This is a genomic window from Amycolatopsis sp. NBC_00348 (genome assembly GCF_036114655.1).
In the GTDB taxonomy this organism is placed as follows: domain Bacteria; phylum Actinomycetota; class Actinomycetes; order Mycobacteriales; family Pseudonocardiaceae; genus Amycolatopsis.
In genome coordinates this window covers 5,903,737-5,959,496 of record NZ_CP107994.1, presented here as the reverse complement: position 1 = coordinate 5,959,496, position 55,760 = coordinate 5,903,737, and the positions used below count along the sequence as shown (strand labels likewise).

The 55,760-nt window shown below is 71.6% G+C and carries 59 protein-coding genes (1 of these 59 running past the window's edge); 34 read left to right on the top strand and 25 right to left on the bottom strand.

Features of this window, described 5'->3' with window-relative positions; genetic code table 11:
- Window positions 1-206 carry the 5' portion of a hypothetical protein gene (locus tag OHS58_RS25665; protein WP_328644251.1) on the bottom strand. The gene continues 319 nt to the left of window position 1, outside the view, so the window shows 206 of its 525 coding nt (coding positions 1-206); it begins with the start codon at window positions 204-206; its stop codon lies off the left edge, out of view.
- A gap of 131 nt (window positions 207-337) precedes the next feature.
- On the opposite strand from OHS58_RS25665, the gene OHS58_RS25660 reads away from it, so the two are divergent.
- Window positions 338-958 (top strand): TetR/AcrR family transcriptional regulator, encoded by a 621-nt coding sequence (locus OHS58_RS25660; protein ID WP_326947303.1) that lies wholly within the window; start codon window positions 338-340, stop codon window positions 956-958.
- Window positions 959-963: 5 nt separating this feature from the next.
- Complete coding sequence (locus OHS58_RS25655) at window positions 964-1,899, top strand: LLM class F420-dependent oxidoreductase (RefSeq protein WP_326955098.1); 936 nt, start codon at window positions 964-966, stop codon at window positions 1,897-1,899.
- A gap of 62 nt (window positions 1,900-1,961) precedes the next feature.
- On the opposite strand, the gene lipB is transcribed toward OHS58_RS25655, so the two are convergent.
- The 5 genes from lipB to lpdA all read right to left on the bottom strand — a co-directional run bounded on the left by lipB (window position 1,962) and on the right by lpdA (window position 7,510).
- Window positions 1,962-2,705: a lipoyl(octanoyl) transferase LipB gene (gene lipB, locus OHS58_RS25650; RefSeq protein WP_328644250.1), complete on the bottom strand. Its 744-nt coding sequence runs from the start codon at window positions 2,703-2,705 to the stop codon at window positions 1,962-1,964.
- Window positions 2,702-3,325, bottom strand: coding sequence for a phosphatase PAP2 family protein (locus OHS58_RS25645; protein ID WP_328644249.1), 624 nt, complete (start codon window positions 3,323-3,325; stop codon window positions 2,702-2,704). Before OHS58_RS25645 ends, lipB begins: the two co-directional genes overlap by 4 nt.
- Window positions 3,322-4,197 carry a TIGR01777 family oxidoreductase gene (locus OHS58_RS25640; protein WP_326955095.1) on the bottom strand — a complete coding sequence of 292 codons (876 nt, stop codon included), beginning with the start codon at window positions 4,195-4,197 and terminating at the stop codon, window positions 3,322-3,324. Before OHS58_RS25640 ends, OHS58_RS25645 begins: the two co-directional genes overlap by 4 nt.
- 101 nt (window positions 4,198-4,298) lie before the next feature.
- Window positions 4,299-6,080, bottom strand: a complete 1,782-nt coding sequence (sucB, locus tag OHS58_RS25635) for a 2-oxoglutarate dehydrogenase, E2 component, dihydrolipoamide succinyltransferase (RefSeq protein WP_328644248.1) — start codon at window positions 6,078-6,080, stop codon at window positions 4,299-4,301.
- Between the two features lie 56 nt (window positions 6,081-6,136).
- Window positions 6,137-7,510: a dihydrolipoyl dehydrogenase gene (gene lpdA / locus OHS58_RS25630; RefSeq protein ID WP_247062673.1), complete on the bottom strand. Its 1,374-nt coding sequence runs from the start codon at window positions 7,508-7,510 to the stop codon at window positions 6,137-6,139.
- 181 nt (window positions 7,511-7,691) lie between these two features.
- Here lpdA and OHS58_RS25625 point away from each other — a divergent pair, with 181 nt between their 5' ends.
- Window positions 7,692-8,036: an oxidoreductase gene (locus OHS58_RS25625; protein ID WP_326947309.1), complete on the top strand. Its 345-nt coding sequence runs from the start codon at window positions 7,692-7,694 to the stop codon at window positions 8,034-8,036.
- A gap of 67 nt (window positions 8,037-8,103) precedes the next feature.
- On the opposite strand, the gene OHS58_RS25620 is transcribed toward OHS58_RS25625, so the two are convergent.
- From OHS58_RS25620 to OHS58_RS25610, 3 genes are read right to left on the bottom strand one after another with little or no spacing between them, the layout of a single operon-like run.
- The gene (locus OHS58_RS25620; protein ID WP_328644247.1) at window positions 8,104-8,556 is read right to left on the bottom strand and encodes a GNAT family N-acetyltransferase; all 453 of its coding nucleotides are present in this window, start codon (window positions 8,554-8,556) and stop codon (window positions 8,104-8,106) included.
- Window positions 8,553-9,530, bottom strand: a complete 978-nt coding sequence (locus OHS58_RS25615; RefSeq protein ID WP_328644246.1) for an SMI1/KNR4 family protein — start codon at window positions 9,528-9,530, stop codon at window positions 8,553-8,555. The genes OHS58_RS25620 and OHS58_RS25615 overlap by 4 nt, the downstream gene beginning before the upstream one ends.
- The gene (locus tag OHS58_RS25610) at window positions 9,531-11,030 is read right to left on the bottom strand and encodes a leucyl aminopeptidase (RefSeq protein WP_326955091.1); all 1,500 of its coding nucleotides are present in this window, start codon (window positions 11,028-11,030) and stop codon (window positions 9,531-9,533) included. It abuts the gene before it with no gap.
- Window positions 11,031-11,139: 109 nt separating this feature from the next.
- On the opposite strand from OHS58_RS25610, the gene OHS58_RS25605 reads away from it, so the two are divergent.
- Window positions 11,140-11,988, top strand: coding sequence for a hypothetical protein (locus OHS58_RS25605; protein ID WP_328644245.1), 849 nt, complete (start codon window positions 11,140-11,142; stop codon window positions 11,986-11,988).
- The gene (locus OHS58_RS25600) at window positions 11,981-12,655 is read left to right on the top strand and encodes a DUF402 domain-containing protein (RefSeq protein ID WP_328644244.1); all 675 of its coding nucleotides are present in this window, start codon (window positions 11,981-11,983) and stop codon (window positions 12,653-12,655) included. Before OHS58_RS25605 ends, OHS58_RS25600 begins: the two co-directional genes overlap by 8 nt.
- Here the strand turns inward: OHS58_RS25600 and OHS58_RS25595 are convergent.
- Window positions 12,612-12,917 (bottom strand): hypothetical protein, encoded by a 306-nt coding sequence (locus OHS58_RS25595; RefSeq protein ID WP_328644243.1) that lies wholly within the window; start codon window positions 12,915-12,917, stop codon window positions 12,612-12,614. The genes OHS58_RS25600 and OHS58_RS25595 overlap by 44 nt on opposite strands.
- 118 nt (window positions 12,918-13,035) lie before the next feature.
- Here OHS58_RS25595 and OHS58_RS25590 point away from each other — a divergent pair, with 118 nt between their 5' ends.
- Window positions 13,036-14,139 (top strand): branched-chain amino acid aminotransferase, encoded by a 1,104-nt coding sequence (locus OHS58_RS25590; RefSeq protein WP_326947316.1) that lies wholly within the window; start codon window positions 13,036-13,038, stop codon window positions 14,137-14,139.
- 71 nt (window positions 14,140-14,210) lie between these two features.
- Here the strand turns inward: OHS58_RS25590 and cobT are convergent, their stop codons facing one another.
- The gene (cobT, locus tag OHS58_RS25585) at window positions 14,211-15,287 is read right to left on the bottom strand and encodes a nicotinate-nucleotide--dimethylbenzimidazole phosphoribosyltransferase (RefSeq protein ID WP_247062686.1); all 1,077 of its coding nucleotides are present in this window, start codon (window positions 15,285-15,287) and stop codon (window positions 14,211-14,213) included.
- Window positions 15,288-15,443: 156 nt separating this feature from the next.
- Between cobT and OHS58_RS25580 the strand changes: the two genes are divergently transcribed.
- The gene (locus tag OHS58_RS25580; RefSeq protein WP_328644242.1) at window positions 15,444-15,992 is read left to right on the top strand and encodes a dihydrofolate reductase family protein; all 549 of its coding nucleotides are present in this window, start codon (window positions 15,444-15,446) and stop codon (window positions 15,990-15,992) included.
- A gap of 20 nt (window positions 15,993-16,012) precedes the next feature.
- Complete coding sequence (locus OHS58_RS25575) at window positions 16,013-16,699, top strand: IspD/TarI family cytidylyltransferase (protein ID WP_326951456.1); 687 nt, start codon at window positions 16,013-16,015, stop codon at window positions 16,697-16,699.
- On the opposite strand, the gene OHS58_RS25570 is transcribed toward OHS58_RS25575, so the two are convergent.
- Window positions 16,696-17,151 carry a hypothetical protein gene (locus OHS58_RS25570; protein ID WP_247062688.1) on the bottom strand — a complete coding sequence of 152 codons (456 nt, stop codon included), beginning with the start codon at window positions 17,149-17,151 and terminating at the stop codon, window positions 16,696-16,698. The two genes, OHS58_RS25575 and OHS58_RS25570, sit on opposite strands and share 4 nt — an antisense overlap.
- A 136-nt stretch (window positions 17,152-17,287) precedes the next feature.
- Here OHS58_RS25570 and OHS58_RS25565 point away from each other — a divergent pair, with 136 nt between their 5' ends.
- From OHS58_RS25565 to OHS58_RS25555, 3 genes are read left to right on the top strand one after another with little or no spacing between them, the layout of a single operon-like run.
- Window positions 17,288-18,037, top strand: coding sequence for a GntR family transcriptional regulator (locus tag OHS58_RS25565; RefSeq protein WP_247062689.1), 750 nt, complete (start codon window positions 17,288-17,290; stop codon window positions 18,035-18,037).
- Window positions 18,034-18,873, top strand: a complete 840-nt coding sequence (locus tag OHS58_RS25560) for a phosphoribosylaminoimidazolesuccinocarboxamide synthase (protein WP_328644241.1) — start codon at window positions 18,034-18,036, stop codon at window positions 18,871-18,873. The genes OHS58_RS25565 and OHS58_RS25560 overlap by 4 nt, the downstream gene beginning before the upstream one ends.
- Window positions 18,866-19,093, top strand: a complete 228-nt coding sequence (locus tag OHS58_RS25555; protein ID WP_247062693.1) for a hypothetical protein — start codon at window positions 18,866-18,868, stop codon at window positions 19,091-19,093. The genes OHS58_RS25560 and OHS58_RS25555 overlap by 8 nt, the downstream gene beginning before the upstream one ends.
- Window positions 19,094-19,157: 64 nt before the next feature.
- Here the strand turns inward: OHS58_RS25555 and OHS58_RS25550 are convergent, their stop codons facing one another.
- Window positions 19,158-20,147, bottom strand: coding sequence for an aldo/keto reductase family protein (locus OHS58_RS25550; RefSeq protein WP_326947320.1), 990 nt, complete (start codon window positions 20,145-20,147; stop codon window positions 19,158-19,160).
- A gap of 123 nt (window positions 20,148-20,270) precedes the next feature.
- Entirely contained in the window at window positions 20,271-20,918 is a 648-nt protein-coding gene (locus OHS58_RS25545; RefSeq protein ID WP_326947321.1) for a DUF3043 domain-containing protein, read from the bottom strand.
- 146 nt (window positions 20,919-21,064) lie between these two features.
- On the opposite strand from OHS58_RS25545, the gene OHS58_RS25540 reads away from it, so the two are divergent.
- A complete protein-coding gene (locus OHS58_RS25540) occupies window positions 21,065-21,442 on the top strand; it encodes a HesB/IscA family protein (protein ID WP_247062697.1) in 378 nt (125 codons plus the stop codon).
- Window positions 21,443-21,532: 90 nt separating this feature from the next.
- Here the strand turns inward: OHS58_RS25540 and OHS58_RS25535 are convergent, their stop codons facing one another.
- Window positions 21,533-21,703 carry a hypothetical protein gene (locus OHS58_RS25535; protein ID WP_247062699.1) on the bottom strand — a complete coding sequence of 57 codons (171 nt, stop codon included), beginning with the start codon at window positions 21,701-21,703 and terminating at the stop codon, window positions 21,533-21,535.
- A 147-nt stretch (window positions 21,704-21,850) separates the two neighbouring features.
- On the opposite strand from OHS58_RS25535, the gene OHS58_RS25530 reads away from it, so the two are divergent.
- On the top strand, window positions 21,851-22,840 hold the full coding sequence (locus OHS58_RS25530; RefSeq protein ID WP_326947322.1) for a carbohydrate kinase family protein: 990 nt from the start codon (window positions 21,851-21,853) through the stop codon (window positions 22,838-22,840).
- Between the two features lie 356 nt (window positions 22,841-23,196).
- On the opposite strand, the gene asnB is transcribed toward OHS58_RS25530, so the two are convergent.
- On the bottom strand, window positions 23,197-25,131 hold the full coding sequence (gene asnB / locus OHS58_RS25525; RefSeq protein WP_326947323.1) for an asparagine synthase (glutamine-hydrolyzing): 1,935 nt from the start codon (window positions 25,129-25,131) through the stop codon (window positions 23,197-23,199).
- A gap of 184 nt (window positions 25,132-25,315) precedes the next feature.
- Between asnB and ctaC the strand changes: the two genes are divergently transcribed.
- Together ctaC and OHS58_RS25515 are read left to right on the top strand one after the other, a co-directional pair.
- Window positions 25,316-26,260, top strand: a complete 945-nt coding sequence (ctaC, locus tag OHS58_RS25520) for an aa3-type cytochrome oxidase subunit II (protein WP_328644240.1) — start codon at window positions 25,316-25,318, stop codon at window positions 26,258-26,260.
- Window positions 26,261-26,354: 94 nt separating this feature from the next.
- Window positions 26,355-26,774, top strand: a complete 420-nt coding sequence (locus OHS58_RS25515; RefSeq protein ID WP_326947325.1) for a cytochrome c oxidase subunit 4 — start codon at window positions 26,355-26,357, stop codon at window positions 26,772-26,774.
- Here the strand turns inward: OHS58_RS25515 and OHS58_RS25510 are convergent.
- The gene (locus tag OHS58_RS25510) at window positions 26,722-27,684 is read right to left on the bottom strand and encodes a DMT family transporter (RefSeq protein ID WP_326947326.1); all 963 of its coding nucleotides are present in this window, start codon (window positions 27,682-27,684) and stop codon (window positions 26,722-26,724) included. The genes OHS58_RS25515 and OHS58_RS25510 overlap by 53 nt on opposite strands.
- An 82-nt stretch (window positions 27,685-27,766) precedes the next feature.
- Between OHS58_RS25510 and OHS58_RS25505 the strand changes: the two genes are divergently transcribed.
- Entirely contained in the window at window positions 27,767-28,720 is a 954-nt protein-coding gene (locus tag OHS58_RS25505) for a GlxA family transcriptional regulator (protein WP_328644239.1), read from the top strand.
- A 13-nt stretch (window positions 28,721-28,733) separates the two neighbouring features.
- On the opposite strand, the gene trpD is transcribed toward OHS58_RS25505, so the two are convergent.
- From trpD to OHS58_RS25490, 3 genes are all read right to left on the bottom strand, one after another.
- The gene (trpD, locus tag OHS58_RS25500; RefSeq protein WP_328644238.1) at window positions 28,734-29,768 is read right to left on the bottom strand and encodes an anthranilate phosphoribosyltransferase; all 1,035 of its coding nucleotides are present in this window, start codon (window positions 29,766-29,768) and stop codon (window positions 28,734-28,736) included.
- Between the two features lie 5 nt (window positions 29,769-29,773).
- The gene (locus OHS58_RS25495) at window positions 29,774-30,184 is read right to left on the bottom strand and encodes a hypothetical protein (protein WP_326947329.1); all 411 of its coding nucleotides are present in this window, start codon (window positions 30,182-30,184) and stop codon (window positions 29,774-29,776) included.
- A gap of 62 nt (window positions 30,185-30,246) precedes the next feature.
- On the bottom strand, window positions 30,247-30,660 hold the full coding sequence (locus OHS58_RS25490) for a hypothetical protein (protein ID WP_328644237.1): 414 nt from the start codon (window positions 30,658-30,660) through the stop codon (window positions 30,247-30,249).
- Window positions 30,661-30,765: 105 nt separating this feature from the next.
- Between OHS58_RS25490 and ctaE the strand changes: the two genes are divergently transcribed.
- The 4 genes from ctaE (at window position 30,766) to qcrB (ending at window position 35,113) form a co-directional block, all read left to right on the top strand.
- Window positions 30,766-31,389: an aa3-type cytochrome oxidase subunit III gene (gene ctaE / locus OHS58_RS25485; protein WP_247062718.1), complete on the top strand. Its 624-nt coding sequence runs from the start codon at window positions 30,766-30,768 to the stop codon at window positions 31,387-31,389.
- 66 nt (window positions 31,390-31,455) lie between these two features.
- Complete coding sequence (gene qcrC, locus OHS58_RS25480; RefSeq protein ID WP_326947330.1) at window positions 31,456-32,274, top strand: cytochrome bc1 complex diheme cytochrome c subunit; 819 nt, start codon at window positions 31,456-31,458, stop codon at window positions 32,272-32,274.
- Entirely contained in the window at window positions 32,271-33,425 is a 1,155-nt protein-coding gene (gene qcrA / locus OHS58_RS25475; protein WP_326947331.1) for a cytochrome bc1 complex Rieske iron-sulfur subunit, read from the top strand. Before qcrC ends, qcrA begins: the two co-directional genes overlap by 4 nt.
- A complete protein-coding gene (gene qcrB, locus OHS58_RS25470) occupies window positions 33,422-35,113 on the top strand; it encodes a cytochrome bc1 complex cytochrome b subunit (RefSeq protein ID WP_328644236.1) in 1,692 nt (563 codons plus the stop codon). Before qcrA ends, qcrB begins: the two co-directional genes overlap by 4 nt.
- A gap of 46 nt (window positions 35,114-35,159) precedes the next feature.
- Here qcrB and OHS58_RS25465 read toward each other — a convergent pair whose 3' ends face one another.
- The 3 genes from OHS58_RS25465 to OHS58_RS25455 form a co-directional block, all read right to left on the bottom strand.
- Entirely contained in the window at window positions 35,160-35,342 is a 183-nt protein-coding gene (locus tag OHS58_RS25465; protein WP_328644235.1) for a YdeI/OmpD-associated family protein, read from the bottom strand.
- On the bottom strand, window positions 35,339-35,620 hold the full coding sequence (locus OHS58_RS25460) for an Lrp/AsnC family transcriptional regulator (RefSeq protein ID WP_247062729.1): 282 nt from the start codon (window positions 35,618-35,620) through the stop codon (window positions 35,339-35,341). Before OHS58_RS25460 ends, OHS58_RS25465 begins: the two co-directional genes overlap by 4 nt.
- A gap of 355 nt (window positions 35,621-35,975) precedes the next feature.
- The gene (locus tag OHS58_RS25455; protein WP_326955080.1) at window positions 35,976-37,679 is read right to left on the bottom strand and encodes a DEDD exonuclease domain-containing protein; all 1,704 of its coding nucleotides are present in this window, start codon (window positions 37,677-37,679) and stop codon (window positions 35,976-35,978) included.
- A 108-nt stretch (window positions 37,680-37,787) separates the two neighbouring features.
- Here OHS58_RS25455 and OHS58_RS25450 point away from each other — a divergent pair, with 108 nt between their 5' ends.
- From OHS58_RS25450 to OHS58_RS25435, 4 genes are all read left to right on the top strand, one after another.
- Entirely contained in the window at window positions 37,788-39,176 is a 1,389-nt protein-coding gene (locus tag OHS58_RS25450; protein WP_326947335.1) for an NYN domain-containing protein, read from the top strand.
- 257 nt (window positions 39,177-39,433) lie between these two features.
- On the top strand, window positions 39,434-39,691 hold the full coding sequence (locus tag OHS58_RS25445) for a hypothetical protein (protein WP_247062739.1): 258 nt from the start codon (window positions 39,434-39,436) through the stop codon (window positions 39,689-39,691).
- A 419-nt stretch (window positions 39,692-40,110) separates the two neighbouring features.
- Entirely contained in the window at window positions 40,111-41,163 is a 1,053-nt protein-coding gene (locus tag OHS58_RS25440; protein ID WP_326955078.1) for a C40 family peptidase, read from the top strand.
- Between the two features lie 91 nt (window positions 41,164-41,254).
- A complete protein-coding gene (locus tag OHS58_RS25435; RefSeq protein WP_328644234.1) occupies window positions 41,255-42,412 on the top strand; it encodes a glycosyltransferase family 4 protein in 1,158 nt (385 codons plus the stop codon).
- Window positions 42,413-42,503: 91 nt separating this feature from the next.
- Here OHS58_RS25435 and OHS58_RS25430 read toward each other — a convergent pair whose 3' ends face one another.
- A complete protein-coding gene (locus OHS58_RS25430; protein WP_247062752.1) occupies window positions 42,504-43,127 on the bottom strand; it encodes a uridine kinase in 624 nt (207 codons plus the stop codon).
- 136 nt (window positions 43,128-43,263) lie between these two features.
- Between OHS58_RS25430 and OHS58_RS25425 the strand changes: the two genes are divergently transcribed.
- The 10 genes from OHS58_RS25425 to OHS58_RS25380 all read left to right on the top strand — a co-directional run bounded on the left by OHS58_RS25425 (window position 43,264) and on the right by OHS58_RS25380 (window position 54,963).
- Window positions 43,264-43,617, top strand: a complete 354-nt coding sequence (locus OHS58_RS25425) for an SRPBCC family protein (RefSeq protein ID WP_326947339.1) — start codon at window positions 43,264-43,266, stop codon at window positions 43,615-43,617.
- Window positions 43,618-43,635: 18 nt separating this feature from the next.
- On the top strand, window positions 43,636-44,838 hold the full coding sequence (locus OHS58_RS25420) for a cytochrome P450 family protein (RefSeq protein ID WP_328644233.1): 1,203 nt from the start codon (window positions 43,636-43,638) through the stop codon (window positions 44,836-44,838).
- 12 nt (window positions 44,839-44,850) lie between these two features.
- Window positions 44,851-46,131 carry an adenosylmethionine--8-amino-7-oxononanoate transaminase gene (locus OHS58_RS25415; RefSeq protein ID WP_328644232.1) on the top strand — a complete coding sequence of 427 codons (1,281 nt, stop codon included), beginning with the start codon at window positions 44,851-44,853 and terminating at the stop codon, window positions 46,129-46,131.
- Between the two features lie 246 nt (window positions 46,132-46,377).
- Window positions 46,378-48,615 carry a bifunctional SulP family inorganic anion transporter/carbonic anhydrase gene (locus tag OHS58_RS25410; RefSeq protein WP_328644231.1) on the top strand — a complete coding sequence of 746 codons (2,238 nt, stop codon included), beginning with the start codon at window positions 46,378-46,380 and terminating at the stop codon, window positions 48,613-48,615.
- Window positions 48,616-48,832: 217 nt separating this feature from the next.
- Complete coding sequence (locus tag OHS58_RS25405; RefSeq protein WP_326955074.1) at window positions 48,833-51,010, top strand: bifunctional SulP family inorganic anion transporter/carbonic anhydrase; 2,178 nt, start codon at window positions 48,833-48,835, stop codon at window positions 51,008-51,010.
- 70 nt (window positions 51,011-51,080) lie between these two features.
- On the top strand, window positions 51,081-51,800 hold the full coding sequence (bioD, locus tag OHS58_RS25400; protein WP_328649859.1) for a dethiobiotin synthase: 720 nt from the start codon (window positions 51,081-51,083) through the stop codon (window positions 51,798-51,800).
- A 79-nt stretch (window positions 51,801-51,879) separates the two neighbouring features.
- Window positions 51,880-52,893, top strand: a complete 1,014-nt coding sequence (gene bioB / locus OHS58_RS25395) for a biotin synthase BioB (protein WP_326955073.1) — start codon at window positions 51,880-51,882, stop codon at window positions 52,891-52,893.
- The gene (gene bsaP / locus OHS58_RS25390) at window positions 52,880-53,092 is read left to right on the top strand and encodes a biotin synthase auxiliary protein BsaP (RefSeq protein WP_326947346.1); all 213 of its coding nucleotides are present in this window, start codon (window positions 52,880-52,882) and stop codon (window positions 53,090-53,092) included. Before bioB ends, bsaP begins: the two co-directional genes overlap by 14 nt.
- A gap of 193 nt (window positions 53,093-53,285) precedes the next feature.
- A complete protein-coding gene (locus OHS58_RS25385; RefSeq protein WP_326947347.1) occupies window positions 53,286-53,882 on the top strand; it encodes a DUF2567 domain-containing protein in 597 nt (198 codons plus the stop codon).
- A 46-nt stretch (window positions 53,883-53,928) separates the two neighbouring features.
- Window positions 53,929-54,963, top strand: a complete 1,035-nt coding sequence (locus OHS58_RS25380) for a M48 family metallopeptidase (RefSeq protein ID WP_326947348.1) — start codon at window positions 53,929-53,931, stop codon at window positions 54,961-54,963.
- 6 nt (window positions 54,964-54,969) lie between these two features.
- Here OHS58_RS25380 and OHS58_RS25375 read toward each other — a convergent pair whose 3' ends face one another.
- Window positions 54,970-55,686 (bottom strand): LON peptidase substrate-binding domain-containing protein, encoded by a 717-nt coding sequence (locus OHS58_RS25375; protein ID WP_247062774.1) that lies wholly within the window; start codon window positions 55,684-55,686, stop codon window positions 54,970-54,972.
- Between the last annotated feature and the right edge of the window lie 74 nt (window positions 55,687-55,760).

Sequence of the window (55,760 nt, the reverse complement as noted above, 5' to 3'; positions counted from 1 at the left end):
GGGTCGGTGACCTCGGTGCGCAGCCGGCCGGCCAGCACCTGCGTCCACTTGTACTGCAGGGCGGCGAGGACGTTCTCCTCGCAGCCGAAGTGGTCCTCGGCTCCGGGGACCTCGTCGAGCGGCAGCGGCGCGCCCGGGTTCCGGCCCGCTTGGCGGACGGTGGCTTCGAGGATTTCCTGACGTCGGTAGAAGTCGGTCCAGCTCATGGTGTGGCTCCCCTTCCGTGGCGGGGGTCATACCGCGGGTCTGCGGCATACTCCCGGTACGGACCTGACCCGGTGAACATACCATGGGTATGGAGAGGTCCTCCGGGCGTAAAGTTGTGAAGGTGGCGACAATGAGGTCCAGGCGACTCGACTACTCCGAGTCGACGCGGTCGGCGCTGGTCGACAGCGCGGTGGAACTGATCACCAAGCGCGGGTACGCGGGGACCTCGCTCGACGAGATCGCCAAGCGCGCCCGGGTGACGAAGGGCGCGCTCTACCACCACTTCAGCGGCAAGCAGGCCCTGTTCGAAGCCGCGTTCGACTCGGTCGAAAGCCTCGTCTACGACCGCCTGGACAAGATCATGAACGGCGAGGGCACCCCCTGGGAGCGGGCCCTCGGCGGCCTCAACGCGTTCATCCGCGCCTGCCTCGACCCCGCCTACCAGCGGATCGCCATCCACGAGGCGCCGGTCGTGATGGGCTGGGAACGCTGGCGCGAGGCCGAGGAACGGTGCAGCTTCGGGCTGGTGCGCACGGGCCTGCAGTCGCTGATCGACGCGGGAGAGGTCGAGCCGGTGCCGGTCGAGGTCACCGCGCGGCTGCTGTTCGGCGCGCTGTCGAGCGCGGCCACCGAGATCGCCAGCTCGCCGGACCCGAAGAAGGTCGGCGCCGAGATCGAGGACGTGATCGTCCGCATGCTGGTCCGCCTGCGGCGCACCGACGGCGAAGAGGCCGCTCCGTCTATAGGCTGATCTTCGTGGACTTGAGGATCTTCACCGAGCCCCAGCAAGGGGCCAGCTACGACGACCTGCTGCGCGTCGCCAAGGCGACCGAAGCCGCCGGCTACGACGCTTTCTTCCGCAGCGACCACTACCTGAGGATGGGAGACGCCGACGGCCTGCCCGGCCCGACCGACGCGTGGATCACGCTCGCCGGCCTGGCCCGGGAGACCAGCCGGATCCGGCTCGGCACGCTCGTCACCGCGGCGACCTTCCGCCACCCCGGGCCGCTGGCCATCTCGGTGGCGCAGGTCGACCAGATGTCCGGCGGGCGGGTGGAGTTCGGCTTCGGCGCCGGCTGGTACGACGCCGAGCACGAGGCGTACGGCCTCACGCTGCCGCCGCTGAAGGAGCGCTTCGACCGCTACGCCGAGCAGCTCGAGATCATCACCGGGCTGTGGAAGACGCCGGCGGGGGAGACGTACTCCTTCACGGGCGGCCACTACACGCTGACCGACTCGCCGGCGCTGCCGAAGCCGGCCCAGTCGCCGGCCCCGCCGGTGATCATCGGCGGCTCGGGCAAGAAGCGCACACCGGCGCTGGCCGCGCGCTTCGCCGACGAGTTCAACCTGCCGTTCGCCGACCAGGAGTCCGCGGCCGCGCAGTTCGCCCGAGTCGAGGCGGCGGCGCAGGAGATCGGCCGCGACCCGAAGGAGATCCTGCGCTCGGTGGCGCTGGTCATCGGCGTCGGCCGCGACGACGCCGAGGTCGAGCGCCGGGCGTCGGCCATCGGGCGCGACGTCGCCGGGCTGCGGGAGAGCGGCCTGGCCGGCTCGCCCGCCGAGGTCGTCGACCGGATCGGGCAGTGGCGCGAGAAGACCGGGATCACCCGCGTCTACCTGCAGCTGCTGGACCTGTCCGACCTGGACCAGATCGACCTCATCGCCGCCGAGGTCGCCCCGCAGCTGGACTGAGCTTCAAAGCCGTGAAGGCCTCCTTACCGGCTCTTATGGCCGGGAAGGAGGCCTTCACGGCTTTAGTTCTGCAGGGCGAAGGTGACGCCCGCGGCCTGCGGGGCCTCGGGGCGGGGGAGCCAGCGGTCGTCGCTCACCGGCAGCTCGCCTTCGAGGGCCGCGAGGATGGCGTCGCGCGCCAGCGGCAGGACCGCTTCGACGCTGACGTCCTTCTGCAGCTCGTACGACAGCGACGTCACGCCCGCGTCGCGGATGCCGCACGGCACGATGTTGTCGAACGCGGCCAGGTCGGCGTCGCAGTTCAGCTCGAAGCCGTGCATCGTCACGCCGCGCTGGACGCGGATGCCGATCGCGGCGATCTTGCGCTCGATGCCGCGCTCGTCGGCCGGGATCCAGACGCCGCTGCGGCCTTCGACGCGGCCGGTGTGCACGCCCAGCTGGTCGCACACGTGGATCAGCGCCTCCTCGAGCCGCCGCACGTAGTGCACGACGTCGATCGGGTCGGAAAGCTTCACGATCGGGTAGCCGACCAGCTGGCCGGGGCCGTGCCAGGTGATCTTTCCGCCGCGGTCGACGTCGATCACCGGGGTGCCGTCGGTGGGCCGGTCGGCGGGCTCGGTGCGCTTCCCGGCGGTGTACACCGACGGGTGCTGCAGGAGGAGCATCGTGTCGCCGGCGGTGCCGTCGGCCCGCGCGGTGAGCGCGCTCCGCTGGAGCTCCCAGGCCTCGGCGTAGTCGATCGTGCCGAGCTCGCGGACGTCGACGGGTTCGGTGCTGGCGCGGCAGGAAATCCGGGAAGAACTCACCCGTCGAGGCTACGCCCGTCACCCGGCGGAAGCAGGCGCAAGGCGCACGCTGAGAGCAGCCCGACACCGGTCACGGCGAGCACCGCGCCGATCGTGTCGGTGACCCAGTGCACACCCAGCACGACCCGGCAGGCGGCGATCAGCACCGTGGCCACGACGACGGCCACCGCGACCCGCTTCACCAGCCGCGGCCACAGCCACGCGCACAGCAGGAGCAGGACGAACCCGGTGCTCGCCACCGACGTCACGTGGCCGCTCGGGTAGCTCAGGTCCGGGTAGTCGCGCGGGCGTTCGCGCAGGAAGATCGGCTTGAACACCAGGCTGGTCAGCCGGCAGAGCACCAGCACGACCGCCAGCCGGACGCACAGGCCGACGTGTTCGCGCCGCCGCAGCGCCAGCGCCACCAGGGCCGTGCCGAGGACGAACGGGAGCACCGGGCCGAGGACGTCGCTGCCGGCCTGGGCGACCCGGCCGAGCGGCTGGGCGTAGACGTCGTGGAGGGCGTCGGCCACGGCGACGTCGAGGGCGAGCGGCTGCCGCGCGACGCTCAGCCCGAGCAGGACGAACGCGGCCGACAGCACCACGCCGACGACGAGCCAGCGCCGGATCCGAACGGTCATGCGGCGGCGAGTGCGCTGTCCAGCGTCGGGTGCCGGAACGCGTAACCGGAGCGTTCCAACGCGGCCGGGAGCGCGCGTTGCCCGAACAGGGCCATCTCCTCGCCGGCCTGGCCGAGGACGGCTTTGAGCGCGAACCCGGGCACGAACCACGGCGCGGGCCGGTGCAGCGTGCGGCCGACCGCGCGGGTGAACTCGGCGTTGGTCACCGGCGCGGGCCCGGTCAGGTTCACCGGGCCGGACAGCGAATCGTGCGTGAGGGCGTGGACGATCGCGCCGACCTCGTCGTCGAGGGCGATCCACGGCATGTACTGGCGGCCGTCGCCGAGACGCGCGCCCAGGCCGAACCGGAAGAGCGGCCGCAGCGTGCCGTAGAGCCCGCCCCTGGCCGACAGCACCAGCCCGGTCCGGATGTGGACGACCCGCGCGTCACGCGCCGCCGCCGTCGCGGCTTCCCACTCCGCGCACAGCTCGGCCAGGAACCCTTGCCCCCGCGGCGAGTTCTCGTCCACAGTGGATGGTCCGGGGTTGCCGTAGTACCCCACGGCGGAGGCGTTGACCAGCACGCCGACGCCGTGTTCGGCGACGGCTTCGGCGAGCACCTCGGTCGGTTCGACGCGGCTGTCGGTCAGCTGCTGCTTGCGCATCGCGCTCCAGCGGCCGGGAAACAGCGGCTTGCCACCCAGGTTCACGACGGCGTCGACACCCTCGAAGGCACCGTCGGTGATGGTGCCGGCGGGCGGGTCCCAGCGGTGTTCGCCCGCCGCCCGGGTTTCGCGCCGCACCAGCGTGCGGACGTCGTGGCCGTCGCGCCGCAGGCGGTCGCCCAGCGCCGACCCGATCAAGCCGCTCGCTCCGGCGATGAGTACTCGCATGGGTCGATCGTGGCCCATCGGGGTCCGCCCCGCACTCCGGGTCCCGCGGAAATGGCGAAGGCCGCCACGGGAGTTCCGTGGCGGCCTTCGTCCTGCTTGAGTCAGAGACCGAGCTCGTCCTCGAAGTTGCCCTCTTCCAGACGCTGCTTGATCGTCATCAGGAAGCGGCCCGCGTCGGCCCCGTCCACCAGGCGGTGGTCGTAGGTCAGCGGGAGGTACGCCATCGAGCGGATGGCGATCGTGTCGTTGCCGTCGGCGTCCGTGGCGACGATCGGGCGCTTGACGACCGCGCCGGTGCCGAGGATGCCCGACTGCGGCTGCACGATGATCGGCGTGTCGAACAGGGCGCCGACGCTGCCGATGTTGGTGATGGAGAACGTGCCACCGGACAGCTCGTCGGGCTTGATCTGGTTGGCCCGCGCCCGGCCCGCCAGGTCGGCGATGCGGTGCGCGATACCGGCCAGGCTCAGCTCACCGGCGTCGTGGATCACGACCGAGAGCAGGCCGCGCTCGGTGTCCACCGCGATGCCCAGGTGCACGGCGCCGTGGTAGGTGATCTCCTTCGTGTCCTCGTTGTAGGACGCGTTGACGTTCGCGTGCTGCTTCAGCGCCTCGACGGTCGCCTTCGCGAAGAACGGCAGGAACGTCAGGTTGACGCCCTCGCGCTCCTTGAAGGCACCCTTCGCCCGCTGGCGCAGCTTGGCGATCTTGGTCACGTCCACTTCCTGGACCTGCGTGAGCTGCGCGGCGATCTGCAGCGACTCGCGGGTCTTGGTGGCCGTGATCTGCCGGATCCGGCTGGCCTTCTGCACGGTGCCGCGCAGCGCCTGGACCTCCGGGGAGACCGCGGTGGACGTCGCACGCGGAGCGGCCGGGGCCGACGCCGCGGGAGCCTGCGCGGCCGGAGCGGCGGCAGCCGGGGCCGGAGCGGCCGCGGCCTTCTGCTTCTCCTCGGCCGCGGCCAGGACGTCCTGCTTGCGGATCCGGCCGCCGACACCGCTGCCGGTCAGGCTCGACAGGTCGATGCCGTGCTCCGACGCCAGCTTGCGCACCAGCGGCGTGACGTACGGGCCGTCCGCCGAGCTTTCCTTCGCCGCGGCGGGAGCGGGCTCGGCCTTCGGCTCGGGCTTCGGTTCCGGCTTGCTCTCCTGGACCGGCTCGGGCTTGGGCTCCGGCTTCGGTTCGGGCTTCGGTTCCGGCTTGGACTCCTGGACCGGCTCCGGCTTGGACTCCGCCTTCGGCGCGGCACCCGCGGCGCCGATCACGGCCAGGACGCCGCCGACCTCGACGGTCTCGTCCTCGCCCGCGCGGATCTCCAGCACCGTGCCGGCGACCGGCGACGGCACCTCGGTGTCGACCTTGTCGGTGGAGATCTCGAGCAGCGGCTCGTCGACCTCGACCGAGTCGCCGACCTGCTTCAGCCAGCGCGTGACGGTGCCTTCGGTGACGCTCTCGCCCAGCTCGGGCAGCTTCACCTCGGTGCCTTCGCCGTCGGCGGCCGGCGCGGTGTCCGGCTTGCTCGGGGCGCTGTCCTGTGCGCTTTCCCGGGCCTGCGGCTCAGGGGCGGACTCGGGCTCGGGCTCGGGTTCCGGCTCGGACTTCTGCTCTTCCTGCGCGGGGGCGGAAGACTCGGGCGCGCCGCCGGAACCGTCGTCGATCACGGCCAGCTCGGCGCCGACCTCGACGGTCTCGTCTTCGGCGGCACTGATCTTCACGACCGTGCCCGCCACCGGGGAGGGCACCTCGGTGTCGACCTTGTCGGTCGAGATCTCGAGCAACGGCTCGTCGACCTCGACGGTGTCACCTTCCTGCTTGAGCCACCGGGTGACGGTGCCTTCGGTGACGCTCTCCCCGAGCTCCGGCAATGTGACGGAGTAGGCCATCGTTCGCTGACTCCTCTTTCAAGATTCTGCGTGGTCTGGATTCTGCTGGTGAGACGTCAGCTGTGCACGTGCAGCGGCTTGCCGGCCAAGGCAAGGAACGCTTCACCGAGGGCCTCGGTCTGGGTGGGGTGGGCGTGGATGAGCGGGGCGACGTCCTCGGGGAAAGCCTCCCAGCTGTAGATCAGCTGCGCTTCGCCGATGAGCTCGCCGACGCGGTCACCCACCATGTGTACACCCACGACCGGGCCGTCCGGCGCCTTGACCAGCTTGACCCCGCCGGAGGTCTTGAGGATCTGGCTCTTGCCGTTGCCGCCGAGGTCGTAGGTGAACGTGGTGACGTCCGAACCGTACTTCTCCTTGGCCTGCGACTCGGTCAGCCCGACCGAAGCGACCTCCGGGTGCGAGTAGGTGACCCGCGGGATGCCGCTCTCGTCGATCTCGCGCGGGGCGAGCCCGGCGATCTCCTCGGCGACGAAGATGCCCTGCTGGAAGCCGCGGTGCGCGAGCTGCAGGCCCGGGACGATGTCGCCGACGGCGTAGACGTTCGGCAGGTTGGTGCGCAGCCGGTCGTCGGTGAGGACGAAGCCGCGCTCGATCTTGACGCCGGCCTCCTCGTAACCGTGGCCGGCCGAGTTCGGGCCGCGGCCGACGGCGACCAGGAGCAGGTCGGCCTCGAGGGTCTCGCCGGACTCCAGCGAGACGCTCACGCCGTTGTCGTCCTGCTTCGCGCCGGTGAACCGCACGCCGGTCTTGAAGGCGATCTTGCGGCGGCGGAAGGCCCGCTCGAGCTGCTTGGAAGCGAACTCGTCCTCGTTCGGGACCAGCCGGGGCAGCGCCTCGACGATGGTGACGTCTACGCCGAAGGAGGCCCAGACGCTGGCGAACTCGACACCGATCACGCCGCCGCCCAGGACGACGACCTTCTTGGGGACGTAGTCCAGGGCGAGGGCCTGCTCGCTGGCGATGACGCGGCCGCCCAGCTCGAGCCCGGGCAGCGTGCGCGAGTACGAACCGGTGGCGAGGATGACGTTCTTGCCGGTGTAGCGGGTGCCGTCCACCTCGACGGTCGTGCCGCCGACGAACGTGCCGCTGCCCTCGACGAGGTTCACCTTGTGCGCCTTGGCCAGGCCCTGCAGGCCCTTGTACAGGCGGGAGACGATCCCGTCCTTGTACTTGTTGACCCCGGCGATGTCGATGCCCTCGAAGACGGCCTTGACGCCGACGGACCCGGCTTCGCGGGTTTCGTCGGCGACCTCGGCGGCGTGCAGCAGTGCCTTGGTCGGGATGCAGCCCCGGTGGAGGCAGGTCCCGCCGAGCTTGTCCTTCTCGATCAACGTGACGGAAAGGCCCAGCTCGGCCGCGCGGAACGCCGCGGCGTAGCCGCCCGATCCGCCTCCCAGGATCACGAGGTCGGCGGAGGTGTCGGTCACTTCAATAGCTCCTCGGCAAGCAGTGGGGTGGTGCTCTGTTGTCGCCCCTGCCCGGTATAACCGCGCGCGCGACACCGCCATCTTGTCACTACGCCGGACGGGGCTGCGACCTAGCCGGGTGTGCGACGCCGACCACACGCGCGGTCCGGGATAATGAACAGGCAAAGTACCCGGAGGAGAGGTGGTCGCGGTGGGGCTCTTCGACTCGCTGCGCAGGCGCGGCAAGGGTGGTCAGAAGGCCGGCACGCTGCGGAAAGCCAACACCGAGGACACCCGGCACCTCGAAGAGTGGGCGGCCTCGCGGCGCGGGGTGGAGGCGTTCGTCGAGCCGAAGACGAACGTCACCGAGACCACAGTGGTGTTGGTCGCTCACGACGGCGAGTGGACCCGGCGCCGGATCAGCAGCCTCGACGCCGCGCAGAACTTCGGCCAGCGCCGCTCGATCCCGGTCTACGAGGTCGCGCGGATCGGCTACCCGAAGCGGATGCGCGAGTACACCGAACGCAAGAAGCGCGGCCAGGCCTAGCGCACCCGTCGTGAGTGGCAATGCGGGTTAGAACCCTCATTGCCACTCACGACGAGCCGCGGCAGACCTACAGGTCGATGCGGCCGACGATCTCGCCGTTGAAGGTCTGGCCGGTGCGGCGGAAGCCCAGCCGCAGGTAGAAGTCCTCCGGGCCGCCTTCGGCCGGGAGCCACAGCACCGTCGCGGCTTTCTCACCGCGCCGCCGGGCTTCGTCGAGGACGGCTTCCACGGCGAACCGGCCGTAGCCGCGCCCCTGGACCCCGGCCCCGACGTTGAGCCGCCAGATGCCGCAGCGGAAGAAGTCCAGCTCCGCGTCCGGGTCGAACGCGCCCATCACGAAGGCGGCCGGCTCGCCGTCGGCGCGGATCAGCCGCGGCCAGGCGACCTCCGGCCGGGTGTAGGCCTCGGCCAGCGAGACGGCGACCGGCGCGACGAAGTCCTTCTGGTGCTCTTCGACCGCCAGCTGGCACGTGGCCGCGACGTTGTCGGGAGTGATCTTCTCCACGGTGAGGGTGGTCACCGCGCCGACGCTAACAGGGTGGCGTGCCGTTCGAGCACCGAGCGGAACGACGGGTGCACGGTCGTGCCGAGCACCGGGTCGACCTCCACCACGTGCGACGCCGACAGCAGCAGGACGGCCGGGTCGGCCAGCAGCACCACGCCGTTCTCGGCGCGCAGGTCCGCCGTGCCGAGCAGACGCGGGAAGACGACGTCGGCGGGCAGCCCGTCGCAGGTGCGCAGGAACGCGCGGTGGTCTTCGGGCAGCTCCACGCCGAGGCGCTGTTCCGCCGAGCGGATCGCCGCGGCCGACGCCGGCGGCGGCGCGGAGGCGGCAGCCGAAGCACTGCCGCGCAGGCGCAGGATCGCCGCGATCAGCTCCGGCCAAGTGCCCAGGTCGGGCGGGTACCGCTCGTTCAGCGCCGCGACCAGCGCGCCCGCGCACGCCTCGGCCCAGTCGCCCAGGCCGAGCGGGTCCGCGCCGGCCACCAGGGCCGGGGCCAGCGCACGCGTCGCGGCCAGCGTCGCGACGTCGGGACGCGGCCCGGTCAGCTCGGCCCAGCGGGCGAGGTCACCGTCGGCGAGCGCGGTCCGGGCCTTGTCCGGCCGCGACGGCGCGACGTGCTTGATCACTTCGGCGATCGCCCCGGGCGGGAGGACGCCGTCGAGGTCGGAGACCGGGCGGCGCAGGGTGGCCGTGTGCGCGCGCTCCTCGGCGTCGGGATCGAGCGGCGGCAGGCCTTCGGCCCACGACGGACGACCGCCGCGGGCCTCGAAGAGCATTTCCCAGGCGCGGGCCCGGATCGGGTCGCTCGCGAGCGCGCTCACCGGCCGTTCGGTACTGGCCTGCCACTGGGTGACCAGCCGGTCGGCCTCGCCGAGGGCGCCGGCGGTGGCCAGCAGCAGGGCGGCGTACCCGACCTGGTTGTCCACAGTGGACGAAGCGGCGGTCAGGACGTCCCTGACCGCCGCTTCGAGGTACTCGCCCGGATCCACTCAGCCGTTGGCGGCGATGTCCGCCAGCACCGCGGCGATCGAGCGGACCGGCACCCCGGTGCCGCCCTTGCCGGTGTAGCCCCACGGGCCGGCGGTGTTGAACGACGGGCCGGCGATGTCGATGTGCACCCAGTCGAGGCCGTCGGCGACGAACTCGCGCAGGAAGATCCCGGCCGCGAGCATGCCGCCCCAGCGGTGCCCGGTGACGTTGGCCAGGTCGGCCAGCCGCGAGTCGAGGTCGGCGCGCAGCTCCTCGGGCAGCGGCATCGCCCAGCCGTTCTCGCCGGTGGCCTGCATGATCGCGGCGACGCGGTCGCGGAAGTCCTCCGAGCCCATCACGCCGGCGGTGCGGTTGCCGAGCGCGACGACCTGGGCGCCGGTCAGCGTCGAGGTCTCGATCAGGTAGTCCGGGTTCTCCTCGGCGGCGCGCACCATGGCGTCGACCAGCACGAGCCGGCCCTCGGCGTCGGTGTTGAGCACCTCGACGGTCTTGCCGCCGTACATGGTGAGGACGTCACCCGGGCGGTACGACGTCCCGGACGGCAGGTTCTCCGCCAGCGGGATGTGCGCGACGACCTCGAGCGGGTACTTGAGCTTCGCGGCCAGGACGACCGACGCGAGCACGCCGGCGGCGCCGGACATGTCCGAGGTCATGTGGTCCATGTTGGCGGCCGGCTTGAGCGAGATGCCGCCCGAGTCGAACGTGATGCCCTTGCCGACCAGCGCGACCTTCTTGACGGCCTTGGCCGGCTTGTAGGCGAGGCGGACGAGCCGCGGCTGGCGCGAGGAGCCGCCGCCGACGCCGAGGATGCCGCCGAAACCCTTGCGCTTGAGGGCCTTCTCGTCGAGCACCTCGAACTCGAGGCCGTTGTCCTCGGCGAGCTTCTTGGCGCGCTCGGCGAAGGACGCCGGGTACAGGTCGTTCGGCGGGGTGTTGATCAGGTCGCGGGCGGTCAGCACGGCCTCGGCGATGCTGGCGGACGCCTTCAGCGTCGCCTTGTGGTCGCGGGCCGTCCCCTCCGCGGGGCTCGCGAAGTCGAGCTTCGCGACCGGCGCGTCGCCCTTCTCGGAGCGGTAGGCGGTGAAGACGTACGAGCCGAGGATCGTGCCCTCGACGGCGGCCTGCAGGTCGAGCGCCGACAGCGTGACGAACGCGCGGTCGGTGCCGGCGAGCGCGCGGCCGGCGGCACCGGCGGCGCGGCGGACCTGCTCGGGGGTGACGCCGGCGCCCGCCTTGCCGAGGCCGACGGCCAGGACGACACCGGCGGACAGCTTGCCCAGCGTCGGCACCTTGACGACCTCTTCGGCCTTGCCGCTCGCGCCGAGCGTGGCGAGCAGGCCGGCGAGCCGGCCGTCGAAGGCGGCGTCCACGGCCTCAGCGCCCGCGGCGAGCACGGGCCCGTCCTCGCCGGCCACGGTGCCGATGACGACCACGTCGGCGCGCGTCTTGGCCAGTGCCTCCCCGGTGTTGTCGGACAGGGCGAGCTTGGGCACGGTCACTTCTGGCTCCTCGCGCGTTCACGTGGCACCGGGCACCGGCCCGGTCGGGATCGTGAGCCATGCTAATGACAAGCGGTGCACGGGTGAACAGAGGGAGAGGGAGGGCGGCGTGCGGCTGGGCGGTGGGCTGCTGGTCGCGCTGGCGGCCGGGGCGGCGGGCGCGGGCTGGTGGCTGCTGGCCGGGCTGGTGCTCGCGGCGGTGGCCGCGGCCGGGACGGCGCGGGTGCCGGAACCGGGTGATGCCCTGGTGGACCGGGTCGTCGTGGCCGTCGCGCGGCTGGCCGAGATCGCGGTCTACGCGATCGCGTTCGGCGCGTACGTCTTCCCCGCGCACCGGGAACTCGCCGCGGCGGTGTTCGTCGTGGTGGTCGCCGGGGCGGGGTTCGCCGGGCTCAAGATCCCTACGTTCGTCGCACGGGCCGCGGGCGGGGTGCTCCTGGTGGCCGGGCTGGTCCTGGTGGCGCTCTGCGTGGCCGTGCCGCCGGTGTCGACCGTCGGTGGCGGCCTGCAGCCGCCGAACTTCGCCGGGGTGCTCGTCGCGGCCGTGCTCACGCTGCCGTTCCTGCGGCCGGCGGGCCGGGACAACGCCGGGCTCCGGGTCCTGCTGCTCGGCGCGGTCGCGGTGCTGGCCGCCTTCGCCGCGCTGTACCAGCTCGGCGCCGTCCGGCTCGGGCTGTCGCTGACGTCGCTGCGCGATCTGCTGTCCGCCGCCGACGCGGACTCGCTGCAGCCGCTGCTCACCGCGTTCGCCGTGGTCGCGACCGTGGTCCCGGCGCTCGCCGCGGGCGCCGAGGTCCGGACCCGGGCCGGCGTGCCCGGCCTCGCGGGCCTGGCCGTCGCCGCGGTGGCCGCGTACTTCCTGCCGGTGCTCCCGGTGCTCGCCGCCGCGGGGCTGGCGACCGTGATCGCACTGCTACTCGGCGTGCGCGCCCGCCGGTACAGTGGGTCGCGTGAGTGATCGACGCTGGCGGCCCGGGCAGACCGTGCTCGAACGGTTCCACCGGCCGGACTGCTCGATCGGCCAGGTCCACCCGCTGCGCGTCCTCGAAGACGACGGCCGCGTCCTGCTCGGCTGGATCCCGGCCGGCACGCCGATCGTCGGCAGCCGGCTCGTCGACGGCCGGCACATGGCGGACGCGCCCCTGGAGCAGCGGTTCCGCATCCCGCGCGTCGCCGTCCCGGACTTCTGGCACCGCACGTCCACGCTGCGCCGGATCGCCGACGACGAATGGTCGTCGGTGTGGTGGTTCTTCGACGCCGCGGGCCGGTTCACGAACTGGTACGTCAACCTCGAGGTGCCGCTCGGCCGCGGCCCGGGCGCGGTGGACCGGGTCGACGGCGTGCTGGACGTCGTCGTCGACCGGGACGGCACCTGGCGCTGGGACGACGAGGACGAGGCCGAGGTGGCGATCGACGCCGGCCGGCTGACCCAGGAGCAGCTCGACCGGCTGCGCGCCGAAGGCGAGCGGATCGGCGCGCTGGCCGAGCGCGGCACCTACCCGTTCGACGGGACGGACACCGACTTCCGCCCGGACCCGGACTGGCCGGCGCCGGAGCTGCCCGCGGGGCTGCTGGCGGAGCTCAGCCCGCCGTCAGGATCAGGACCAGCGCCAGCACGGCGTTGACGACCGCGAGGATCACGACGGACTTCGTCGGGATCACCTGCGGGAACACCGTCTTGTCGTGGATGCTGCGCCACCAGACGACGCCGAAGACCCCGGCGACCAGGCCGAGGAAGCCGCCGAAGCCGCTGCTGAGCACGGCCCAGCCGACCATGCCGAGCAGGCCGACGCCGAAGGTCAGCAGCACCGCGGTGACGAACGTCTTGACGCCGGTGCCGGTGCCCGGGGCAGACCGGGGGACCGGCTCAGTGGAGTGAAAGGTCACGGCGTCATCCTAGTGTGGTCGCGGCGCGGACGCGGGACGCCCAGCCGGTCGGGAACGCCGTCGGAAAACACGTGGACATCCGACTAACGCGCTTCCGACCAACAGGTATTCTCTGGCCATGACCATCACGACGCAGTTCACCTCTGTCCCGCACTCGAGCCCTGCGAGCCAGGAACGCGTCGCGGAGGTACTCACCGCCCCCGGTTTCGGGCTGTACTTCACCGATCACATGGTGACGGTCAAGTGGTCCAAGAGCGAAGGCTGGCACGACGCCAAAGTCGGCCCCTACGCCCCGTTCACCCTCGACCCGGCGACGTCGGTGCTGCACTACGGCCAGGCCATCTTCGAGGGTCTCAAGGCCTACCGCCAGCCGAGCGGCGCGATCGCGTCGTTCCGCCCGGACGCCAACGCGGCGCGCTTCCGGCAGTCGGCCGAGCGGCTCGCCATGCCGCAGCTGCCCGAGGAGCTGTTCCTCGAGTCGCTGCGCGAGCTGATCGCCGTCGACAACCGCTGGGTTCCCACCCGGCAGGGTGACGCGCTCTACCTGCGGCCGTTCATGATCTCGACGTCCACCGGCCTCGGCGTCAACAGCCCGGCCGCCGACTACGTCTACACCGTCATCGCGTCGCCGGCCGGGTCGTACTTCTCCGGCGGCATCAAGCCGGTGAGCGTCTGGCTCTCGACCGAGTACGTGCGCGCGGCGCCCGGCGGCACCGGCGCGGCCAAGTGCGCCGGCAACTACGCGGCGTCGTTCGTGGCCCAGGCGCAGGCCGTCGAAAAGGGCTGTGACCAGGTCGTCTGGCTCGACGCGGTGGAGCGGCGCTGGGTCGAGGAGATGGGCGGGATGAACCTGTTCTTCGTCTTCGGCTCCGGCGAGAACGCCCGGCTCGTCACCCCCGAGCTGACCGGCTCGCTGCTGCCCGGCGTCACCCGCAAGTCGCTGCTGCAGCTCGCGGAGCGGCTCGGCCACAAGGTCGAGGAGCGCCGGATCTCCACCGACGAGTGGGAGAAGGCGGCGGCCTCGGGGGAGCTGACGGAGACGTTCGCCTGCGGCACGGCGGCGGTGATCACCCCGGTCGGGCACGTCAAGCACGCGAACGGCGAGTTCACGATCGGCGACGGGCAGCCGGGCACCCTGACGATGAAGCTGCGCGAAGAGCTGACCGGCATCCAGGAGGGCACCCGCCCGGACCCGGACAACTGGATGGTCCCGCTCGGCTGAACTTTAAAGCCGTGAAGGCCTCCTTACCGGCCATAAGCGCCGGTAAGGAGGCCTTCACGGCTTTTCAGGGATCAGGTGGCGACGGCGGGGATGAGCGGGCCGGAGACGCCGGCCTGCTCGTGCGTGGCCGTCTCGGCCAGGACGCGCGCGGCCATCGACAGCAGCGGCAACGCCGTCACCGCGCCGGTGCCTTCACCGAGCCGGACGTCCAGCTCCAGCAGCGGGCCCAGGTCCAGGTGCTCCAGCGCGAGGCCGTGCGCCGGCTCGGCCGTCCGCTGCCCGGCGACCCACCAGCGGCGGGCGCCCGGGGCGAGGTCCTCGGCGACCAGGGCGGCGGCGCAGGCGACGAGGCCGTCGAGCACCACCGGCGTCCGCCGGACCGCGGCCTGGGCCAGGAACCCGGCCATCGCGGCGATGTCGGCGCCCGCGGTGGTGCGCAGCAGGGCGATCGGGTCGGCCAGCACGACGCGGGCCCGGCGCAGCGCGTCGCGCACCGCGGTGGCCTTGCGCATCCAGGCGTCGTCGTCGATGCCGGAGCCGCGCCCGACCACGGCCACCGGCTCGGTGCCGGTCAGCGCCGCGACGAGCACGGACGCCGGCGTGCTGTTGCCGATCCCGAGGTCGCCGGGGATGAGCAGGTCCGCGCCGCCGTCGACCTCGGCGTCGGCGATCGTGATCCCGGCGCGCACCGCGGCCTTGACCTCGGCGGCGCTCAGCGCGTCCTCGACGTCGATCGAGCCGGAGCCGCGGCGGACCTTGAACTCGCCGATCGAGCGGGTCGCGGGGGCCTCGGCGTCCACGGCCATGTCGACCACGCGGACGCTCGCGCCCGCGGCGGCGGCCAGCACGTTGATCACGGCGCCGCCGGTCAGCATCGTGCCCAGCAGCTGCGAGGTGACCTCGGCGGGATAGGCCGAGACGCCCTTGGCGGCGATCCCGTGGTCCCCGGCGAAGACGACGACCCGGGGCCGGGTGAACGGCCGCGGCGGCGACTGGCCCTGGCAGGCCGCGATCCAGACGCCCAGCTCCTCGAGCCTGCCGAGCGACCCGGCGGGCTTGACCAGCTTGTCGTGCAGGGCGATCGCCGCGGACCGGGCGTGCTCGTCGGGCGGGGTGATCTCGGGGAACTCGATGTCTTCCGGCTCCACACCAGGCCCTTTCCTCTTGTGGCGGCAGTCTTTTCCGGCACCGCCGCGGCCCAACCTACCGGGCGCGCGAAAATAGTTCGTGAGACGTGTCGATCCGGGCCTGCCCCGTTCGACGCGTGGTCGTAAGCGGGAGCACGAACACAGGGAGACACCACCATGGGCCGGATCGTCAACGCCACGTACATGACCCTCGACGGCGACATCACGAACATGCAGAACTGGCACTTCACGTACCTCGGCGAGCAGGCCCACGCGGCCGTGAAGGCGCAGCTGGCCGCCAGCGACGCGCTGATCATGGGGCGCAAGACGTACGACGGCTTCTCGCAGGCGTGGCCGCAGCTGCCCAAGGACGAGGTCTCCGACCGGATGAACACCATCGACAAGTACGTCGTGTCCACCACGCTGAAGGACCCGGAGTGGACCGGCTCGAAGGTGATCTCGGAGAACGTCGTCGACGAGATCCGGGCCCTCAAGGAGCGGACCGCGGGCGACATCCTGCAGTACGGCTTCGGCGACGTCACCCGGCTGCTGCTCGACAACGGCCTGCTCGACGAGCTGCGCGTCTGGCTGCACCCGGTGCTCTCCGGCAACGCCACCCCGGACCAGCTGCTCTACCGCGAGACCGGCCAGAAGACGTTCACGCTGAACGGCACCGAGGTGCACGACACCGGCATGATCATCCTGAGCTACACGCCCGCCCAGTAGTCTCGCCGCTCGTGGAGACGGTGGAGAAGACGGCGGCCGCGGTGGTGCTGGCCAGCGGCGCGGGCACCCGCGTCGGCGCGCGGCTGAACAAGGTCTACCTGCCGCTGGCCGGGCGGCGGGTGGTCGCCTGGTCCCTCGACGCCTTCGCCGGGGTGCCCGGCGTCGGCGTGCTGGTGCTGGTGATCCGGCCGCAGGACGCGGAGCTCGCGAACGAGGTGCTCGCCGGCTTCGACGGCGACGTCGAGATCGTGCACGGCGGGCCCACGCGGCAGGCGTCCGAGCTGAACGCGCTGCGCCACCTCGCCCCGCGCATAACAGGCGGCCGGGTCGACGCCGTGCTGCTGCACGACGCGGCCCGGCCGCTGGTCCACTCCGACCTGGTCGGCGCGGTGCTGGCCCGGACACGCGAGGACGGGGGGGCTGTGCCGGGCCTGGCCGCGGACGACGTCGTCGAAGTGGATGCCGGGCACCTGGTCGCCCAGGTGCCCGGCGCGATCCGCGTCCAGACGCCTCAGGGCTTCCGGGCCGGACCGCTGCTCGAGGCCTACGAACAGGCGGAGCGTGAGGGCTTCTCGGGAACGGACACTTCGTCCTGCATGGAGCGGTACTCCTCCCTGCCGATCCGGTGGGTCCCCGGTGCGCCCGAGAACCTGAAGATCACCTACCCCCACGACCTGGTGGTCGCGGAGCGGCTGCTCGCCCGCTAAGCGCAGGCGGGTGGTCCGCCGTCGTCCCCTTTCTCCTCCTCGAAGCCGGTCCAGGTCGGGCGGATCGTCACGTCCGCGCGGAGCTCCATCGGGATGTGACAGCCCGGCTGCGGGCGCAGCGCTTGCAGTGGGGCGCCGGGGGTGCCCGGCTCCGCCAAGGTCAGCGCCGCCCGCAGCGTCCAGACCGGGGTGGCGTGGTATTGCCACGTGACCACCCGCGGGCTGAACACGTCGGTGCCCGGGAACGTCGGCACCCGGTAGGCGCTCGCCCGGTGCTCGTCCCGGAGTACGACCACGTCCGCGCAGGTCTGCCACTGGAAGACCGCCGCGTAGATCTCCGGCGCCTCGCGGCCGCCGAACAGGTGCAGCACCCATTTGCGGCGCCGGAGTTCCTCGAGCAGTTCCTCGAGATCCGGGCCGCCTGATCCGGTGTGGGATGTGGGCGGGGACACACTTTCGAGGGTAACTTGCGTACTAGAGCGCAGTCCAGCGCGTGTACTAGTACACCTGGGTGGTTCTGAGCAGGGCTTTGAGGGAGACCCCCTGGCGTGCTAGAACACTTGTGCGTAGTCCTCGTGAGGAGCCGCCTTGCCCACCCTCGACCGTCCTGAGCCGCCGTACCTGCAGATCGCGGGCCGGATCCGTGACGACATCCTGTCCGGCCGGTTGCAGGAGGGCGACGCGGTGCCGTCCGCCCGCGAGATCGCGCGCACGTGGGCCGTCGCGATGGCGACGGCCACCAAGGTGCTGGCCACGCTCCGCTCGCAGGGCCTCGTGCGTCCGGTGCGCGGCGTCGGCACGGTCGTCGACCGCGGCGGCCTGCACCGCAGCGCGCTCGACCGCAGTGTCGCCTCGGCGCGCACCGGCAAGATCTACCCGCCGGGCCACTACGCCGTGATCCGGTCGGCCGGGCTCGAACCGGCGATCGAGCGGGCCGCGGCCGCTCTCGGCCTGGAGGCGGGCGCCCCGGCCATCCGGCGGCGGCGCACCACCTACGGGCCGGACTCGCGCCCGCTCTCGACGTCGACCTCGTGGTTCGACGGCGCGCTCTCGGCCAGGGCGCCGGCGCTGCTGGTGCCGGAGCGGATCGTCGAGGGCACGTCGGCCCACGCGGCCGCGCGGCTCGGCACGAAGATCACCGTCACGCAGGAACGGCACGCGGCGGGCCGGGCGGACGAGAACGAGGCGGCCGAGCTGGCGGTGCCGGCCGGGTCGCCGGTGCTGCTCGGCCGGAGCACCTTCCTCGCGGCCGACGGCACGGTCGTGGAATACGGTGAGTCCGCCGCGCTGCCCGAACACTGGGTTTTCCACGAGTACACGACTGAGGACGGCGAATGAAGCACATCCACGCGGGCAAGGTCCGTGACCTCTACGAGCTCGACGGCGACCTCCTGCTGGTCGCCACCGACCGCGTCTCGGTCTACGACGTCTCGCTCCCGACGCCGATCCCGGACAAGGGCAAGCTGCTCAACCAGCTGTCCGCGTGGTGGTTCGACCGGATGTCCGACGTCGTCCCGAACCACGTCGTCTCCGCGACCGACGTCCCGGACGAGTTCGCCGGCCGCGCGATGCGCTGCAAGCCGCTGAAGATGGTCCAGGTCGAGTGCATCGCCCGCGGCTACCTCGCCGGCCTCGGCCTGCGGGAGTACCAGCGCGACGGCAAGATCTCGGGCGTCTCGCTGCCGCCGGGCCTGGTCGAGGGCGACAAGCTGCCGGAGCCGATCTTCACGCCGACGACGAAGATCTCCGACACCGGGCACGACGAGTTCATGACCTTCGACGAGGTGCTGAACGAGATCGGCGAAGACACCGCGAAGCGGCTTCGCGAGCTGACGCTGGAGATCTACGCGAAGGGCGCCGAACACGCCGCCGCGCAGGGCGTCATCATCGCCGACACCAAGCTGGAGTTCGGGTTCGACGGCGAGGGCACGCTGACCCTGGGCGACGAGGTCCTGACGTCGGACTCGTCGCGCTTCTGGCCCGCCGACGAGTGGGAGCCGGGCCGGCCGCAGCACGCGTTCGACAAGCAGTTCGTGCGCGACTGGTCGCGCGGCACCGGCTGGGACCAGACCCCGCCCGGGCCGGAGATCCCGGCGGACATCGTCGAGCAGACGCGGCAGCGCTACACCGAGGTCTACGAGCGGATCACCGGGAAGACCTGGCCCCGTGGTTGAGCCGCGGGGCTACGACCCGTACCGGCTGATGGACGACGTCGAGAGCCTGCTGGCCGAGCGCGGCTTCACGCCGGAGCGGCTCCCGGGCCGCGGCGGTGACCGGCTGGCCGGGGCGAGCCGCCTGCTGCGCGGGTTCGGCGTCGAGCCCCGCGTCTCCCCGGAGGACGGCCTCGACCTGGACGGCCACGTGCCCTACCAGGCCCGGATCAACCAGGACTGAAAAGCCGTGAAGGCCTCCTTACCGGCTCTTACGGCCGGTAAGGAGGCCTTCACGGCTTTCGACGTCAGGGGCTCTTGGTGAGGCTCGCGTCGCGCTCCACGACGTCACCGAGGACGTCGTCGATGGCGGTGAGCAGGTCGGCGTCGAGCTTCTTGCCGGCGGCCTGGACGTTGTCCACGACCTGCTCCGGCCGCGAGGCGCCGATGATCGCCGACGCGACGTTCGGGTTCTGCAGCACCCACGCGACGGCCAGCTGCGCCATCGACAGGCCCGCCTGCTTGGCGAGGGGCTCCAGCTCGGCGACGCGCTTGAGGACCTCGTCGTCGAGGAAGCGGCGGACCATGTTGGCGCCGCCCTTCTCGTCGGTGGCGCGCGAGCCCTCGGGGAACGCCGCGCCCGGCTTGTACTTGCCGGTCAGCACGCCCTGCGCGATCGGCGACCAGACGATCTGGCTGAGCCCCTCGCGCTCGGAGGCGGGGATGACCTGGTCCTCGATGACGCGCCAGAGCATGTTGTACTGCGGCTGGTTCGACACGAACGGGATCTTCAGCTCACGGGCCAGCGCCGCGCCCCGGCTGATCTGCTCGCCGGTCCACTCCGAGACGCCGACGTAGAGCACCTTGCCCTGGCGGACGAGGTCGGCGAAGGCGAGCATGGTCTCTTCGAGCGGCACGCTCCGGTCGAAGCGGTGCGCCTGGTAGAGGTCGAGGTAGTCGGTGCCGAGCCTGTCGAGCGAGGCGTTCGCCGACTCGAGGATGTGCTTGCGGGACAGGCCCTTGTCGTTGGGCCCCTTGGGACCGGTCGGCCAGAAGACCTTGGTGAAGATCTCCAGGCTCTCCCGCCGCTGCCCCTTCAGGCCGCGCCCGAGCACCGACTCCGCGGCGGTGTTCGCGTAGACGTCGGCGGTGTCGAAGGTGGTGATGCCGGCGTCGAGCGCGGCTTTGATGCAGGCGTGGGCCTGGTCCTCCTCGACCTGGGAACCGTGGGTGAGCCAGTTCCCGTACGAGATCTCACTGACGTTGAGGCCGCTGCGGCCGAGACGACGAAACTCCATGACCGCAGCCTAGGCGGTAATCGTTTGCTTTGCTAACGACCTGGAGCAACTCCAGCCCGTTTTGGCGGTCCCGGACAGCGAAAAGCCGGGTGAGACACGTCTCACCCGGCTCTTCCGGAAAGCTCAGTTCGGGATCGGGTCGCCCGGCTTCAGCCGTGGCTTCGGGACCCGCAGGCGCCGGATCTGGGAGGCCCGGACGAACGCGTACCAGCCGACGGACCGGCCGTTCACCGTCTCCTTGGGGAACTTCTCGCGCACCAGCTTGCCGATCTTGCGGCCGTTGACGACGCCCTCAATGGCCATCACCAGCAGCAGCGCCGTGCACAGCAGGGTGATGTACGACTGGACCTGGGGCAACGGCACCAGCAGCGCGAGGAACACCAGGATCGCCAGCGGCATGAACAGGCCGAGCAGGTTGCGCCGGGTGTCGACCAGGTCGCGGACGTACGCCTTGACCGGCCCGCGGTCGCGCGGCAGCAGGTACTTGTCGTCGCCCGACATCATCCGCTCGCGGCGGATCTTCGCCTCGGAGCGGCGGTCTTCCTTGCTCTGCGGGTTCGCCTTGCGAAGCTCCTTGTTGCGCTTCATCGCCTCCCGCATGGTGGTCGGCGGGGGTGCGACCGGACCCCGGCGCTTCGCCTCCGCCTCCCGCCGCTTGGGCGTGGCCTTGCCCTTACCGGGCGTGAACGACTTGCCGCCGACGTCGACGGCCTCGGTCGTGGCCGGCTCGTCGGCGGCGGTGTCTGTGGTGCTTCGGCGCAGGAACCTCACGTCACCAGGGTATTGCAGGCGTCACGCCGCCGTTTCACCAGGTCGATCGATGTGCGACCATGGCAGGGGAACAGATCGGACGCACCGGGTGTTGGACGTAGGGCACCAGGAGTATCCGCAGTGAGTTCGAACCTATGAGGAGTGCCATGACGACCGCTGAGCACGCCGGCGCGACGCAGGCCGAGACCGCCGAGGAGACCCACGGCGTCACGCTGACCGACACCGCGGCTGCCAAGGCGAAGGCCCTGCTCGACCAGGAGGGCCGCGATGACATGCACCTGCGCATCGCCGTCCAGCCCGGTGGCTGTGCGGGTCTGCGCTACCAGCTGTTCTTCGACGAGCGCACGCTCGACGGTGACCTGTTCCGCGACTTCGACGGCCTCAAGGTCGCCGTGGACCGGATGAGCGCCCCGTACGTCTCGGAAGCCGTCATCGACTTCGTGGACACGATCGAGAAGCAGGGCTTCACGATCGACAACCCGAACGCGACCGGCTCCTGCGCCTGCGGCGACTCGTTCCACTGAGCGTCGCACGCCGGTTCTGAGCAACACGCGAGAAGGCCCCGCCTCCGAACGGAGGACGGGGCCTTCTTCGTTGCTGCGGGGGTTGCGGGCTCAGACGTAGGCGTCGAGCTCCGCGACCTGGGCGTGACACGCCTCGTCGACCTGCCACGGCGGCGCCTGGACGCGCGGCAGCGGGACGTCGCCCGCCCGCAGCGTCGTGGGGATGTGGGCGCAGTCGGCGATCAGCTCGGACAACGTCTCGGGTTCGGTGACGGCTTTCACGATTCGTAACGCTATTGATCGCGACTCGACTGGAGAAGGAGTACCAGCCGGTAGTCTCGGGTGGTGTGCGCGAACAACCCGGATGGGGCACGACCCGGGGGTAAGTTCGCGCCGTTTGCCGTGAGGTCGACCACAAAGGAGCAGCCGGTGGCAGACAGGGCCAGGATCGCAGTGTCCGGCAGTATCGCAACCGACCACCTCATGCACTTCCCCGGAAGGTTCGCCGAACAGCTGGTGGCCGAGCAGCTGCACCGGGTTTCGCTGAGCTTCCTCGCCGACGACCTCGTGGTCCGGCGCGGCGGGATCGGCGCGAACATCGCGTTCGGCCTCGGCGTGCTGGGCGTCAAGCCGGTGCTGGTGGGCGCGGTCGGCGCCGACTTCGCCGACTACCGCTCGTGGCTGGAGCGCCACGGCGTCGACACCTCGGGTGTGCACGTGTCGGAGACCGCGCACACCGCGCGGTTCGTCTGCACGACGGACGAGGACCTCTGCCAGATCGCGACGTTCTACGCGGGCGCGATGGCGGAGTCCCGCAACATCGAGCTCGCGCCGATCGCCGACCGCGCCGGCCCGCTGAGCCTGGTGCTGATCAGCCCGGACGACCCGGAAGGCATGGTCCGCCACGCCGAGGAGTGCCGCCAGCGCGGGTACACCTTCGCCGTCGACCCGTCGCAGCAGCTGGCCCGGATGTCCGGGGAGCAGGCGCGGGCGTTCGTCGCCGGCGCGAAGTACCTGTTCAGCAACGACTACGAGTGGGAGCTGCTGCTCCAGAAGACCGGCTGGACCGAGGCCGACGTCCTCGACCAGGTCGGCGTGCGCATCACGACGCTGGGTGAGAAGGGCGTCGAGATCGTCGGCAAGGACGGCGTCGCGCTGCAGATCGGCGCGGTCCCCGAGCGCGCCAAGGCCGACCCGACCGGCGTCGGCGACGGCTTCCGCGCGGGCTTCCTGGCGGGCCTCGACGGCGGCCTGAACGTGGAGCGGTCCGCGCAGCTCGGCTCGCTCATCGCGGTGCTGGTGCTCGAGACCGTGGGCACCCAGGAGTGGACGTTCGACCGCGCCGACGCGCTCGCCCGCATCGGCGAGGCCTTCGGCCCGGACGCGGCCGAGGAGATCTCGGTGGTCCTCCCCGTCTGACGCACTGTTGTGCGAAGGCCCCCTCGCCGGTCGGTGAGGGGGCCTTTCGTGGGCTTGACCTGAGGGTTTTCGGCTGGGCTTGAGTCCCTCGACGACGCCCCGTCCGGTACGGAGAATGGCGGAAGAGGCGGCCGAGAGGGGATCGGGCGGCTCCACCAGGGGGAACCCCGGCAGCGGCCCGCGGGCCGCTGCCGGTCCTCCGCGTCGCCGATCCCGGGCATCGAGCTGCAGCCCTACAGCGGCCCGGCGCCACCGACCAGTGGTGGCACTGACACACCGAAAAGGGCCTCCCCGCCGCGGCGAGGAGGCCCTTTCGCTGTCCCGCGCGCGGGACAGTCACTGTCTACAATGGACGGTCAGAGCTTGACCGGGTACACCGGCTCCGGGATCTCCGGCTTGATGCGGTGCTCCACGAAGATGCCGTGCCACAACATGAACACGATCAGCGCCCACAGCTGGCGGCTGCGGTCCAGCTGGCCCGCCTTGTGCTCCTCCAGCAGGGCCAGGATGGCCTTCTTGTCCAGCAGCTCTTCGGTCCGCGAATCGTTGATGATGCCCTTGGCCCAGTCGTACATCTCGTTGCGCAACCACAGCCGGATCGGCACCGGGAAGCCGAGCTTGCGGCGGTTCAGCACGTGTGCCGGGATGATCTTCGCCAATGCCTGGCGCAGCGCGTACTTCGTGGTGTTGTGGGCGAGCTTCTGGTCCAGCGGGATCGACGCGGCGACCTTGAACACCTCGGCGTCCAGGAACGGCACCCGCAGCTCCAGCGAGTTCGCCATGGTCACCTTGTCCGCCTTGACCAGGATGTCGCCGCGCAGCCAGGTGTAGAGGTCGACGTGCTGCATCCGGGCCACCGGGTCCCAGCCGCGCGAGACGTCGTACCAGGGCGCCGTGACGTCCTTGAAGCCCACGCCTTCCTGGTACGTCTTCAGCACGTGGCGCAGCTGGTCGTCGCGGAAGTTGCGGGCGTTGCCGTAGTAGCGGTCCTCCAGCGGCAGCGCGCCGCGGCGCAGCAGGTCCTTGCCGCGGGTGCCCTCGGGGATCTTCGTGGACACCTTGCCGATCAGCTTCCGCATGCCGCCCGGCATCTTTTCGAACGGCGCCAGCGAGATCGGCTCGTTGTAGATCGTGTAGCCGCCGAACAGCTCGTCCGCGCCCTCGCCGGAGAGCACCGCCTTGACGTGCTTGCGGGCCTCGCGCGCGATGAACCACAGCGGCACCAGCGCCGGGTCGGCCACCGGGTCGTCGAGGTACCAGACGATGAGCGGCAGCACCTCCATCATCTCGTCCGCGGTGACCGTGCGGACGACGTGCTTCACGCCGATCGCGGCGGCCGACTCGGCGGCGACGTCGACCTCGGAGTAGCCCTCGCGCTCGAACCCGGTGGTGAACGCGATCAGGTTCGGGTTGTGCTCCTTGGCCAGCGTGGCGGTGGCCGTGGAGTCGATGCCGCCGGAGAGGAACGCGCCGACCGTGACGTCCGGGTCGGAGATCATGTGCTTGCCGACCGAGTCGCGCATCACATCGGCGATGCGCTCGTACAGCGCCTCGGCCTCGGCCGGCCCGTTGACCGGCTTCGCCGCGAACTTCGGGTGGAAGTAGCGGGTGAACTGCACCTCACCGCCGGGGACGACCTCGAACGACGTCCCGGACTCGACGCGGCGGATCGCGGTGTGCAGCGACTCGGGCTCGGGCACGTACTGCAGGACCAGGTAGTGCTGCAGCGCCTTGCGGTCCAGCTCCTGCGCGACGCCGAGGGTGTCCGACAGCTCCAGCAGGCTCTTCTTCTCGCTGGAGAACGCCACGCCGCCGGGGCCGGCCGAGTAGAACAGCGGCTTGATCCCGAACGGATCGCGCGCGCCGAAGACCCGCTTCTCCTGCGAGTCCCAGATCATGAAGGCGAACATCCCGCGCAGCTTCTCGACCCACGCGGCGCCCAGGTAGTGGTAGCCGGCGACGATCGCCTCGCCGTCGCCCTCGGTCTCGAACTTCGCCCCGTGCTCGCCGGCCAGCTCGGCCCGCAGCTCCAGGTAGTTGTAGATCTCGCCGTTGAAGTTCATCGTGTACCGGCCCGGCGCCTCCGGCGGCCCCCAGACGAGGGGCTGGTGCGCGTGCTCGACGTCGATGAACGCCAGCCGGTTGAAGCCGTAGACGACCTCGGCGTCGGCCCAGGTGTCCTGCTCGTCGGGCCCGCGGTGGCGCTGGCAGCGCATGGCCGCGCCGACGGCGTCACGCGCGTTCGCAGCGCCGGTTTCGGTCGCGCAGATCAGTCCAAGCAGGCCGCACACGGGTACTCACACACCTTCAGGGTCTTCGTGGGGCTGGGGAGCGCCCAGTATGCCGGGCGTGCCGTGGCGAGTACCACGCGCGTCGAGGGAGGCCCCTTGGTCAGCGGACTGCGCCAACTCGGCTAGGCTCCGCCCTGTCACAAAGATCGGTCGTAGGAGGCTCTGGGTGAAAGGGCGAGGCGCAGTGGGAAAACCCGAGCGCACCCTGGGTAAGCGGACCGCGCGAGTAGCCGCGCTGGCCGTGCTGGTCGCGTTGACCGCGACGGGCTGCTCCGGCGACGAGATCCTGCGGTTCGGCTGGCCGGTGGGTGTCACCGAGCAGGCGAACGAGATGCGGAACCTCTGGACCTGGACCGTGATCGCGGCGCTCGTCGTCGGCGTCATCGTCTGGGCCCTGATCTTCTGGACCGCGACGTTCCACCGCAAGAAGAAGACGGTCGACGGCGAGCCGGAGGAGCTGCCCCGGCAGTTCCAGTACAACATCCCGCTCGAGCTGTTCACGGTCGTCGTCCCGACGATCATGGTCTGCGTCCTGTTCTTCTTCACCGCGACGACGGAGTCGAAGGTCCTGGACAAGATCCCGAACCCGGACGTCAAGGTCCAGGTCGTGGCGTTCCAGTGGAACTGGGAGTTCAGGTACGAGGACCCCAGCGCCGCCAAGCCCGACGGCAGCGGCCAGGTCAGCACGGTCGGCTCGTCCGGCGAGATCCCGCTGCTGGTGCTGCCGGTCGGCAAGACGATCCAGTACGACCTGATCTCGACCGACGTCATCCACTCCTTCTGGGTGCCTGAGTTCCACTTCAAGCGGGACGTCATGCCGAACCCGGACAAGAACAACCAGGACAGCTCCTTCCAGAACAAGATCGACCGCGAGGGTTCCTTCGTCGGCCGGTGCGCGGAGCTGTGCGGCACGTACCACTCGGTGATGAACTTCGAGGTCCGGGCGCTGTCGGCGGACAAGTACGACCAGTACATCGCGCTGCGCAAGCAGGTGAACCCGGCCACGAACCAGACGTTCACCGCGTCCGAGGCGCTGACGAAGATGAACTGCGGCGAGCTGTGCACCCCGCACGCGGTCACCACCCAGCCGTTCAACACCGACCGCACGGCGCGGATCGCGTCGAACTGACTCTGAGCGACTGTGTCAACCGGAGCTCCGCCCCGGGCCGGGGGCTCCGCCACCCGGACCCCCTGAAGAGCGATAACAGGAGTAGGAAAGACCCATGAAGGTCGAAGCGCGAATCTTCTTCATCGTGGCGAGCTTCGCCGTGTTCATGGCGGCCGTGTACTGGGTGTGGACCGCGCTGGCCGCCACCCACGGACCCGAGCCGGTCGGCATCGTTTCGCTGTTCCTCACCGGTGGCCTCGCGTTCCTCGCGGGCAGCTACATGCAGTTCGTCGCCCGCCGCATCGAACCGCGCCCCGAAGACCGCGAAGACGCCGAGATCAGCGACGGCGCCGGCGAGCTGGGCTTCTTCAGCCCGGGCAGCTACTGGCCGGTCAGCATGGCGGCCACCGCCGCCCTGGCCGCCCTCGCCCTGGCGTTCTTCCACATCTGGCTGCTGGTCATCGCGCTCGTCGCGCTGCTGATCACGATCGGCGGCCTGGTGTTCGAGTACCACACGGGTCCGTCGCACGACTGACCTCAAGCTCCGCTGACCGGCCGTCACGCTGCTCGACAGTGTGGCGGCCGGTTTTCGTGCGTTGCGGGGCCAGCGCGGCGGCCAGCACCGCGAGCATGCCGACGGCCTCGGGCCAGGTCGGGCGGTGGCCGTAGAAGGCGATGTCGACCAGCACGGCGACCACCGGGTAGACGTAGGACAGCAGCGCCACCGTCGTCGTGGGCAGCTTGCCGATGCTGGCGTAGATCAGCACGTACATCAGGGCCGTGTGCACCGTCCCGAGCAGCACCAGCCAGAGCAGCCCCGACGTCGTCGACGGCAGCGGCGTGATCAGCAGCACGGGCGCCAGCAGCAGCGCGCCGACCGTGGTCTGCACGGCCGCGAGCAGGTGCGGGCGGACGTGCTTCAGCTGCTTCGCGACGAAGGACGCGCCGGCGTAGAGCACGGCCGCGCCGAGGGCGAGGGCGATTCCCGCGAGCTGCACCGGCTTGCCGTCCTCGCCGTGGGCCGACAGGGAGATGAGCGCCACACCGCCGAACGCGATCCCGGCCCGGATCAGGTGACTCTTCGCGAACTTCTCGCCCAGGAACGCCGCCGCCAGACCGACCAGGATCAGCGGCTGGGTGTGGTAGACGACCGTGCTGACCGAGATCGACGACAGCGCGTACGAGGCGAACAGCAGCACCCAGTTCCCGACCAGGAACAGCCCGCCCAGCACGGCCAGCCCGAGGTCGCGGCGCGACGGCCGCCAGGCCTGCAGCCAGCCGCGTGCGAGGCACCAGAGCACGAGCAGCGTCCCGCCGACGAAGCAGCGGGCGAACGCGACGGCCGGGGCCGCGGCGCCGCTTTCCAGGACGACCGCGCCGATCGTCCCGGACATCGCCATCGCCGCGGTCCACTGGAGCAGCGGGCGGCTTTCCGAATTCATCATGCGGACCAGGTTCGTCCCGTGCGCGCCGGCCGACCAGTGTCAGAGATGACAACGACCGCAAAACTTGTGACACACTCGGCCGATGGACGTCAACCGGGTCGCGGTGGTGCTCGCCGACCACGTTTCGCCGTTCGAGCTGGGCGTCGCGTGCGAGGTGTTCGGCACCGACCGCAGCGCCGACGGCATCGACGGCTGGGACTTCGCCGTCTGCTCCCCGGGTGGCGCGCCGATCGCCAGCTGGTCGGGCTTCGGGCTGTCCGGGCTCGCGGACCTGGACTTCGCGGCGTCGGCGGACCTGCTGATCGTGCCGACGTGCGCGCCCCGGACGGCACCGCCGCCGTCCCCGGTGCTGGACGTCCTGCGCGACGCGGCCGCGCGCGGCGCGTGGGTGGCGGGGTTCTGCGCGGGCGTGTTCACACTGGGGTACGCGGGCCTGCTCGACGGCCGCCGTTGCACGGTCCACTGGGTGTACGAGGCGGAGTTCCGGCAGAAGTTCCCGACAGCGCTCGTGGACCCCCAGGCGTTGTACGCCGACGACGACGGCGTCCTGACCAGCGCGGGCACGGTCGCGGCGGTCGACCTGTGCCTGCACCTGGTCCGCCGCCTGCGCGGCGTGACGGCGGCGACGACGCTGGCCCGCCGGATGGTGGCGGCGCCCTTCCGCGCGGGCGGCCAGGCCCAGTTCGTCCAGGCCCCGGTCCCGTCCCTGCCGGACGACTCGGTGGTGGCCGAAGCGCTGGAATGGGTGGAGCGGCGACTGGACCGGCCGTTCACGGTGGCGGAGCTGGCCCGCCGCAGCGGCCTGGGGGAGCGGACGTTCCTGCGCCGCTTCTCGGCGGCGACGGGCACAACGCCGCACCGCTGGCTGACGGAACGCCGGCTGGACCGCGCCCAGGCCCTGCTGGAGGAGGGCCGGCTGTCGGTGGAGGACATAGCGGTGGCGTGCGGCTACGCCTCGGCGGCGGCGTTGCGCCACCAGTTCACCCGGTTGAGGGGGACAAGCCCGACGTCGTACCGCACGGCCTTCCGCGGCTGACGCCGGTCCGCAGCTACTGGAACGCGATCCAGCGGTCCAGCAGGGCCGCTGCCGCGCCGGAGTCGATCGCCTCGGCCGCTCGCGCCAAGCCCGCGCGCAGGTCGTCCTCCAAGGACGCCGAGAAGCCCGTGAACGCCGCCAGGGCCGCCGCCGCGTTGATCAGGACGGCGTCGCGGACCGGGCCCGGCTTGCCGCCCACCAGCTCGCGGACGACCTCCGCGTTCGCCGCCGCGTCGCCGCCGCGCAGGTCCTCCGCCGTCGCGCGCGGGATGCCCAGCTCCAGCGGGTCGAGGCCGCGCTCGGTGACCTCACCGTCCGCGACCACCCAGAGCGTCGACGTCGTCGTGGTGGTGATCTCGTCGAGGCCGTCGTCGCCGCGGACCACCAGGGCCCGCGTGCCGCGCCGGGCGAACACCTCGGCCAGCACCCGGGTCTTGTCCGCGTACGCGCAGCCGATCAGCGCGCTGCCCGGCTGGGCCGGGTTGGTCAGCGGGCCGAGCAGGTTGAACGTCGTCGGCACGCCGAGCTCGCTGCGGACCGGGCCGGCGTGGCGCAGCGCGGGGTGGAACGCCGAGGCCAGGAAGAACCCGACGCCGACCTCCGTAAGGCTGCGCTGCACCACTTCCGGCGGCAGGCTGATCCGCACGCCGAGGGTCTCCAGCACGTCGGCCGCCCCGGACTTCGACGACGCGCTGCGGTTGCCGTGCTTGGCCACCGGCGCGCCCGCCGCCGCCGTGACGATCGTCGCCATCGTCGAGATGTTCACGGAGTTCGAGCCGTCACCGCCGGTGCCGACGATGTCGACGGCCGGGCGGTCCAGCTCGACCCGGCGCGCGTGCGCCAGCATCGTCGCGGCCATGCCGGCGATCTCCGCGGGCGTCTCGCCCTTGGCGCGCAACGCCACCGCGAACCCGGCGATCCGGGCCGGGCTCGCCGCGCCGCTCATGATCTGGTCCATCGCCCACGCCGTGTCGTCCTCGGACAGGTCGACCCGCGCGATGAGCTGCTTGAGCAGGGGTGGCCAGGTGCGGGGGACCGGGGTGGTCACCGGGCTCAGCCGTTCACGACGGGGACCCGTCGCGCGCGCAGCACGTCGGCGACGGTCTCCGCGGCGGTCAGCGGGTCCAGCGGGTGCACCAGCACGGCGTCCGCCTGCGACCAGGTGGCCAGCCACCGGTCGTCCCGCCGCCGCACCGCCACCACGATCGGCGGACAGTCGGTGATCTCCGCCTTCAGCTGGCGGCACAGCCCGATGCCGCCGGTCGGCTGCGCTTCGCCGTCGAGGATCGCCAGGTCGACGTGGCCCGCGTCCACCTCGGACAGCACGTCCGCGATGCCGGCCGCCTCGACGTACTCCACGCGGCCCACGTCGGCGGCGGGCCGCCGGCCGACCGCGTTCACGATCGCCTCGCGCACCTCCGCCTTGTGGCTGAACACCAGGACTCGCATCGCCCGCTCGGTCATTGAGGACGCCTCCGTCTTCGGTCAAAGCTCGACTACGCCGATCGTATCGGCCGAGACCGACATCACGCGGGCGCCTCCGGCTGGAGCGCGTCCCAGCCCAGCGCGTCGCCGCCCAGCCGCTGCGCGAGGCCCGCCATCCGGGACCGTTCCTGGGCGCAGTGGAGCGCGTCGAGCACCTGGACGCGGACCGCGTGCACCCGCGTCAGGCCACCATCGGGTGACTCTTCTCGCAGGTCGTAGCCGTCCTGGGCGAGGATCGACGCCGCTTCGCCGAGGCGAGCGGGCGGAAGCAGCAGGTGGTGCCGCAGAACGGCGGGTGCCGTGCTGACCCAGGCGGGTGAACCGGCGAGCACGGCGGAGTCCGCGACGGCCGGGTCGAAGGCCTCGGCGACGATCTTCAACCCGGGCGTATCAGGCGTCAGACCGGCGGTTTTGTCCTTCTTGACCAGGTCACGCAGCCGGTCGAGTAAACCCATGAGTAGCTCTCACCTTTCCGCAGTGCCGGTTTCCGGAGGTGTGATCGGCTCCGCACGCGACTTGCCGTGGACCCACCCGGCGGGACGGCGGTGCGGGAGGACATAATGCGATCCGTGACAACGGCAGCTCCCACCATCAGTCAGCGGGTTCACTCGCTGAACCGGCCGAACATGGTCAGTGTCGGCACCATCGTGTGGTTGTCCAGCGAACTGATGTTCTTCGCCGGGCTCTTCGCGATGTTCTTCACCGTCAAGGCGCAGAACTCCACCGGCGCGTGGCCACCACCGCTGCACGGCGAGGAGTTCCACCTCAACGTGACGTACGCGATCCCGTTCACGGTGATCCTCGTGCTGTCCTCGCTGACCTGCCAGTTCGGTGTGTTCGCCGCCGAGCGCGGTGACGTCTACGGGCTGCGCCGCTGGTACATCATCACGTTGATCATGGGCGCGATCTTCGTCGGCGGCCAGGCCAACGAGTACCACAACCTGGTCGAAGAGGGGATGACGATCCCGTCCGGCCCGTTCGGCACGGTCTTCTACCTCGCCACCGGGTTCCACGGCCTGCACGTCATCGGCGGGCTGATCGCCTTCGTGTACCTGCTCATCCGCACGAAGCTGAGCAAGTTCACCCCCGCCCAGGCCACGTCGGCGATCGTCGTGTCCTACTACTGGCACTTCGTCGACATCGTGTGGGTCGGCCTGTTCGGTGTGATCTACCTCCTGCCGTGAGGTCCGCGCCCCCAGCCGCCACCACCTTCTCCATCGGCCTGAACTGACAGCAAGGGTTGCCGCAAGATGACCACCAGCACCAAGTCCTCGGAGCGCGGCTACCGCGCGCGGTCGAAGCTGCGGAGGCGGTTCGCCGGCCTGCTCGCGCTCGGTATCGCGCTGGTGAGCGCCGGCGCCCTGTACGCCGTGTTCGCCCCCGAGCCGCAGACCGCGCAGGCCCAGGGCACGCCGGCGCAGCTGCGCCTCGGCGAGCAGGTCTACAACAACACCTGCATCGCGTGCCACGGCGCGAACCTCGAAGGCGTGCAGGACCGCGGCCCGAGCCTCATCGGCATCGGTGACGCCGCGGTGTACTTCCAGACCTCTTCGGGCCGGATGCCGGCCGCGCGGCAGGAAGCGCAGATCGAGCGCAAGCCGCCGAAGCTGAGCGAGGCCGAGATCGACGCGGTCGGCGCCTTCATCCAGGCGCACGGCGGCGGCGCCCAGCGCCCGGCCGAGAAGGGCGAGGCGCTGCGCGGCAGCGACCCGGCCCGCGGTGGCGAGCTGTTCCGCCTCAACTGCGCCTCGTGCCACAACTTCACCGGCCGCGGCGGCGCGCTGTCGGCGGGCAAGTACGCGCCGAACCTGGACCCGGCGAGCGAAGAGCAGATCTACACCGCCATGCTCACCGGCCCCCAGAACATGCCGAAGTTCTCCGACCGGCAGCTTTCGCCCGAGGAGAAGAAGGACATCGTCGCCTACGTGAAGTCGGTGTCCGACGGCAACAATGACCCGGGCGGTAACGGCCTCGGCGGGGTCGGCCCCGCTTCCGAGGGTGTCATCGCCTTCATCGTCGGGATCGCCGCGCTGATCGGCGTGACGTTGTGGATTGGATCGAAGGCATGAGTGCCGAGGGGCCTAAGCCGCCGACGGAGGCGGAGCTGGCGGAGATGGACCGCGACCAGCTGCTGAAGCTGGGCGGTCAGCTCGACGGCGTCGAGATCGCCGAGTACCCGACCCCGTGGCCCGTGGAGGGCACCCGCGCGGAGAAGCGCGCCGAGCGCCTGGTGGCGTTCTGGTTCGCGCTGTCCGCCGTGGCCGGGCTGGGGTTCGTCGTCTCCTTGATCTGGTGGCCGTGGCAGTACGAGGCGCCGGACAACGAGAGCGGCCACTTCTGGTACAGCCTCTACACCCCGATGCTGGGGCTCACGCTCGGCCTGGCCATCCTCGGCCTGGGCATCGGCGTGATCCTCTACACGAAGAAGTTCGTGCCCGCCGAGGTCTCGGTGCAGGAGCGCCACGACGGTGACGGCAAGGGCTCGACCGAGGTCGACCGCGCCACGATCCTCGCGCACCTGGCCGACGCCGGGAGCCGCAGCACCATCGCCCGCCGGTCGCTGATCAAGCGCTCGGCGATCGCCGGTGCCGGCACGCTGGGCCTCGCGGCCGCCGCGCTGCCGCTCGCGTCCTTCATCAAGAACCCGTGGAAGGACACCGAGGGCCGCGACTCCCTCTGGCACACCGGCTGGCAGCCGAACTTCCCCGGCGAGAAGGTCTACCTGCGCCGCAACACCGGCAAGCCGCTGGAAGAGGGCCAGGAGGCCAGCCTCGTCAAGGCCGAGGACCTCGACGCCGGCGCGATGGAGACGGTGTTCCCGTACCGCGACTCCGAGAAGGACAAGCCGGAGCTGCTGGCCGCCGCGCTGACCCGGGTCGACAACCCGGTCATGCTGATCCGCCTGCGCTCGACCGACGCCGCCAAGGTGGTCAAGCGGTCCGGCCAGGAGGACTTCAACTTCGGCGACCTCTACGCGTACACGAAGATCTGCAGCCACGTCGGCTGCCCGACCTCCCTGTACGAGCAGCGGACCAATCGCATCCTGTGCCCGTGCCACCAGTCGCAGTTCGACGCCCTCCACTACGCCAAGCCGATTTTCGGCCCGGCGACCCGTCCGCTGGCCCAACTACCGATCACGGTGGACGAAGAGGGATACTTGATCGCGCGAGGCGACTTCATCGAGGCCATCGGTCCGGCCTTTTGGGAGCGTAAGTCATGAGTTCACTCACCACGCCGACCAAGGGGTCGAGCGCGATCGAGCGGGCGGTGGGCGACGCCGCGGACAACGCCGATCAGCGCTACCGCCTGGCCAAGGGCCTGCGGCACCAGATGAACAAGGTGTTCCCGACCCACTGGTCGTTCCTGCTGGGCGAGATCGCGCTCTACAGCTTCATCATCCTGCTGCTTACCGGGGTGTACCTGACGTTGTTCTTCGACCCCTCGATGCAGGAGGTCGTCTACCACGGCAGTTTCACGAACATGCAGGGCCTGGAGATGTCGCAGGCGTTCCGCACGACGCTGGACCTTTCGTTCGACGTCCGCGGCGGGTTGTTCATGCGGCAGCTGCACCACTGGGCGGCGTTGATCTTCGTGGCGTCGATGGCGGTGCACATGCTGCGGGTGTTCTTCACCGGCGCGTTCCGCAAGCCGCGTGAGGCCAACTGGGTGATCGGTGGGCTGCTGCTGGTCCTGGGCTGCTTCGAGGGGTTCTTCGGGTATTCGCTGCCGGATGACTTGCTCTCCGGTACGGGTATCCGGGCGACGTTGTCGGGGATCGTGTTGTCGGTGCCGGTGATCGGGACCTGGATCCACTGGGCGTTGTTCGGTGGGGAGTTCCCCGGCGACCAGATCATCCCGCGGCTGTACACGCTGCACATCCTGCTGCTGCCGGGGATCATGCTGGCGCTGGTCGGGGCGCACCTGGCGCTGGTGTGGTATCAGAAGCACACTCAGTTCCCGGGGGTGCGGCGCAAGGAGACCAACGTCGTCGGTGTGCGGATCATGCCGTACTTCGCCCTCAAGGGCGGCGCCTTCTTCACGCTGGTCATCGGCGTGCTGGCGCTGATGTCGGGCCTGTTCCAGATCAACCCGGTGTGGAACTTCGGCCCGTACAACCCGGCGCAGGTTTCGGCGGGGTCCCAGCCGGACTGGTACATGGCCTGGGCCGACGGCATGCTCCGGATCTGGCCCGCGTGGGAGGTCTACCTCGGGAACTACACGATCCCGGCGGTGTTCTTCCCCGGCGCGGTCGGCATGCCGATCCTGATCGGGCTGTTCATCAGCTACCCGTTCATCGAGCGGAAGCTGTCCAAGGACAACGCGTACCACAACCTGCTCCAGCGGCCCCGGGACGTCCCGGTCCGCACGGCGCTGGGCGCGATGGCGCTGGGCTTCTTCATGGTGATCGAGCTGTCGGGCTTCAACGACATCATCGCCGACCAGTTCGACATCTCCCTGAACGCGACGACGTGGGCCGGCCGCATCGGCGTCCTGCTCGTGCCGCCGGTCGCCTACTACCTCACCTACCGGCTCTGCCTGGGCCTGCAGCGGGCCGACCGCGAGGTGCTGGAGCACGGCGTCGAGACGGGCATCATCAAGCGGCTGCCGCACGGTGAGTTCATCGAGATCCACCAGCCGCTCGGCGGCGTCGACAGCCACGGTCACGCGGTGCCGCTCGAGTACCAGGGCGCGTCCGTGCCGAAGAAGATGAACAAGCTGGGTTCGGCGGGGCACGCGGTGCCGGGCACGTTCTGGTCGCCCGACCCGGCCGAGGAGACCACCGCGCTGCAGCGGGCTCACGGCAACGGGCATTCGAACGGCAATGGCAACGGTCATGCGAACGGCAACGGCCACACGCGTGCGGAGATCGAGAGCGCCGAGACGGCGTCGGAGCGCTCCGAGCACTAGACGGTACTGACGCTGAAGGCCACCTTCCGGATCCGGAAGGTGGCCTTCAGTGCGTTCGCAGTCTCGCGACGGTCTTCCCGGCCCGGGAGACGCGGGTCTCGGGCTTCTTGGCCTCGGCGACCCACTTCGTGTATTCCCGCTGGTGGGACGGCGGCAGCGCCGCGAAGAGCGCCGCCGCGTCCGGGGCCGCCGCGAGGGCGTCGGCCAGCTCCCGCGGGACCTCGGTCACTCTTCGGCGCCGATCGAGAAGGCCGACTCGGTGTCGGCGCGGGAGTACGAGCGGAACGCGATGTGCGTGACGGTGTTCAGCACACCCGCCACCTTCCCGATCCGCCCGGGGATCAGCTCGGCCAGGTCCTCGTGCGCGGAAACCTGCACGGTGGCGATGAGGTCGACGTCCCCGGCGCACGAGTAGACCTCGCCGACCCCGTCGAGGTCGGCGATCGCCTGCGCGGCGTCCGGGATCGCGTCCGCTTCTACCTGGATCAACACGATCGCGGTGATCACCTGGGTCCTCCAAGACTCGTCTGCGGGTATCGCCCACGATCCTAGTGAGCCCGGCCGGCCGCGGCCGGTCTGACTCGTCGCCGGGCGGGCCTGGTGGGGCTCGAAGCGGCTGGCTCGGGGGCTGCGGGTGCGGCTCCAGCCGACTCCGAGTGCGCAGGTCGGCGGGCGAGGGCTGGTTCGCCGCTGAGCGCGATGCGCTCGGCCGGAGCCGTGCCCGGCGCGGTCGTGAACGCGGAGTCGCTGCCCGCCTGAGCCACGGCGCTGCCGGTGCCCGAGCGAGGCGGGGGATCGAGGTCCTTCGCGGCCACCCGGCCGGTGATGTTGGGCGCGCTCGCGACCCACCAGACCCCGCCCCTCAGCCGACGTGTTCCAGCGAATGGGCCTCCGTCACCAGGTCCAGCCACCCCCGCCACCCCGCGACCGTCGCCGGTTCGGCCCAGGGGCGGGTCGTGCGGACCAGGCGGACGCCCGGGCGGGCCAGCCACCGCAGCAGCACCCCCACCTCCTCCGGGGGCGCGCCGTGCAGGGGCCCTGGGTCCGGCAGCACCGTCTCCGCCGAGGCCACCAGCGCCTCCACCACCGGCATCGGCGGCACCCCGCGGCGGGCGACGCCCGCCGAGGCCAAGCGGCCGTAGCGGATGACCGACAGTTCCCAGCCGCCCGCGCCGTCCGGGTTCGCCGCTATCAGCTCGCCGATCGAGGCCAGCGCCGCCTGGCGGTGGGCTCGGCCCAGGACGCGGATCAGGCCGGCCAGCTCGTCGCGGTGGCGGGCCGCCTGCTCGTAGTGCTGCGCCTCCGCCAGCCGCTCCAGCTGGGCCGCCGCGGCGCGCAGCGGGGCGCCGTCGAGGCCCGCGATGAGCCCCGACACCGACTCGACCGCCGGGCCGTACTCCTCGACGTTCTGCCGGCCGGCGCACGGCGCACCGCAGCGGCCCAGCTCGGCGAGGACGCACGGGGTCCCGCTCGGCGCCTTCGGCGAGATCCGCTGGGTGCACGTGCGCAGTCCCGACGCGCCGGCCAGGGTGTCCGCCGTCGTGCGGGCGTCGGCCTGGTTGCGGAACGGGCCCAGCACCCCCGGGCGCGGCAGCCGCACCACCGACAGCCGGGGGAACGCCTCGTCCGTCAGGCCGACCCACCAGCCCTGGTGCCGGTTCTTCGACCGCCGGTTGTACGCCGGCCGGTGCGCGCCGATCAGCCGCAGCTCCCGCACCTCGGCCTCCAGCGAGTGCGCGCAGACGACGTGGTCGACGCGCTCGGCCAGCGCGACCATCTCCCGGATCCGGCTGCGCCCCTCCGAGCCGGTGAAGTACGTCCGCACGCGCCGCCGCAGGTCCTTCGCCGTGCCGACGTACAGGACCTCCTCCTTCGGCCCCCGGAACAGGTAGACACCGGGCGCGGCCGGCAGGTCCGCGGCCAGGTGCCGCTTCGCGCGCTGGGCCACGGTGACTTCGGGCAGGTAGCCCATCAGCTCCTCGAGCGAGTGGACGCCCAGGTTGCCGACGCGCTCCAGCAGGCCGTGCAGCACGTCGACGGTGGCGCGGGCGTCGTCCAGCGCCCGGTGCGTCGGCCGGGTCCGGGCCCCGAACAGCAGCGCCAGTGCCGTCAGGTTGTAGCGGCCCACCTCGTCGCGCGGGACGACCCGCCGGGCCAGCCGGACGGTGCACACCACGGTCGCCTTCGGCCAGACATAACCGTGTCCCTCGCAGGCCGCGCGCATGTGGGAGGTGTCGAACCCCGAGTTGTGCGCCACCAGCACCGACCCGCCGATGAACTCCAGGAACGCCGGCAGCACCTCCTCGATCGGCGGCGCGTCGTAGACCATGGCGTGGGTGATGCCCGTGAGCGAGACGATCTGCGGCGGGATCGGCACGCCCGGGTTGACCAGCGTGGCGAACTCGCCCAGCACCTCGCCCGCGCGCACCTTCACCGCGCCGATCTCGGTGATCCCGTTCGGGCCGGGTGCCGCCCCGGTCGTCTCGAGGTCGAACACCACGAACGTGGTGTCCCGCAACGGGGTTCCGAGCTCGTCGAACGCGAGCTGTGCCTGGACCGGACGCATGGCCGGGACCCTAGAGGCCACCCCCGACAATTTTCGGCGACCGGCCGGTCACCGCGGGTTCGCATGGCGTGCGACGCGGGATCCGGGGGCGGGGCCTACCCTGGAGCGATGCACCCGCAGCCGCTCGTGCCGGAGCCGCCCGGGGACCACGCCGGTCCCGCGGGTGTCGCGCCGCGCCCCGAGCCGGCCGACGACGCGGGGGAGCGGCCCGAACCCGCCACCTGGCCCGCCCTGCCGGAGCCGGTCCGCGACCGGATCGCCGAGCTCGCCGCGGCCGCCGTCGCCAAGCTGCCGAACACCGACGTGCCCCGCCAGCTGCGGCCCGTCGCCAAGTTCGCGCCGGCCAAGCGCGCGAAGCTCGGCGGCGCCGCCCTGCTGGCCGCGCTGGGCGAGTCGTCCCAGTTCCGCACCGCCGTCATCGAGTGGCTGCGCGAGCACCGGACCGACGCCCTCGACCCCAACGCCGTCGACTCGGTCGCCGGGGCGGCGGCCGCCGTCCTGCTCGGCGAGTCCGGGGCCGCGGGCCGGGTCCGGCTGGTCGCGAAGAACGCCGAGGAGAACGTCCTGCGCGCGGAGCGGGACGCCGCGCTCGCCCGCGCCCAGCGGCTCGAAGCCGAGCTGACCCTGGTCCGGGCCGAGCTCACCGACGCGAGGCTGGCCGCCGAGAGCGTCCGCGGCGAGCGCGAAGGTGAAGTCGAGAAACTTTTGAAGCGGCTTCGCGAGCAAGGCGTGCAGCTCCGGCAGGCCAAGGACGCGGCGGAATCGGCCTCGGTGGACGCCGAGCGCGGTATTTCGGCGCACGCCGAGCAGGTCGCCGCCCTCACCGCCCAGCTCGCCCGCGAACGCCAGCGCGTCGCCAACGAACGCGCCCGGGCCGAACGCGCCAGCGCCGACGCCGACATCGCCCGGCAGTCGGCCCGCGAAGCGCGCGAAGCCGACGAAGTGCGGCTGGCGCTGCTCGTCGACACGATCGACGGCGCGGCCAACGGCCTGCGCCGCGAACTGGCCCTCGGCGCCCGCGGGGCCCGTCCGGCGGACATGGTCCGCGGCGCCAGCTCCGGCCTCGGCCAGGGCGGCAAGATCGCCGACGTGTCCACGTTGGACCGCTACCTCGCGCTGCCCAACGTGCACCTGATCGTCGACGGCTACAACGTCACCAAGACCGGCTACCCCGAGCTCGCGCTGGCCGACCAGCGCGACCGGCTGATCCACCAGCTCTCCGCGCTGGCCGCGCGCACTTCGGCCGAGGTCACGGTGGTCTTCGACGGCGCCGGCGTGCTGTCGGTCCCGGCTTCGGTGCCACGCGGGGTCCGGGTGCTGTTCTCCGACCGCGGCGTGCTGGCCGACGACGTCATCCGCAACATCGTCCGGGCCGAGCCCGCTGGCCGGCCGATGGTGGTCGCGACGTCCGACCGCGCGGTCGCCGACTCGGTCCGCGGCGGCGGCGCGCACCCGACGCCGTCCGCGGTGCTGGTGAGCCGGCTCAGCCGGGTCTGAGCATTACGCGGGCGCCGGTCCGTTCGAGACAGGCGGTTCACCGTTCGAAGGCGCCTATCGCGCCGGTACTCGATCGCGCGGTCGCGCTCTCGACGGCCGTTCACGGTGCTCGTGAGCCGTCTGAGCGGGGTCCGAGCATTTCGCGCCTTGGACCCCGATCGGGTGAACCGGAGCCGTTCTCGGCGATCTGAGCGCCGGAAACTGTCGGTGGTGCCGCCTAACGTGCGGGGCAGCAGTTCCGACGTGAGGAGGACCACATGACCGGCACCCCCGAGTTGTCCGAAGTGGACGTCTCGCACATTTCCGTTTCCGACATCGAGAACGTCGTGGTGGATTGCGACCGCTGCGTCGTGCGCGGCATCTCCTGCCACGACTGCGTGGTGACCGTCCTGCTCGGCGCGCCACCCGCCGTCGGGTGGGACGCCGACGAGCGCCGCGCGGTGGCGGCGCTGGCCGAAGCGGGGATGGTGCCCCGGCTGCGCATGGTCGAAGGACCGGCTTTGCGCACCGCCTGAGTGACCCGTTTCGTGTCGGCGCGCCGAGTGGTCGATCGGATCAGGTGAACGGTAGGTAGCCGAAATGGCCGGCAAAGAAACCCCAGCGTGTAACGCCCATCACATGTTTTCTCCCCCGCTGGTCCGATGGTGTTTAACGGCGCTACGCAGAGTTTTGGCGCGGGGGGTGGTGGACGCGGTGGCGGTCTTTTCGTAACCTGTCCGAGATCTCGTGGCCCCTGGCCGTCGATGAGACGGCGACGCGAGATCGCCGCCGGACGCAGCTTTGTCGGGAAGCTGGGAACCGGAACCACCATCGCGGGCCTCCCTCTCGGGGGAAAACGCGCGCGATGGACGGGACAACGGCGAAGAGGAACCCCCGACCTCTTCGTGCCCCGGTCCCCCTCGGCGGCCGAGACGCAAAGGAGACCCGCGCGACCGTGCAGTCGCATCCCATCAGGCGCGTGGTGTCAGGTGCCCTCGCAGCGGCTTCGGTGATCACCCTCGTCACCATGGCCCAGCCGACGGCCACCGCCGCCCCCATCCCCGTTCTCCAAGCCCCGCCCACCGGTTCGGACGCGCTCGCCCAGTACCGCGATCTCGCGGCACAGGCCGAGAAGCTGAACGAAGACCTGCTCAAGGCCCAGGACGACCTGAAGGCCAAGCAGGGTGAGCTCGACAAGGCCAGCACCGACGTCAACGCGGCGAAGGGCCAGGCCGAAGCGGCGAGCGCCAACGAGAAGAAGTACCAGACCGAGGTCGACAAGTTCGCCGGCGCGTCGTTCACCAGTGGTGTCCAGCTGAACAAGCTGTCCGCGCTGCTGGCCGGCACGTCGACGCAGGACTTCCTGGACCGCTCGTCGGCCCTCGAGGTCATCGCGACCGACAAGAACGCCGCCATGGGCAACCTCAGCGGCGCCGTCCAGCAGGCCACCGATGCCACGAACAAGGCCACCGACGCCGCGAAGCGGGCGACGGACGCCCGTGACGCCGCGGCGAAGCTGACCTCGGACATCCAGGCCAAGCAGAAGACGCTGAACGACCAGATCGACCAGCTCAAGGCGGCCAACAAGAGCCTGAGCTCGCTCGACAAGGCGGCCCAGCGCGACACGGGCTCCGCGCCTCCGGGGCTCAAGGCCCCGACCGCGGACGCCCAGGCCGCACTGGACGCCGCGCTGAGCAAGCTGGGCAGCGCCTACGTCTGGGGTGCCACCGGGCCGAGCACGTTCGACTGCTCGGGCCTGATGCTCTGGGCCTACAAGCAGGCCGGCATCACCCTGCCCCGGTCCAGCCGGGAGCAGTCCACCTTCGGCGCCGCGGTGCCGCGGGACCAGCTCCAGCCGGGCGACCTGGTGTTCTACTACTCGCCCGTTTCGCACGTCGGCATGTACGTCGGCAACGGCAAGATGGTGCACGCGCCCGACACCGGTGACGTCGTGAAGATCTCGCCGCTGCAGAGCCAGTACGCGGGAGCGCGACGCCCGACGTCGTGACCCACGCAGCACAGCGCAGCATTCGAAGGGGCGGTACCGCACACGCGGTGCCGCCCCTTCGCTGTAGGTGGCGGCCGCTAGCCTCAGGGGCGTGCTCAAGACCCTGCTCGTGACCAACGACTTCCCGCCCCGGCCCGGGGGGATCCAGAACTACCTGAACTCCCTCGCCACCCGGTTGCCGGCGGACGACCTGGTCCTCTACGCGCCGTCGTGGGAGTCGCACACGGGGTCGCACGAGGAGTTCGACGCCGCGGCGCCGTTCGAGGTCGTCCGGCACCCGACGTCGCTGATGCTGCCGACGCCGGACGTGCTGCGCCGGGCGAAGGAGATCATGCGCGCGCGGGACTGCGAAGCCGTCTGGTTCGGCGCCGCCGCGCCGCTGGCCCTGCTGGGGCACTCGCTGCGGCAGGCCGGGGCGCGCCGCGTCGTGGCGTCCACGCACGGGCACGAGGTCGGCTGGTCCATGCTGCCGGGCTCGCGGCAGGCGTTGCGGCGCATCGGGGACACCGTGGACGTCGTCACCTACGTCAGCCGCTACACCCGCGGCCGGTTCGCCGCCGCGTTCGGCGCGATGGCCGGGCTGGAGCTGCTGCCGTCCGGTGTGGACACCGGGATCTACCGGCCGGACCCGGCGGGGCGCGCGGAGATCCGCGCCCGGCACGGCCTCGGCGACCGGCCGACCGTCGTCTGCGTGTCGCGGCTGGTCCCGCGCAAGGGCCAGGACCAGCTGATCCGCGCCCTGCCGAAGCTGAAGGAACGCGTGCCCGGCGCGGCTTTGCTGATCGTCGGCGGCGGCCCGTACCGCAAGCGGCTGACCGAGCTGGTCCGCGAGTGCGGTGTCGAGCGCGACGTCGTCATCACCGGGTCGGTCCCGTGGGCCGAGCTGCCCGCGCACTACGCCGCCGGTGACGTCTTCGCCATGCCGGCCCGCACCCGCGGCCGCGGCCTCGACGTCGAGGGCCTCGGCATCGTCTACCTGGAGGCCTCGGCGACCGGCCTGCCGGTGGTCGCGGGCAACTCCGGCGGCGCGCCCGAGGCGGTCCTGGACGAGGTGACCGGGCACGTCGTCGACGGCCGGGACGTCGGCCAGCTGGGCGAGACCGTCGCCAGCCTGCTCGCGGACCCGGTGCGGGCCCGCCGGATGGGCGAGGCGGGCCGCGCGTGGGTGAGCGAGAACTGGCGCTGGGACGTCATGGCGGACCGCCTGTCGGGCCTACTGGACGGCGACCCGGTGGCCGCCGTCCGCTGACGCTGAAAGCCGTGAAGGCCTCCTTACCGGCCATAAGAGCCGCGAAGGAGGCCTTCACGGCTTTCCGGTGGGCGCGGGGAGGCCGGGAACGTCAGGGCGTGTAGAGGGCCGGGTGGCGGGGGTCGTCGACGCGGACCACGACGTCGGCCAGGGCGCTCGGGTCCGCTTCCTCCTCGTAGCGCTCGTAGGCCGGGACGGCCCACGCGTCCGGCACGCGGCGGCGCAGGGCGGCGGGGGAGAGCCACAGGTGCACGGCCAGGTCGAAGGCCAGGCCCGCGCCGAGCAGCAGCTCGCCGTCGAGGATCACGACGCCGCCTTCGGGCACCGGCACGCGGGCGGCGCGGGTCGCGCGGTCGCGCTCGGTGTCCCACAACGACGGCAGGATCTCGCCGGAACCGGTGCCGGCCAGGGGATCGAGCACTTCGCGGCGCAGCGCGCCGAGGTCGAGCCAGTCGGTGTAGCGGGCGTCGGGGTTCGTGCGGCCGTGCTCGAAGCGCAGCGACGCCGGGCGCAGGAAGTCGCGCGCGGACACGCGCAGGGCCGCACGGCCGCGCAGGCGCAGGGGCTCGACCAGGGCGTCCGCGAGTTCTGTGGTTTCCGTCGCACCGTCCGCGCCGTCGACGGCGACCGCGATCCGGGGGCGCTCGGTGAGCGCGCTGATGCGCTCGGTCAGTTCTTCGGCCAGGACGGCGGGGGAAATCGGGCGGTAGCGCACGGGAAGAGATCCTCCACCCGGACCGGGGACGGTTTTCGTCGTACCCCGGTGGGATGATGCGAGCATGACCTCTTCAGTGAGCTCTTCAGTGGGGAAGACCGCCGATGTCGGTTGGAACATAGGGGTTTCCCGCACCTTGCCGTACTCCGGCGCGGAGGTCTGGGACTTCCTGGTCAGCCGGGAGGGCGTCGCGATCTGGCTCGGCCCCGGCGTCGACCTGCCGCAGGAGCCGGGCGCGGAGTACGAGACCGAAAACGGCACCGTCGGGGAGATCCGCGGCTTCGTCGCGGGCGACCGCGTCCGGCTCACCTGGCGGCCGCAGGACTGGGACCACGACTCCACCGTCCAGGTGCGGCTGAGCGGTTCCGGGGCCAAGACCACGCTGCGGTTCCACCAGGAATGGCTTTCGGGCGCGGAAGAACGCGAAGAACAACGGGCATACTGGCAGGACGTGATCGATCGCGTGGTGGCGGCGCTCGCCGAGCGCTGACGATTCTTGGGGGACGGTATGACGACGGTCGAGGTAGCCGAAGATTTCGCGCAGGACGCGCACTTGTTCGCGGAACTCCTGCGCGCGGGCGGGCCTGCGCGCCTGGTCCGGATGCCGCGGGGCCTGACCTGCTACATCGTCACGGACTTCACGCAGGCCCGCGCGCTGCTGGCCGATTCCCGGCTGCAGAAGGACAACGTGCGCGCGCACGCGCTGTTCGAGGCCAAGCTGCCCGACGAAGTGGCCGCGCAGGGTGGCTTCGGCGAGTCGCTGGGCCACCACATGCTCAACATGGACCCGCCGGACCACTCGCGGCTGCGCAAGCTCGTCAACAAGGCGTTCACGGGCCGCACCGTGGCGCGGCTGCGGCCGCGGATCGAGGAGATCACCGCCGAGCTGCTCGACGCGCTGGCCGGGCGGGAGCGGGCCGACCTGCTGCCCTCCTTCGCCGCGCCGCTGCCGATCACGGTGATCTGCGAGCTGCTCGGCGTCGCGCCGGAGCACCGCACGGAGTTCGCCGACTGGTCCAAGACGCTGCTGAGCGCGTCGGAGCCGGCGGCCGGGCAGGCCGCGGCGCAGAACATGTTCGGCTACCTCACCGGCCTGATCGCTCAGAAGCGCGCCGAGCCGGCCGAGGACCTGCTGTCGGACCTGGTCCACGCGAGCGACGACGGCGACTCGCTGTCCGAGCCCGAACTGGTGTCGATGGCGTTCCTGCTGCTGGTCGCCGGGCACGAGACCACCGTCAACCTGATCGCCAACAGCGTGCTGGCGCTGCTGCGCGAGCCGGCGCAGCTCGCCCTGCTGCGCGAAGACCCGTCGCTGCTGCCGAACGCCGTCGAGGAGTTCCTCCGCTTCGACGGCCCGATCCACCTGGCCACCCTGCGGTTCACCACGGCGCCGGTCGAGGCGGGCGGCGTGACGATCCCGGAGGGCGAGTTCGTGCTGATCTCGCTGCTGGGCGCCAACCGGGACGAGGCGCGGTACGCCGAGCCGGGCAAGCTCGACGTCACGCGCGCCGCGGGCGGCCACCTGGCCTTCGGCCACGGCATCCACTACTGCGTCGGCGCTCCGCTGGCCCGCCTGGAGGCGGAGATCGCCCTCGGCGGCCTGCTGGCGCGGTTCCCGGACATCGAGCTGGACGCGAAGCCGGACGAGCTGGTCTACCGGCCCAGCTCCCTGATCCACGGCCTGGAGTCCCTTCCGGTCCGGCTGCGCTGATTTAATCGGCGGATGGACTCCGCCGACCTGCTCGCCCTGGACGCCCAGCACGTGTGGCACCCGTACGCGCCCATGCCCGCGAAGGTGCCTTCGCTGCTGGTGACCGAGGCGAGCGGGGTGCGGCTCACACTCGCCGACGGCCGGGAGCTGGTCGACGGGATGTCGTCGTGGTGGTCGGCGATCCACGGCTACCGGCACCCGGCCCTCGACGCCGCGCTCGCCGCGCAGGCCGGGCGGATGAGCCACGTGATGTTCGGCGGCCTGACGCACGAGCCGGCGATCACCCTGGCCAAGACCCTGGTCGACCTGACGCCGGACGGGCTCGAGCACGTCTTCCTCTGCGACTCGGGCTCGGTGTCGGTCGAGGTCGCGGCGAAGATGTGCTTGCAGTACCAGCGTTCCCGCGGGCTGCCGGAGAAGCGGCGGCTGCTCACCTGGCGCGGCGGCTACCACGGCGACACGTTCACGCCGATGAGCGTCTGCGACCCCGACGGCGGCATGCACTCGCTGTGGCGCGGGGTGCTGCCCGAGCAGGTCTTCGTGCCGATGCCGCCGCCGGGGTTCGACACCCCGCCGGACCAGTCCTATGTGGACCTGCTCGGCGAGGAGATCGCCCGGCACGCCGGGGAGCTGGCCGCGGTGATCGTCGAGCCGGTGGTGCAGGGGGCCGGCGGGATGCGCTTCCACCACCCCGCCTACCTGCGCGCGCTGCGGGAGCTGACCGAGGCGCACGACGTGCTGCTGATCTTCGACGAGATCGCCACCGGCTTCGGCCGCACCGGCGCGCTGTTCGCCGCCGAGCACGCGGGCGTGACGCCGGACGTGCTGTGCCTCGGCAAGGCGCTGACCGGCGGCTACCTGAGCATGGCCGCGACGCTGTGCACCCCGGACGTCGCCGCCGGCATCTCCCGCGGCGCGCTGCCGGTGCTCGCGCACGGCCCGACGTTCATGGGCAACCCGCTCGCCTCGGCGGTCGCGAACGCGTCGCTGGGGCTGCTGGCGGACGGCGCGTGGAAACGCGACGTCACGAGGGTGGAGAAGGGCCTGCTGGACGGCCTCGCCCCGGCCCGCGACCTCCCGTCGGTGGCAGACGTCCGGGTGCTGGGCGGCATCGGCGTGCTGCAGCTCGACCACCCGGTGGACATGGCGGTGGCCACGGAGGTGGTGACGGCGCGGGGCGCGTGGCTGCGGCCGTTCCGCGACCTGGTGTACGCGATGCCGCCGTACGTCACGAGCGACGCGGACCTCGCGGTGATCACGGGGGCGATGCTGGCGGTGGCGGAGAAGGCGTGATCACCCGCAGGAGACCGCCGGGGCTTGTAAACGCTTGATTTCAGCACATCGGGTGTGACCGCGCGCACAGCGAGACCCGAAGGTCTCTCATCGTCGCTCTGCGTATAAACCCTCGATCTACACCACGCGAACGGCGGAGGCGGCGAGTGTGAAAGGTCGCCGGTGCGGCACCGATCCCGTGCCCAGGTAAACGCGAGAAATGCTTGCATAGCAGACTTTTCGCGTGCTTTCGGCGATCCTGCCCCCATGATCGAGATCGTTCGTGGTGAACACGACACCGGCCCGCCGTCTCCGCTGGAGACCTTCAAGCAGAACCTCAAGCACGACCTTCCCGCCTCGATAGTCGTTTTCCTCGTCGCCGTACCGCTTTCCCTCGGCATCGCGCTCGCCGCCGGGGCTCCCGTGCTCGCCGGACTCGTCTCCGCCGTCGTCGGCGGGCTGGTCGCGAGCGTCTTCGGTGGCTCGCCGCTGCAGGTCAGTGGGCCTTCCGCCGCTCTCACCGTGGTGCTGGCCGACACGATCGCCACCCACGGCTGGCCCGCCACCTGCGCGATCACCGTCGCCGCCGGGCTGCTCCAGATCCTCTTCGGCCTGACCCGCACCGCCCGCGCCGCGCTCGCGGTGTCGCCGGCCATCGTGCACGGCCTGCTCGCCGGCATCGGCGTCACGATCGTGCTCGGCCAGCTGCACGTCGTCCTGGGCGGCACCGCGCAGGGCTCCGCGCTGGCCAACGTCGTCGCGCTGCCGCGGCAGATCGCCGCCCACCACGACCAGGCCGTGCTGATCGGGGTCGTCACCCTCGCCGTGCTGCTGGCCTGGCCGCGGCTGCCCGCCGTCGTCCGCCGGGTGCCCGCGCCGCTGGCCGCCATCGCCCTGGCCACCGGGCTGTCCGTCGCGACCGGCATGACCCTGCCGCGCGTCGACCTGCCCGCCGGCCTGCCGTCCCTGCACCTCGTGCCGCGGCTGCCCGGCGGCGGCTGGGGCGGGTTCGCCCTCGCCGCCGTCACCATCGCGCTGATCGCCGGCCTCGAGAGCCTGCTGTCCGCGGTCTCGGTCGACAAGCGCCGCGGCGGCCCGCGCACCGACCTCGACCGCGAGCTGGTCGGGCAGGGCATGGCGAACGTCGCCGCCGGCGCGCTCGGCGGCTTCCCGGTCACCGGCGTCGTCGTGCGCAGCATGACCAACTACGAGGCCGGCGCGCGCACCCGGATGTCGGCGATGCTGCACTGTGCCTGGATCCTCGCCGCCTGCCTGCTGCTCACCGGCACCCTGCGGCTGATCCCGCTGGCCGCCCTCGCCGCGCTGCTGGTGTACGTCGGGACGAAGCTGGTCAACCCGGCCGCGATCAAGGACGTCCGCCGCCACGGCGACCTCCCGGTGTACGTCGTCACGCTGGCCGGCGCGGTCGCGGTCAACCTCCTCACCGGCGTCGCCGCCGGGATACTGCTGGCCCTCGCGCTGATGCTGCGGCGGATGATCTTCTCCGGCATCCATGTCGAGAAACACGGCGACAGCCACCGCGTCGTCATCGAAGGCGCGCTGACGTTCCTCTCCGTGCCCCGGCTGACCCGGGTGCTCGCCGAGGTGCCCGCGCACGCCGAGGTCACCCTGGAACTGCTCGTCGACTACCTGGACCACGCCGCGTTCGACTGCCTGCGCGGCTGGCAGCAGGCGCACGCCGGGCCGGTGACGGTCGACGAGATCGGCCACCCGTGGTTCGAACGCGGCCGCGCGGGGACGCCGACCGTGCGCCGGGGCCTCGCCGCGCGCGTGGTGCCGCGCTGGCTGGCGCCCTGGTCGGAGTGGCAGGCCGAGCACGTCGCCCTGCCCGTGCAGCGCAGCGCGAGCTCGCTGCTGTGCCGCGGCGCGTCGGAGTTCCAGCGCCGCACCGCGCCGCTGCTGCGCGACACCTGGACCGGGCTCGCGGACGGCCAGGAGCCGCACACCCTGTTCATCACCTGCGGCGACGCGCGGATCGTGCCGAACCTGATCACGACCAGCGGGCCGGGTGACCTGTTCACGGTGCGGAACATCGGCAACCTCGTCCCGCCGGCGGACGGCGGCGCCGACTCCTCGGTCGGCGCGGCGATCGAGTACGCCGTCGGTGTGCTCGGGGTCGCGGAGATCGTGGTCTGCGGGCATTCCGGCTGCGGCGCGATGAAGGCGCTGCTCGGCCAGGCCCCGGCGGGCCTGCACCAGCTCGGCGCCTGGTTGCGCCACGGCGAGCCGACGCTGCTGCGCCGCGGCCGGGAGGCGCCGCTGCTGCTCGGCGGCCGCCGGCCCGCCGCCGAGGCCGACCAGCTCGCGCTGCAGAACGTCGTGCAGCAGCTGGAAACCCTGCGCGGCTACCCGGTGGTGGCCGCGGCGCTGGAGCGCGGCGGCCTCCGGCTGACCGGGATGTACTTCGACGTCGGCGCCGCGCAGGTGTCCCTGCTGGACGACGCGGCCCGCGGCTTCGTCCCGGCGGGCGCCGTCACGTCCTGAGCCGAGCGTGCCCGCGGTGGCCTTCGGTGCGCAGACGTGCCGAAGGCCGCCTCGGGAACCCTTGTGTCGTAAAGGGTTCAACTGTCGGGTGACAGGCACGCGGGGCGTGAACGGCGGGTTAAGCGGACGTCCGATTTGTGTCATTCGGGCAAATTATGGCCAGTCGTTCACTCGATCGAGTGGCGCATAGCGGACATTTCACACGATTTCCGGTTGCATGGCGATCATGAGACCCCTCGCCGTGCTCCGCCACGACCTGCCGGCCTCCCTGGTCGTTTTCCTCGTCGCCGTACCGCTTTCGCTCGGCATCGCGCTCGCCTCGGGCGCGCCGGTCGCCGCCGGCCTGATCGCCGCCGTCGTCGGCGGGGTCGTCGCCGGTGCCCTCGGCGGCTCCGCGCTCCAGGTGAGCGGGCCCGCCGCCGGCCTGACCGTGATCATGGCCGAAACCATCAGCACCTTCGGCTGGGCCGTCACGTGCCTGATCACGGTCGCCGCCGGTGCCCTCCAGATCCTGCTCGGGCTGAGCCGCATCGCGCGCGCCGCGCTGGCCATCTCGCCGGCCATCGTGCACGGCATGCTGGCCGGCATCGGCGTCACGATCGTGCTCGGCCAGCTGCACGTCATCCTCGGCGGCAAGGCCCAGAGCTCGGCCGTGGAGAACGTCGCCGAGCTGCCCGGCCAGATCGTCGCCCACCACGACTCGGCCACCACGATCGGCCTGCTGACCATCGCGATCCTGCTGATCTGGCCACGGCTGCCGAAGGCCGTCCAGCGGGTCCCCGGGCCGTTGGCGGCGATCGCGCTCGCCACCGTGGCGTCGGTCGCCACCGGGATGACGCTGCCGCGCGTCGAACTGCCCGGTGACCTGCTGAACGTCCACCTGGTCCCGCAGCTGCCCGACGGCGGCTGGGGCGGGTTCGCGCTCGCCGTCGTCACCATCGCCCTGATCGCCAGCGTGGAGAGCCTGCTCTCGGCGGTCGCCGTCGACCGCATGCACACCGGCCCGCGCGCCAACCTCGACCGCGAGCTGGTCGGCCAGGGCGCGGCCAACATGGTCTCCGGGGCGCTGGGCGGGCTGCCCGTCACCGGCGTCATCGTCCGCAGCTCCACCAACGTCGCCGCCGGGGCGAAGACCCGTGTGTCGGCGATCCTGCACGGCGTCTGGGTGCTGGTGTTCGTCGTCCTGCTCGCCGGGCTGATCCAGAACATCCCGCTCGCCGCGCTGGCCGGGCTGCTGGTGCACGTCGGCGCGAAGCTGGTCAACCCCGGGCACATGAAGACCGCGCTCAGGCACGGCGACCTGCCCGTCTACCTGCTCACCCTCGCCGGCGTGGTGGTGTTCGACCTGCTCACCGGCGTGCTCGCCGGGATCGGGCTGGCGCTGGTGCTCATGCTGCGTCGCACCGTCTGGTCCGGCATTCACGTCGAGAGCGACGGCGACCGCCACCGCGTCGTCGTCGAGGGCGTCCTGACGTTCCTGTCCGTGCCGCGGCTGTCGAAGGTGCTCGGCGCCATCCCGGCCGGGGTGCCGGTGCGGCTGGAACTGGTCGTCGACTACCTGGACCACGCCGCTTTCGAAAGCCTCACCACCTGGCAGCAGGCGCACGAACGCGCCGGCGGCACGGTGGACGTCGACGAGGTCGGCCACCCCTGGTTCGGCGAGGGCAAGGCCGGCCGGCCGACGCGGTCGCGGTTCGCCGCGAGCCGGGCCGTTCCGCGGTGGCTGGCGCCGTGGTCCGACTGGCAGGCCGTGGAATCCGTCGACATCCCGGCCCAGCAGACCCGCCGCGGCGCCACGGAGTTCCACCGCCGGGCCGCGCCGCTGCTGCGGGACACCCTGTCCGGGCTGGCCGACGGCCAGAAGCCGCGCACGCTGTTCATCACCTGCGGCGACTCGCGGATCGTGCCGAACCTGATCACCACCAGCGGGCCCGGCGACCTGTTCACCATCCGCAACATCGGCAACCTGGTCCCGCCAGGGCAGGCCGACCCGTCGATGAACGCGTCGATCGAGTACGCGGTGGGCGTGCTCGGCGTCGAGGAGATCGTCGTCTGCGGGCACTCCGGCTGCGGGGCGATGGCCGCGCTCGCCGACGGCCCGCCGCCGGGGCCGCTGGAGACGTGGCTGCGCTACGCCGTGCCCAGCGCCCGCCGGTCCGGCCCGGTCACCGTCGACGGCGCCCGCCCGGCTCGCGAGGGTGACCGGCTGGCCCTGCTCAACGTGCTCCAGCAGCTCGACCACCTCCGGGAGTACCCGCAGGTCGCGGCGGCCGAAGCGGCCGGGAAGCTGCAGCTGACCGGGATGTACTTCGACGTCGGCGCCGCCCAGGTGCACCTGCTGGAGGGTGACGCGCGTTCGTTCCGCCTCGCCGGGGCGGTGGTGCCGGAGGCCTGACGCGGACCCCGGCCGCACCGCCCGGGCTGCGCGGACCGGGCGGGGGTCACTAAGTTGATGGTCCGTGACGATGCTGGTGATGACGGGGACCGGGACCGGGGTCGGCAAGACGATCTCCACGGCGGCGATCGCGGCGCTGGCGGTGGCCGGCGGGCAGCGGGTGGCGGTGCTGAAACCGGCGCAGACCGGGGTCGGCCCCGACGAGCCCGGTGACCTCGCCGACGTCGTCCGCCTGGCCGGGGCCGAGGTGACCACGCGCGAGCTGCGCCGTTATCCCGACCCGTTGTCGCCCGAGGCCGCCGCCCGCCGCAGCGGCCTGCCGACGCTCGACCCGGGCGAGATCGCGCGGGCGGCGTCCGACCTCGACACCGACCACGACCTGACGCTGATCGAGGGCGCGGGCGGCCTGCTGGTGCGGTTCGACGCCGCCGGGTCGAGCCTCGCCGACGTCGCCTGGTCGCTCGGTTCGCTGGTGATCATCGTGGCCGAGGCCGGCCTGGGCACGCTCAACGCGACCGCGCTGACCGCCGAGGTCGCCACGAAGCGCGGGCTGACCGTCGCCGGGGTGATCATCGGCTCCTGGCCGGCCGAACCGGACCTCGCGGCGCTGTCCAACCTCGAAGACCTGCCGGTGGCGGCCGGGGCGCCGCTGCTGGGCGTGCTGCCCGCCGGGCTCGGCACCGCGTCCCCCCAGGAGTTCCTGGAGGCGGCGCGGGCCGGGCTCTCGCCGTGGTTCGGCGGCGAGTTCGACCCCGAGCTGTTCACCGGACGGGCGTCCGCCCAGAAGTGACCTGCGTCGCTGTCGCCTCGACCGCGCTTCGTGCACGATGAGAGACGCTTTCCGCACCACCACGACCAAGGAGACGCCCGTGACCGCAGTCCCGGACACCGATGTCCTCGCCTACGCGCGCGAGCAGGTCCTCGAAAACGGCGTCGGCCTGGGTGAGGCCGAGGTCCTCGAGCTGCTGCGGCTGCCGGACGACCGGCTCCCCGACCTGCTCGCCTTGGCGCACGAGGTGCGGATGCGCTGGTGCGGCCCCGAGGTCGAGGTCGAAGGCATCATCAGCCTGAAGACCGGCGGCTGCCCCGAGGACTGCCACTTCTGCTCGCAGTCCGGCCGCTTCCCGACGCCGGTGCGCTCGGCGTGGCTCGACATCCCGAACCTGGTCAAGGCCGCCCGGCAGACCGCCGAGACCGGCGCGACGGAGTTCTGCATCGTCGCCGCCGTCCGCGGGCCGGACAAGCGGCTGCTTTCGCAGGTCCGCGAGGGCGTGAAGGCGATCCGCGAAGACGGCAACGACATCCAGATCGCCTGCTCGCTGGGCATGCTCACGCAGGAGCAGGTCGACGAGCTCGTCGAGATGGGCGTCCACCGCTACAACCACAACCTCGAGACGGCGCGGTCGCACTTCCCGTCCGTCGTCACGTCGCACACCTGGGAAGAGCGCGCGGACACGCTCCGGATGGTCGCCGCGGCGGGCATGGAGGTCTGCTGCGGCGGGATCATCGGCATGGGGGAGACGATCGAGCAGCGCGCGGAGTTCGCCGTGCAGCTGGCCGAGCTGAGCCCGCACGAGGTGCCGATGAACTTCCTCATCCCGCAGCCCGGGACGCCGTACGAGCACTACGAGATCGTCGAGGGCAAGGACGCACTGCGCACGGTCGCGGCGTTCCGCCTGGCGATGCCGCGCACGATGCTGCGCTTCGCCGGCGGCCGTGAGCTGACGCTCGGTGACCTCGGCGCCGAGCAGGGCATGCTGGGCGGCATCAACGCGATCATCGTCGGCAACTACCTGACGAACCTGGGCCGCCCGGCCAGCGCGGACCTGGAGATGCTGGACGAGCTCAAGATGCCCATCAAGGCCCTCAGTGACAGCCTCTGACGCGGTTTCCGCGACCTACTGCGTCCACTGTGGACAGGAGTCGCCGGGTGGCACGGACCACCCGGCGTGCCACAACCCGCGCACGGCGCTGGAGCCACCGCGGTTCTGCACGTACTGCGCGCGCCGCCTGGTGGTCCAGGTGAGCCCGCTGGGCTGGACGGCGCGCTGCAGCCGTCACGGCGACACGGCGAGCGGCTGACGCCCACTTCTCCGGAGTGCCGTGAAGGCCTCCTTCCCGGCTCTTATGGCCGGTAAGGAGGCCTTCACGGCTTTTGCGGCCGGCCTCCGGAGCCGGGCCGGCGGGTGAGTGCCGCCGACACGGTCGGCGGCTGACGTTCCTCGCACACCGACCGGTTACGCTCGGTCGACACGTGTTGCAGGAGGGAGTCCGGGTGAGTGAGTCGTCGGGCCCCGCGCACCGGCCGTCGGCCGTGCCGGGACCGTGGTCCGTGCCTGTGCTGTTCCGGGAGCGGCAGCCGCGGGTCGTCGTCAAGGCCGACCTGCTGCCCGCCGTGAGCGTGCTCGGCACCCTCAGCGTCCTGAGCTTCCCGCTCGCCTTCCTGTGGTCGCGGATCGCGCCGCCGGAGCGCGTCCGGATCATCGCCTCCGACGGCACCCAGGGCGCCCTCGAACTCGAGAGCTGGCACCGCTTCGACGACCTCGCGATCTTCGGCTTCCTGACGCTGGGCCTGGGGATCGTCGTCGGCGTCGTCGCGTGGCTGATGCGCGAGCGCCGCGGGCCGGTCGTCTTCCTCGCCGCCGTGCTCGGGGTCGCGCTCGCGAGCGCGCTGGCCATGCTGCTCGGCGTCGGCTGGGCCAACAGCCACTACACGATCGACAGCGCGCCGGCGCTCGGTTCGGTGATCGAGCTGGCGCCGCGCCTGGAGTCGTGGTGGGTGCTGATCACCGGCCCGTTCGGCGTCGCCCTGGCCTACAGCCTGCTCACGACCTGGAACGGCCGGGACGACCTCGGCCGCCGGCTCGGCTGAGCGTTCCCTAGGCTGGCCCCCTCGAAAACCACAGGGGGTTTCAGCAGTGACCGAGGACATCGAGATATCGCGGCACAACGCCGTCCGCTTTCCCGGCATCAGCCCGCGCGCCTACGAGCACCCCGTGGACCGCGGCGCGCTCGCCACGCTGCGCGCGGTGCCGGGGTTCGCGCAGGTCGTGAAGGCCGTTTCGGGGTTCTACAACGAACGCGGCGAGCGGCTGATGGCGCTCGCGTCGTCGATCCGCGTCGGGCCGAAGCAGTACCCGGAGCTGGAGAAGCTCCGCCACGAGTGCGCCGAGACGCTGGACCTGCCCGCGGTGCCGAACGTGTTCGTCTACCAGGACCCGCGGGTCCAGGCGTCGGCCGTCGGCATGGACGAGCCGTTCATCCGGCTCAGCACCGGGCTCGTCGAGCTGATGAGCCCGGACGCGCTGCGGTTCGTGCTGGGCCACGAGATGGGGCACGTGCTGTCCGGGCACACCGTGTACCGCACGATCATGGTGCGGCTGATCAGCCTGCAGCTGTCGATGTCGTGGACGCCGGTCAGCGCGCTCGGCATCCGCGCGATCATCGCGGCGCTGCGTGAGTGGTACCGCAAGGCCGAGCTGTCCTGCGACCGCGCGGGCCTGCTCTGCAGCCAGGACCCGACGGCCGCGCTGCGCGCCCAGATCCAGGTCGCCGGCGGCATCGACCCGGCCCGCATCGACATCCCGTCGTTCCTGCAGCAGGCGACCGAGTACGAGTCGGTCGACGACATCCGCGACAGCTTCCTCAAGCTCCGCTACGTCGAGACGGAGTCGCACCCGTTCGCCGTGGTCCGCGCGGCGCAGCTGCAGAAGTGGGCGGCGTCGGCGGAGTACCGCGCGATCCTGGCCGGTGACTACCCGCGCCGCGACGACGACAGCCCGACGGCCGACTGGAAGGACGACCTGAAGTCGGCGGCGAAGGCGTACAAGGACTCGTGGAGCGCGTCCGCCGACCCGCTGACGAAGGTGTTCAGCGACGTCGGCGAGACGGTGTCCGGCGCCGCGGGCAAGGTCTGGAACAAGTTCGGCAACGGGTCGCCGAGCGAGTCCTGACGCGCCTCAGTTCAGGCTGGCCGGGCGGCTCAGATCGGTGAGCTCGCCCGGCGGCAGGGGCACCGCACCGAGCGTGTTCAGGAAGCCGGTCTCGCGCGTCAGCAGGCGGCAGGCGATGCGCAGCCGGCGCAGCGGGTGGCGTTCCTCCAGCAGCCGCTGGCGGTCTTCGAGCGGCAGCAGGCAGTCCGCGGCCAGCAGGTAGGCGAGGTCTTCGAGCGCGGCGTCGGCTTCCGGTTCGACCCAGTCGTCGCTGCGCCACGCCGTTTCGCAGTAGCGCTGGTGCGCGGTGCGCGCGACGGCGGCCAAGCGCTCGGCGACGCCGCCGCTGGGCGCCACCGGCTCGTCGTCGACCCACTCCACCGAGGCGATCAGGTACGGCGCGGACGTGCAGTCGAGCTCCCGCAGGCGGAAGCGGCGCTGGGCCAGCGTCACGACGTCGAACCGGCCGTCGGGCAGGCGTTTCGCCTCGCGCAGCACCGTGCTGCAGCCGATGTCGTACAGCTGGTCCAGACCACGCACTTCGCGGGTCAGCGACGAGCGCAGCGCGACCACGCCGAACTCGCGCCCCGGCACGGTCCCGCTCACCAGGTCCGCCGTCAGCTGCCGGTACCGCGGTTCGAAGATGTGCAGCGGGAGGCGGGTGCCGGGCAGCAGCACGGTCTGGAGCGGGAACAACGGCAGGATTGTCGTCGTCGCGTCACTTTCCGATTCCGGCTCGGTCACGCGTCCCACGGTAAGGGGAGAACGGGTCCGGCGCAGTGTGATACCCGGGGCTTCGCCCCGGGGCCGGGGGCTCC

Excerpts from the sequence above, each read along its gene's own strand:
- OHS58_RS25560 (WP_328644241.1), top strand. The coding sequence starts at position 18,034 with ATGAAGCACATCCACGCGGGCAAGGTCCGTGACCTCTACGAGCTCGAC.
- qcrA (WP_326947331.1), top strand. The coding sequence starts at position 32,271 with ATGAGTGCCGAGGGGCCTAAGCCGCCGACGGAGGCGGAGCTGGCGGAG.
- OHS58_RS25450 (WP_326947335.1), top strand. The coding sequence starts at position 37,788 with ATGCACCCGCAGCCGCTCGTGCCGGAGCCGCCCGGGGACCACGCCGGT.
- OHS58_RS25505 (WP_328644239.1), top strand. The coding sequence starts at position 27,767 with ATGGACGTCAACCGGGTCGCGGTGGTGCTCGCCGACCACGTTTCGCCG.
- OHS58_RS25640 (WP_326955095.1), bottom strand. The coding sequence starts at position 4,197 with ATGCGAGTACTCATCGCCGGAGCGAGCGGCTTGATCGGGTCGGCGCTG.
- OHS58_RS25510 (WP_326947326.1), bottom strand. The coding sequence starts at position 27,684 with ATGATGAATTCGGAAAGCCGCCCGCTGCTCCAGTGGACCGCGGCGATG.
- OHS58_RS25415 (WP_328644232.1), top strand. The coding sequence starts at position 44,851 with ATGGACTCCGCCGACCTGCTCGCCCTGGACGCCCAGCACGTGTGGCAC.
- OHS58_RS25540 (WP_247062697.1), top strand. The coding sequence starts at position 21,065 with ATGACGACCGCTGAGCACGCCGGCGCGACGCAGGCCGAGACCGCCGAG.
- OHS58_RS25455 (WP_326955080.1), bottom strand. The coding sequence starts at position 37,679 with ATGCGTCCGGTCCAGGCACAGCTCGCGTTCGACGAGCTCGGAACCCCG.
- OHS58_RS25490 (WP_328644237.1), bottom strand. The coding sequence starts at position 30,660 with ATGGGTTTACTCGACCGGCTGCGTGACCTGGTCAAGAAGGACAAAACC.
- qcrC (WP_326947330.1), top strand. The coding sequence starts at position 31,456 with ATGACCACCAGCACCAAGTCCTCGGAGCGCGGCTACCGCGCGCGGTCG.
- OHS58_RS25590 (WP_326947316.1), top strand. The coding sequence starts at position 13,036 with ATGACCATCACGACGCAGTTCACCTCTGTCCCGCACTCGAGCCCTGCG.
- sucB (WP_328644248.1), bottom strand. The coding sequence starts at position 6,080 with ATGGCCTACTCCGTCACATTGCCGGAGCTCGGGGAGAGCGTCACCGAA.
- OHS58_RS25515 (WP_326947325.1), top strand. The coding sequence starts at position 26,355 with ATGAAGGTCGAAGCGCGAATCTTCTTCATCGTGGCGAGCTTCGCCGTG.
- ctaE (WP_247062718.1), top strand. The coding sequence starts at position 30,766 with ATGCGATCCGTGACAACGGCAGCTCCCACCATCAGTCAGCGGGTTCAC.
- OHS58_RS25410 (WP_328644231.1), top strand. The coding sequence starts at position 46,378 with ATGATCGAGATCGTTCGTGGTGAACACGACACCGGCCCGCCGTCTCCG.
- OHS58_RS25550 (WP_326947320.1), bottom strand. The coding sequence starts at position 20,147 with ATGGAGTTTCGTCGTCTCGGCCGCAGCGGCCTCAACGTCAGTGAGATC.
- OHS58_RS25660 (WP_326947303.1), top strand. The coding sequence starts at position 338 with ATGAGGTCCAGGCGACTCGACTACTCCGAGTCGACGCGGTCGGCGCTG.
- OHS58_RS25645 (WP_328644249.1), bottom strand. The coding sequence starts at position 3,325 with ATGACCGTTCGGATCCGGCGCTGGCTCGTCGTCGGCGTGGTGCTGTCG.
- OHS58_RS25445 (WP_247062739.1), top strand. The coding sequence starts at position 39,434 with ATGACCGGCACCCCCGAGTTGTCCGAAGTGGACGTCTCGCACATTTCC.
- OHS58_RS25420 (WP_328644233.1), top strand. The coding sequence starts at position 43,636 with ATGACGACGGTCGAGGTAGCCGAAGATTTCGCGCAGGACGCGCACTTG.
- OHS58_RS25405 (WP_326955074.1), top strand. The coding sequence starts at position 48,833 with ATGGCGATCATGAGACCCCTCGCCGTGCTCCGCCACGACCTGCCGGCC.
- OHS58_RS25580 (WP_328644242.1), top strand. The coding sequence starts at position 15,444 with ATGGGCCGGATCGTCAACGCCACGTACATGACCCTCGACGGCGACATC.
- qcrB (WP_328644236.1), top strand. The coding sequence starts at position 33,422 with ATGAGTTCACTCACCACGCCGACCAAGGGGTCGAGCGCGATCGAGCGG.
- OHS58_RS25495 (WP_326947329.1), bottom strand. The coding sequence starts at position 30,184 with ATGACCGAGCGGGCGATGCGAGTCCTGGTGTTCAGCCACAAGGCGGAG.
- bioD (WP_328649859.1), top strand. The coding sequence starts at position 51,081 with ATGCTGGTGATGACGGGGACCGGGACCGGGGTCGGCAAGACGATCTCC.